This is a genomic window from Hafnia paralvei, assembly GCF_020150375.1.
GTDB lineage: Bacteria > Pseudomonadota > Gammaproteobacteria > Enterobacterales > Enterobacteriaceae > Hafnia > Hafnia paralvei.
On record NZ_CP083737.1, the window covers coordinates 2,988,140 to 3,045,810 of the forward strand.

Below are 57,671 nucleotides of genomic sequence, written 5' to 3' on the forward strand. Positions count from 1 at the left end.
GAAGGTATCTGGCAAATCTGGTTACAACAGCGCGCTGTTGATAACGGTGGTGAATTTAAGCCATTAATCAACGTGCAGCTACGCTATTGGTTTAACCCTGCCGCGATCAGCCAACATTTTATTATTCCCGGCGCCATTACCATTATCATGACGGTAATCGGTGCGATTCTAACCTCGCTGGTCATTGCCCGAGAATGGGAGCGCGGCACCATGGAAGCCCTGCTGTCTACGCAGGTAACGCGTACCGAACTGCTGCTTTCTAAGCTATTGCCCTATTACATATTGGGTCTGCTCGCTATGACGCTGTGTATGCTGGTGGCGGTATTCGTGATGGGCGTACCCTATCGAGGCTCGCTGGCGATATTGTTTGTGATGACCAGTCTGTTTCTGGCAAGCACACTGGGAATGGGGCTGTTAATTTCAACTATTACTCGTAACCAGTTCAATGCCGCAATGGTTGCGCTGAATGCGGGTTTCTTACCCGCGGTGATGCTTTCTGGCTTTATCTTTGAAATCGACAGCATGCCCGCTATTGTTCAGGCGGTGACTTATGTCATCCCCGCACGCTACTTTGTCAGTACCTTACAAACGCTATTTTTAGCTGGGAATATCGGCAGCGTTCTGCTCGTTAACCTGTTGTTTTTGATTATTTCCGCCGTGGTATTTATCGGGCTTACCGCCTGGAAAACCAAGCGTCGTCTGGATTAAGGATGTGTTATGTTTTATAGACTGTGGACTCTGATCGTTAAAGAACTTCAATCGCTACTGCGCGATCCACAGACTCGCGCCATCTTAATCATGCCAGTAATTTTACAGGTAGTGCTGTTTCCTTTTGCCGCGACGCTGGAGGTGACTAACGCCAGCATCGCAATTTACAGTGAAGACAGCGGTCAATCTTCTGTTGAGCTCACACAGCGTTTTGCCAAGGCAAAGGCATTTTCAAACGTTTTATTGCTACACAGTCCGCAGGAAATTGCACCTACGATTGATAACCGTCAAGCGCTGCTGCTGATCCGTTTTCCAGCCAATTTCTCTCGCGATATTCTGTCTGGTCATCAGGCGCCATTGCAGTTAATACTGGATGGACGTAGCTCGAACAGCGCCCAAATTGCCGCAAACTACGTGCAACAAATCGTGCGTGATTATCAGCAAGAATTGGTCAGCGGTCAGCCAGCGCAATCACAAGATTTGGCCCAGAAAAACTCAGCGTTGGTGGTACGCAACTGGTACAACCCGAATCTAGATTACAAATGGTTTGTGGTGCCATCTTTGATTGCCATGATTACCACTATCGGCGTGCTGATCGTCACTTCCCTTTCGGTTGCGCGCGAGCGTGAACAAGGGACGCTGGAACAGTTGCTGGTTTCGCCGCTTAATACTTGGCAGATCTTTGTCGGCAAGGCGATTCCCGCACTGATAGTCGCCACTTTCCAAGCCACTATCGTGTTATTGATTGGGATCTTTGCTTATCAGATCCCATTTGCCGGATCGCTGCTGCTGTTTTACTTTACGATGCTGATCTATGGGCTTTCATTAGTGGGTTTTGGTCTCCTGATTTCATCGCTCTGTTCAACCCAACAGCAGGCGTTTATCGGCGTATTTGTCTTTATGATGCCCGCGATTTTACTGTCAGGATATGTATCACCGGTGGAAAATATGCCCGTGTGGCTGCAAAACCTGACGTGGGTGAACCCCATCCGCCACTTCACCGATATCACCAAAGAACTCTATTTAAAGGATGTTAGCTTCGATATTATCTGGCACAGTTTATGGCCGCTGTTGGTGATAACGCTCACCACGGGCAGCGCTGCTTATGCCATGTTTAGACGCAAGATTGCGTGAAAACAGGTATATATCCGAAACCATAAGCAACTCATGTCAGTTCGCAACACTATTGCTATACTGCGACACAGAATTTGTCTAGGTAGGGTCATATCAACACTATGTTAAGTCCGAAGGAACCGTCTAAAAGCAACGATGCTTCACTTTCAGGGATTACCCGCAGCTATGCGTTGTTTATTTGTCTACTGGTTCTAGCAAACTTGTTGTATGGCTATAACTATGTCAATGCATATATCAACAGCAAACAAACCATGCTGTCATCGGTGGCCGACCAGCTACAAAAGCGCATCGAAACCTATCGCTTTGTGACCTACCAAATCTATGACAATCTTTCTGCCAGCAATTCGGTGCAGCTACCCTCTCCTGTCAATGAAATCCGTTTACGCCCCGATATCTATCTGCTGGAGAAGAGCCGTCATAAGACTGACGCTTTAATTTTCGGCCTACACGACGTAACGACCAGCGATCTCGCGATGCGGATGTCGAACTATCTCGACATCCTGTGGGGCGCAGAGACAGAAACTTATTCGATGTATTATCTGAATGGGCAAGATAATAGCCTGATTCTGATCTCGACCATGCCGATGAAAGATCTCTCCGCGCGCTATAAAGAGGGATATCTCGGCAACGTGGTCGAGTCGCGAAAAGCCGAAATGCTACAACAATCTAACTCATTGGATGAACGCGAAGGGTTCTCAGGGCTGCGCAAATTTCGCTTCCTAAACTCTTACTATTTTACCTTACGTACCACGTTCAATAATCCGGGACATTTGGCCACCGTTGTCGCTTTTGACCTGCCCGTCGGCGATATTCTGCCTCGCGATTTGCCGGTACAACGCTTCCAAATTACAGAAAATCCTGACTCGCTATCGGAAATGATGTCTCGTGAGGAAATTCCTGCGGCTTATACCACGCTAAGGTGGCCATGGCTGACAATTAGCGCTCCGTTGTATAACACGCCGCTGAAGGTGGATTTCAATGTTCCGGCGACGACCCTGATTGTAGATATGCTAAGAAATAATTTCTGGCTGCTCTTAATCAATCTGCTGGTGTTAGCGCTGTCATTTACGGGCTTTTATTTTGTGCGTCATCAATATATCCGCCCAGGTAAACGCATGGCGGCGCAGCTGAGCGCCCAGCAAGAGATGAATCAGGAGATCATTACTCACCTACCGATCGGCCTGCTGATTTATCGCTTTGACACTGATACCGTAGTTGCCAGCAATAAGATTGCCGATCACCTGCTACCGCACCTCAGCCTGAGTAAAATTGCCAGCATGGCGCAGGAGCATCAGGGGCGGATTCAGGCTACGGTCAATAATGAAATGTATGAAATTCAAATGGTGCGTAGCCAGCAGAATATTAAATCTGCCCTTTTCCTAATGCGCGATTTGGATAAAGAGATGATGGTCAGCAAAAAGCTGAAACAGGCGCAGAGTGAATATGAGAAAAATCTTACCGCACGAAAAATAATGACCAGCAATCTTAGCCGTGAGCTTAACGATCCCCTGAGCAATATTCAGAAGCTGGTCACGGATATCCAAAATAATAAAGATGACCCGCGCGTACTGGATTTGCTGTGGGCTGAAGCTCGACACGCACAGGTTTTAATTAATGAAATCACGCTACTGACTGAAATAGAAAACCGCGATTGGCGCCCGGTCACTGAAACGTTCAACCTCAACAAGCGTATTGATGAACTACTCAAACGCAGCCTGCCGGAAATTCGCCGCAAGGGGTTAACATTGATCAATCACACCGATATCGAGCCAGAAAGAGAATTCATCGGTGATATACGATCATTGGAACAAGTACTTTCCATGCTGTTGCACTATTCAATTATTACCACGGTGTATGGAAAGATCACGCTAAAAGTCACGCAGAAACCTGAGTCACCAGACCATCTTTATTTTGAACTCAGTGATACGGGAACCGGCGTGTCGAACAAGGAAATTTATGGTCTCCGCTACCCCAATTTAGGCGAGCCGCAGAGCGACCGTTTCGCTAAAGGCTCAGGCATGACCTATTATCTTTGTGGTCAGTTGTGCAAAAGAATGAGTGGCAGACTGGATATCCAAAGCAAAGATGATATTGGCACAAGGTACAACTTCAACTGCATTATGCATCCGGTCGAAAAGCAGGAAGAAGAGTCCGAAAAATTACTCGATGGAATTACGGCATACCTGCAAATTACGTCCGATGAAATCCGCAGCCTGATTACACATAAACTCGCGGCGTTTGGAGCGGCATCGATTATTGCAGATGGCCGAGATGCCAATGAAGAATATGATATTACGCTCACGGATTCTCCCGACAATGCTGATGACTACACACTGCTTTTAGTGTCAGACATCGATGGCTTTGAAGAGTATGCGCCGCATCGCATTAAGGCAAATTTCAACCTGACAGAGCCGCTAATTGACGCCATTCTGCTACTTATTGAACAGCAAATAGCGGTCACAGAATCGCCAATCGATACGGATTATGCCGAAAATGAAGAGCCAGCATCTGATAGCACTCCTTTTAAATCAAAGGATTACTTTTCCCTGTTTGTTGAAACAGTACCGGAAGATGTACAGAAACTGTATACTGAGGCGGAACAGAGTGATTTATCCCCGCTTTCACTAACTGCACATCGCCTAAAAGGCGTTTTTGCCATGCTTAACATCCCTACCGGCAAAACGTTATGTGAACAGTTAGAGCACGCCATAAAAGAAAGCGACGTAACAAATATAAAGATTTTGATCAGTCAGATTGATACTTTTGTCAGCCGACTGCTTCTACTAGGTAGCCAACAACATGAATAACCTAAATGTAATTATTGCTGATGACCATCCAATTGTCCTATTCGGTATTCGGAAGTCACTTGAACAAATCGAATGGGTTAACGTTGTCGGGGAATTTGAAGACTCAACGGCACTCATCAATAGCTTATCTAAGCTGGATGCGAATGTACTGATCACCGATCTTTCCATGCCGGGTGACAAATACGGCGATGGCATTACCTTGATTAAATATATCAAGCGCCACTTCCCTCATTTGTCGATTATTGTTCTGACGATGAATAATAACCCTGCTATTTTGAGCGCCGTTCTCGAATTAGACATTGAAGGTATCGTTCTTAAACAGGGAGCACCGGCTGATTTGCCGAAAGCCTTAGCCGCGCTGCAAAAGGGTAAGAAATTCACGCCAGAAAGCGTGTCTAAACTGCTCGAGAAGATCAGCGCGAGTGGCTATGGTGATAAACGTTTGTCACCAAAAGAAAGCGAAGTATTGCGTCTGTTTGCCGAAGGTTTCTTGGTAACGGAAATCGCTAAAAAGCTAAACCGCAGTATCAAAACGATCAGTAGCCAAAAGAAATCTGCAATGCTGAAATTAGGCGTTGATAACGATATCGCACTGCTGAACTATCTTTCTTCCGTGAATATTATGTCGGTGGATAAAGAGTAAGGGTGCATACACCGGTGCCATTTTTGCACGGCTTTGTTTTATGTTATGGCTGTGTAAGGTTCCGCCCGCCAGTCAGTATCGAGCGTCACTGAGACACCAATGAAGGCGTACGGGCAGAGACCACCAGCGCGTGGTCTCTGCACTCGCGCGCTTTTATCCGAGATGCCATCTCCGCTCCGGTTTGGTATCGCCCATCTCGGGCGCCCCAAACTCCGTCACGACATCCCTGTCGTGCCGGCTCTCCCTACGAATGCTTAAACTAAAAACCGTCCACGCTTTTTGTTTTGATTTTGACCTTTCCGGCACGTTGTTCTTCAGCCGAAGGGAGGAATGTAGGCTAGGATTCGCCGACAGGGACGTCGGCGAAAGAACGGAGGAGCCAGGATGGCGATTGCCGTTCGTTCCGTTAAGGCCGGAATGACGACATTCGGGCACCTGCGAAGCAGGCTGAAGAACGGTGCCAAGCCTGGATGCAAGGCGGCGGCGATTGAGCCGCCTTGCTCGGACGCCTGCACAGAGTGCAGGCAGGTTTCGGTGTATTAGGCGTACGAAAAATTACACCGTCATAACATAAATAAAACCATACAAAAAACTACACCATCACAGAAACACTAACTCCGTCGCCCTTTCCTTACGACTTCCGCAAAATGTGCCAGCGATGCCTGCAGTTCTTCTAACGTCACCGGCTTAGATAGACAACTATCCATCCCAACTTGAATACAACGCTCGCGTTCTTCGGCTAAAGCATTCGCGGTCACACCGATAATCGGCGCTGTGCGGCCCTGCTGACGCAGGCGAGCGGTTAGCTGGTAACCGTCCATATTGGGCATATTCACGTCGGTCAGCACAATATCAGCATGAAGTTTGGCTAATGCGCCCAGCGCATCGAGGCCATCGCTGGCGGTTGAAACGGAGTGATATCCCAACGAGATAAGCTGATCGGCGAGCAATCGGCGGTTAATGGGATGATCGTCCACAATAAGAATATGCACGTCGCTGTAATCATGAACTTCAACGTTGGAGCTTTCTTCAGAGAGCCCCGGCAGTAGTGCCATATCTTCTGGAGCGAAGATCCGGCGCAGAATACTCAGCAACTCTAGCGGAGCCGCTGTACTCAATACCCATGAGCCATCGTCTTTACATTTAGCATGGCCGATATATTCCGCTGACAAACGGATATGAGCCTTCACCGGCTGATATAAAGTCACGTCATGATCGGAAATCAGGACGCCATGCTCATCGCCCTGCTCGTTGGCGCAGCATAGATGTACATCGGCTCCAGCTAACGTTAGCAGCTTGAGTAAATAACTTTCTAGGCGCGCGTTATGTATTTCTAGCCAGATAGGCTTTTGCATCAGCGCTTCAACCTGAGGATTGGAAGCCACAGCCTGATACATCGGGATACGTACGGTGAATATACTTCCCATCCCCGGTTCAGATTCAACGGCAATATCACCATCCATCAAGCTCACCAGTTTTTCACAAATGGCGAGCCCTAAACCTGTACCTTGGAAATGACGCTGCACGCCTGTCCCCACTTGGAAGAAGGGATCAAACAGCTTCATCACATCACGGAATGGAATACCCAACCCAGTGTCACGAATACGGAATTCAAGATAGAAATCCTGCACCCGCACCTGAAGAATAATGCAGCCAGTGTCAGTAAACTTAATCGCATTACTCAACAAATTAGATAACACCTGCTGGATACGCATGATGTCACCCGCCACAGAATCGGGGACTTCGGGTTCAATAAAGCAATACATGACCAAGCGTTTACGCACGACCAGCGGTAAATAGTTGCCGATAATATGCGGTATAACTTTGCGTGGCTCGAACGTTCCCGGCTCAATTTTTAACTGCTCAGATTCAATTTTGGAGAAATCGAGAATATCGCTGATGATTTTTAACAGCAGACCAGAAGAATTGCTCATTGCCGCCAGCAGACGCTGTGTTTCTTCTGGTAACGACTTAGTTTGCAGCAAATCTAAATTACCAATGATCCCATACAGCGGTGTTCTTAATTCATGGCTAACCGTTGCCAAAAACATCGATTTCGACTGGCTTGCCTGTTCTGCCGCATTAGCTAATTCTTGTAACGACTCTTCAATTTTTACGCGTGCACTCACATCAACCATAACGCAAATCGCCACGTCTTCATTGCGATAACGCGAATGTACAAAACTAATTTGCAAATTCTGGTTCTGGCTCGTAATCACATCCACAACGCTGCTCGGCTGCTCACAGATAATCCGCGTGATTCGATGCCGATCTTCAGACGTAAACATGCTGATATAGTTATGTGCCAGTTCATTACTAAGAATATTGCTGCCATCTTTTATGCGTAGGATACAAATTCCAACGGGAGCAGAAGCCACAATTTTGCGGTTAAATTGTTCATGTTCCTCTAAGCGGAACGCGTTATTCTCTGCCGGAGAAAACATTTTGCGCTCAAATACCAACGTTAAAACAAAGAGAATCAACGCACTGATCAGGTTCATGATAACCGCATTAATCAGCAATAGATTAAAACGTTCAAGCAATACGCTGGTTGGCAATGAATAGATGATGCTCAGCCCTGACGGATTCAATTTCTTTTTCAGCAACAGCGTATCGTATCCGCTGTTATAGCCAAAATAGTTATCATCGTTGGGAATACCGGAAATAGAAGGCAACTCGCCGCCATTTTCAGTGTAAGTCATTAAAACTTCATTGTTATCATTTAATAACGTCACACCCACGGGTAGCGTGGATGGATTGGTAAAATCTTCTAGGCGGATATTTTGCTCAGTACCTAGCAAAGCCTCTAACTTGTTAGCAATATAGACAGGCGTAATAACATAAAGCGCTCCCGCATCATTTTGCGCACTCGGGATTACCCAAAATAGCGTGTTTTCTTTTTCTTTATTATTACTATTTTGGAACGTCAAAATACGCTGATGTAGATTGCGGAAAACATGACTTTGATCCAACGGCGTATTGCGGATACCAAAATCCGCCAAACATAAGCTCTCACCGCCAATAAAGAAAATGCGATTGAGGTCATATGCCGCAACAAAATTCTCTTTCCAGTAGTTAATGAAATTACTCAATGACTCTAACGAGTTGCGATAGTTATCACTCAGTAATTGGCAATCTGACTCTGGAAAAATCGGCGTTAGCGGGGGCAGCGTATTCTTTCCACTGAAGACACCATTGATCATATCAAGCCCAGTAACGGACCAACTCAAGCGATTTTCCGCAATATAGCGAATATCGCGCATGATGCTGGCGGAGTGCTTAATCACGCTCTGTGCCTGATCAAAACTCAGGTTGAAATCTTGTCGGATATCGGACTCTTTCTCATGAAATTCATTGAGAATATAAAACGTTGTCAGCAAAGCACCCAGTATCCACAGCACCAGCGCTAAAGAGCGGAATAGATAACGTGAGATGCGTAACGTTGTTCGGAAAGAAGCAAGATATTTCAAAGAATTACCATAACAGAAATAGATCAGTTAAACGGGAAAACCAAACTCATGTATCACACTAATCATTGAAGACAAAAAAAGCCAGTGCAAAACATCTGCACTGGCTTTTTTATCAGGTGAGCAAAACGCTAGAAATTACGCGTTTTCATCACCCTCTTCATCTTGCTCTGGCGCATCGTTAGCATCTTCGGCTACGTCAGCGACGTCACCTTCAACCGCTGCACCTTCTTCACCGTCGAGAACTTCATCGTCCTCTTCCGGTTCAGCAACGCGCTGCAGACCCACAACATGCTCGTCTTCTGCGGTGCGGATCAGCGTAACACCTTGGGTATTACGGCCCACTACGCTCACTTCGGAAACACGTGTACGCACCAGCGTACCGGCATCGGTGATCATCATGATCTGGTCACAGGCATCAACCTGAACCGCACCGACCACGTTACCATTACGTTCACTCACCTTGATGGAGATAACGCCCTGAGTCGCACGCGACTTGGTTGGGTACTCTGCCACGCCGGTACGTTTACCGTAGCCGTTTTCAGTCACGGTTAGAATGTCGCCTTCGCCACGAGGAATGATCAGCGATACCACACGGTCTTCACCGTTGAGGTTAATCCCACGAACACCCGTTGCGGTACGGCCCATTGAACGTACTTGGCTTTCTGGGAAGCGAACCACTTTACCTGCCGCAGAGAACAACATGACTTCGTTGCTACCGTCGGTCAGATCCACACCAATCAGCTCATCACCTTCGTTCAGGTTCACAGCGATAATACCGGCGCTACGTGGACGGCTGAAATCAGTCAGCGCAGTTTTCTTCACGGTACCGCTCGCGGTCGCCATAAAGACGTGGCGGCCCTCTTCGTATTCACGAACCGGCAAGATTGCGGTAATACGTTCGTTAGCTTCCAGCGGCAGCAGGTTGATGATCGGACGACCACGCGCACCACGACTCGCTTCAGGTAACTGATAAACCTTCATCCAATACAGACGACCACGGCTTGAGAAGCACAGAATGGTGTCATGCGTATTCGCCACTAGCAGGCGGTCAATGAAGTCTTCTTCTTTAATTCGTGCTGCGGACTTGCCTTTACCACCGCGACGCTGCGCTTCATAGTCGGTCAGAGGCTGATATTTTACATAGCCCTGATGCGACAAGGTGACAACAACGTCTTCCTGCGAAATCAAATCTTCGATATTGATATCAGCAGTGTTTTCAGTAATTTCAGTACGACGCGCATCGCCAAACTGGTCACGAACCGCGATCAGTTCTTCACGGATAACTTCCATCAGGCGATCTGGGCTTTCCAGAATAAAGATCAGGGCAGCAATCTGCTCCAGCAGCTCTTTATATTCATCAAGCAGTTTTTCATGCTCAAGACCGGTCAGTTTCTGCAAACGCAGATCCAGAATGGCCTGAGCCTGCTGTTCGGTCAGATAGTAATGACCATCACGAATACCGAACTGTGGTTCCAGCCACTCAGGACGCGCCGCGTTATCACCGGCACGTTCCAGCATTGCGGCAACGGTGCCCAGCGCCCAGCCACGTGCAACCAGCAGCGCTTTCGCTTCTGCAGGGTTTGGCGCATGACGGATTAGCTCGATGATAGGATCGATATTCGACAGCGCAATCGCCAGACCTTCCAAGATGTGCGCACGATCGCGTGCCTTACGCAGTTCAAAGATGGTACGACGAGTCACCACTTCACGGCGGTGACGAACAAATGCCTGCAGGCAATCTTTCAGCGTCAGCAACTTAGGCTGCCCCTGATGCAACGCCACCATGTTGATACCAAACGTTACCTGCATTTGTGTCAGTGAATAAAGATGGTTAAGCACCACTTCACCGACAGCATCACGTTTGATTTCAATCACAATACGCATGCCGTCTTTATCGGACTCATCGCGCAGAGCGCTGATGCCTTCAAGGCGTTTTTCTTTAACCAGCTCAGCAATTTTCTCGATCAGGCGAGCTTTGTTCACCTGATAAGGAATTTCATGCACGATGATGGTTTCGCGGCCAGATTTTTCGTCTGCTTCCACTTCGGCTTTAGCACGGATATAAACCTTGCCGCGTCCGGTGCGGTACGCTTCTTCAATACCACGACGACCATTAATGATCGCGGCAGTTGGGAAGTCCGGCCCCGGAATATGCTGCATCAAACCTTCAACCGTAATGTTTTCGTCATCAATATAGGCCAGACAGCCATTGATCACTTCATTCAGGTTGTGCGGAGGAATATTGGTCGCCATACCTACGGCGATACCAGAAGAACCGTTCACCAACAGGTTTGGCACTTTGGTTGGCAACACCGCCGGAATTTGCTCGGTGCCGTCATAGTTAGGCACGAAGTCAACGGTCTCTTTTTCCAGATCCGCTAACAGTTCGTGAGCGATTTTGGACATACGGATTTCGGTATAACGCATTGCTGCGGCGGAGTCGCCATCAACAGAACCGAAGTTTCCCTGTCCATCCACCAACATGTAACGCAGTGAGAATGGCTGAGCCATACGAACGATAGTATCGTATACCGCGCTATCACCATGCGGGTGATATTTACCGATAACGTCACCGACGATACGGGCTGATTTTTTATAGGCTTTATTCCAGTCATTGCCCAGTACATTCATCGCAAATAAAACACGACGGTGAACTGGCTTCAGTCCATCACGAACATCCGGCAGCGCACGCCCGACGATAACGGACATGGCGTAATCCAGATACGAGTTTTTCAACTCTTCTTCGATGTTGACCGGCGTAATCTCTCTGGCAAGGTCGCTCATGGAGCTGCTATCCCTCTACTGACTTCTGATGATTCATCTGCTGCCGCTACCCTAACAGACACCCTTGGGTATATTCATCGAATAGATCAAAGCGCATACACGATGACAAAGACCGCGAATTATATCATAAAGCCGGATTTTGTGCGAAACCCTGTGCGCTTTTCAACGCACGGCGGAATTAACCGCAAACGGCAAACAATCTGTATAATCCACACCAAGCATTTTCTCAAAAATTACCTTCCGGTGAATGATTCACGCAGCCGGAAATATCTTAAAGGAGCGATCGGTGTCTGAACAAAACGTAGACCAGCAGGAAATTGCCAAGTTCGAAGCGGTGGCTTCGCGTTGGTGGGATTTAGAAGGCGAATTCAAGCCCCTGCACCGTATCAACCCTCTGCGCTTGAACTATATCCAGCAACGCGCCGACGGCGTATTTGGTAAGAAGATCCTCGATGTTGGCTGCGGTGGCGGTATTCTGGCCGAAAGCATGGCGCGTGAAGGCGCCGACGTAACCGGTCTGGATATGGGCGCTGAGCCATTGCAGGTTGCACGTTTGCATTCGCTAGAAACCGGCATCAAAGTGACCTACGTACAGGAAACCGTTGAACAGCATGCCAACGAACACGCAGGGCTGTACGATATCGTCACCTGCATGGAGATGCTGGAACACGTTCCCGACCCACGTTCCGTGGTGTTAGCCTGCGCAAAACTGGTTAAGCCCGGTGGACACGTATTTTTCTCCACCATTAACCGTAATAACAAAGCGTGGCTAATGGCGGTCATTGGTGCTGAATACGTACTGAAGATGGTGCCTAAAGGCACGCACGATGTGAAAAAATTCATCCGCCCTTCAGAGTTAATTGGCTGGATCGACGAAACGCCGCTGCGCGAACGCCACATGATTGGCCTGCACTACAACCCAGTGACCGACCATTTCAAGCTAGCACCGAATGTGGATGTGAATTACATGGTGCATACCGTTAGGGATTGATTTCCGATACAGTTTTATCCTATGGAATTGCGGTGACTATGGGATTGCAGTGAAATGTTTCGTTCGCCGGTCAGCAGATGCGTTTCCATGAACCTGCTGGCGTAGGCGACCGATGAGGGGCGCCAGCGCGCGCCCCTTCAAACCTCGCGCTTTTTATCCGAGACGCCATCTCCGCTCCGGTTTGGTATCGCCCATCCAGGGCGCCCCAAACTCCGTCACGACATCCCTGTCGTGCCGGCTCTCCCTGCCAAGACTTAAACTAAAAAACCAAAAATCGTTTTGATTTTGTCTTTTGGTTTTGACCTTTTCCGGCACGTTGTTCTTCAGCCGAAGTGAGGAATGTAGGCTAGGATTCGCCGACAGGGATGTCGGCGAAAGAACGGAGGAGCCAGGACAAATTTGCCTGGAGCAAATTTGAACAACGCTTGCGTTAGCCCCGTTGGGGTGAGGCGCATGGATGCGCCGAATACTCGCGATTGCCGTTCGTTCAGTAAAGGCCGAAATGACGAGTTTCGGGCACCTGCGAAGCAGGCTGAAGGACGGTACCTAGCTGGTGTGTCGGGGGGCAGCGCTTGGCCCCCCGACTCGGACGCCTGCACAAGGCTTATGTGATATTCGATGCATTAGGCGTACGAAAACTTACACCGTAACCTATTAAGCAACCAGCGCACGGAACCTTACATAGCCATAACATCAACAAAACTTACACAGTAGCCTAATAAGCAACCAGCGTACGAAACCTTGCACCCGTAGTACATAAGCGCAATATTTCCGTGATCAATATTTGACTTTTCGCCACCGAATAAGAAACCAGCAGTCGATCAATTTATTTTATTTTTAAGCGCAATCTTATCCCCCTAGCCTCTCCACCGCTGCCGCCAGTAATGACGGTACGTTAGCGCCTGACTTAACATTTCACCCCCAAGTTATCCACAATTATGGGCCGTTTTGTTCACTTGCAAAGTCACGCTAAGAACACTATCTTGTTATCACACCTTGATTAACACACCACATCTTGTGTTCACAGCATAAAATCGACACTACTCGTTAAGATACTGCAACAATGTTTTTGCACTAATTTAACGCGTGTGTTTTTCGCAAACTTGCCTTTAGCAAATAATGCGATGGCTCGAAGCATGAGATCGCACACGGACAGGTATAGCCCTATGAATCAAAGTCTGCTGGTCACCAAACGTGACGGAAGCAAAGAACGTATCAATCTTGATAAAATCCACCGCGTGCTTGATTGGGCAGCGGAAGGACTGAGCAATGTTTCGGTCTCTCAGGTGGAACTGCGTTCTCACATCCAGTTTTATGATGGGATCCGCACCGCGGACATTCACGAAACCATCATCAAGGCCGCTGCAGACCTGATATCCCGTGATGCTCCAGACTATCAATATCTGGCCGCGCGTCTGGCAATTTTCCATCTGCGTAAAAAAGCCTACGGTCAGTTTGAACCGCCTAAATTGTACGATCACGTCGTTAAATTGGTCGAAATGGGCAAATATGACAAACATCTGCTGGAAGATTACACCCCAGAAGAGTTTGCTCAGATGGATGAGTTTATCGATCACTGGCGTGACATGAATTTCTCTTATGCCGCAGTGAAGCAGTTAGAAGGTAAATATCTGGTTCAGAACCGTGTCTCTGGCGAAATCTATGAGAGCGCGCAGTTCTTATATATTTTGGTTGCAGCCTGTCTGTTCTCTAACTATCCACGTGACACTCGTCTGAGCTACGTAAAACGTTTCTATGACGCGGTATCGACGTTCAAGATTTCACTGCCTACGCCAATTATGTCTGGCGTGCGTACCCCTACCCGCCAATTCAGCTCTTGCGTGCTGATTGAGTGTGGCGACAGCTTAGACTCTATCAATGCAACCTCTAGCGCCATTGTGAAATACGTTTCTCAACGTGCTGGCATTGGTATCAATGCAGGTCGTATCCGTGCGTTGGGTAGCCCAATTCGCGGCGGTGAAGCATTCCACACCGGCTGTATTCCTTTCTACAAACATTTTCAGACTGCGGTGAAGTCTTGCTCTCAGGGCGGCGTACGCGGCGGTGCAGCAACGTTATTCTATCCTTTGTGGCATCTGGAAGTTGAAAGCCTGCTGGTGTTGAAAAACAACCGCGGGGTTGAAGGCAACCGCGTACGTCATATGGACTACGGCGTTCAGCTTAATCGCCTGATGTATCAGCGTCTGATCAAGGGCGGCGATATCACGCTGTTTAGCCCATCCGATGTTCCCGGCCTGTACGATGCTTTCTTCGCCGATCAGGACGAATTCGAGCGCTTATATATGCAATACGAGGCTGACGACAGCATTCGTAAGCAGAAAGTGAAAGCGGTCGAGCTGTTCTCTCTGATGATGCAGGAACGTGCTTCCACCGGCCGTATCTACATCCAGCATGTGGATCACTGCAATACCCATAGCCCGTTTGATCCGGCTATCGCACCGGTACGTCAGTCAAACCTGTGTTTGGAAATTGCGTTGCCAACCAAGCCGCTGAACGACGTTAACGATGAAAATGGCGAAATTGCGCTGTGTACGCTGTCTGCATTTAACCTCGGCGTGATCAACTCGCTGGACGATTTAGAAGAGCTCGCTGTTCTGGCTGTTCGTGCGCTTGACGCCCTGCTCGACTATCAGGACTACCCAATTCTGGCTGCTAAGCGCGGTGCGATGGGTCGTCGTACTCTGGGTATTGGTGTCATTAACTACGCTTACTATCTGGCGAAAAACGGCGTGCGCTACTCCGATGGCAGCGCAAATAACCTGACCCACAAAACATTTGAAGCTATTCAGTATTACCTGCTGAAAGCCTCTAATGAGCTGGCGAAAGAACAAGGTGCTTGCCCGTGGTTCAACGAAACCACCTATGCGCAAGGCATACTGCCAATCGACACCTACAAAAAAGATTTGGATACCATTTGCAACGAACCACTGCATTACGACTGGGAAGCGCTGCGTAACGATATCAAGCAGTACGGCCTGCGCAACTCAACGTTGTCAGCCCTAATGCCGTCTGAAACGTCGTCGCAGATTTCTAACGCGACTAACGGTATCGAACCACCGCGTGGTCACATCAGTATCAAAGCATCAAAAGACGGTATTTTACGTCAGGTTGTGCCTGAGTATGATCGCCTGAAAAACGCCTATGAACTGCTGTGGGAAATGCCAAACAATGATGGTTACTTGCAGTTGGTCGGCCTGATGCAGAAGTTTATCGATCAGTCGATTTCCGCCAATACCAACTACGATCCGTCACGCTTCCCATCAGGGAAAGTGCCAATGAAGCAGCTGTTAAAAGACTTGCTGACGGCGTACAAATTTGGGGCTAAAACCCTGTATTATCAAAACACCCGCGATGGAGCAGAGGACGTGCAAGACGACTTGCAGGCAACGCCTGAAGACGACGGCTGCGAAAGCGGTGCTTGCAAAATTTAATCAAGATCAATACGACTCACTCTGCGACAGCAGACATCAATTGACCCGATAAATTTCGAGTTACAGGTCGACGGCAAACTCGCCTGTAACTTGAAAGATAAAGGGAAAACGGGATTAGCGTTTTATGGCTTACACCACATTCTCACAAAACCAAAACGATCAGTTGCTCGAACCTATGTTCTTTGGCCAGTCAGTTAACGTTGCACGTTACGACCAGCAAAAGCATGAAATCTTCGAAAAACTGATTGAAAAGCAGCTTTCTTTCTTCTGGCGCCCTGAAGAAGTTGACGTGTCTCGCGACCGTATTGACTATCAGGCTCTGCCAGAGCATGAAAAGCACATTTTTATCAGTAACCTAAAATATCAGACCTTGCTGGATTCAATTCAGGGGCGCAGTCCAAACGTGGCGTTACTGCCGCTGATATCCATCCCTGAACTGGAAACTTGGGTTGAAACTTGGTCATTCTCCGAAACCATTCACTCACGTTCCTACACGCATATTATTCGTAATATCGTGAACGATCCGGCGACGGTGTTTGACGATATCGTGACCAATGAAGAGATCCTTAAGCGCGCGAAAGATATCTCTGGCTACTACGATGACCTGATTGAGATGAGCAGTTATTGGCATCTATTAGGCGAAGGTACTCACAACGTTAATGGTAAGACTGTGACCGTTAACCTGCGTGCCTTGAAGAAACAGCTGTATCTGTGCCTGATGAGCGTCAACGCACTGGAAGCCATTCGCTTTTACGTTAGCTTTGCCTGTTCCTTTGCGTTTGCTGAACGTGAACTTATGGAAGGCAACGCCAAAATCATCAGACTCATTGCACGTGACGAAGCTCTACACCTGACGGGTACACAGCATATTCTGAATCTGATGCGCTCAGGACAAGACGATCCTGAAATGGCTGAAGTTGCAGTTGAATGCGAGCAGCAGTGCTATGACCTGTTTGTATTGGCAGCAGAGCAGGAGAAAGAATGGGCTGATTATCTATTCCGCGACGGCTCCATGATTGGTTTGAATAAAGATATCCTGTGCCAATATGTTGAATATATCACCAACATCCGTATGCAAGCGGTTGGTTTAAAACTGCCTTTCCAGACACGCTCCAACCCGATCCCCTGGATCAACGCATGGCTGGTGTCTGATAATGTTCAGGTGGCACCACAGGAAGTTGAGGTCAGCTCTTATCTGGTCGGCCAGATTGACTCTGAAGTCAACGCTGATGACCTGAGCGACTTCGAGCTGTAAATCCCGCGATGACTTTTACATCTCAGGATCACATGCTGGCGGTGGACGATGCCGCCAGCATCCAGCCAGAAAGCAGCGCGATACTCCCCGCGACACCCACGATTACCCTCACGCTTTCCGGCGCGCGTCTAGATTATATTCATACCAAAGGCTCGCTGCTTGAGACGCTTGAGCACCATAAAGTTCAGGTTGAGTACCAGTGCCGTTCAGGCTATTGCGGCTCCTGCCGCTGTAAGCTCACCAAAGGTCAGGTGGTTTATCGCCAAAAGCCGTTGGCATTTATCAACGAAGGTGAGATTTTGCCCTGTTGCTGCCATCCCATCGATGATATCGAGGTGGAGCTTTAATCGCCTCCACCGCTTTTCAAGATCCCTACGCATCGCCCCTACCACAGCATCGAATCTCCCGCTCACTGGCTGAGCCGCTGCAGACCCACCAAGAGCCTGATGTGAAGTTGCGGGTAGCGCAAAAAAAAGCCCCCAAACTTATGAAAGCTCGGGGGCTAGAGTTTTATCTATCTCTAACAGTTCAACAATCTAAACGTTAAAAACCGCTATCAGCGACGATTACCGAAGATACGCAGCAACATCAGGAACAGGTTGATGAAGTCCAGATACAGGGTCAACGCACCTAAAATAGAATATTTACGGAAATTATCTTTATCATCTGGAGATAGCTGCTCTCCCATCGCCTTCAGCTTCTGAGTGTCATAGGCAGTTAGGCCAACGAAGATAATCACGCCTGCGTAGGTAATAACCCACGTCAATGCAGGGCTTTTCAGCCAGATATTCACCAGAGACGCCAGAATAATACCGATCAACCCCATAAACATCATGGAGCCAATACCGCTAAGGTCGCGTTTGGTGGTGTAACCGTAAAGACTCATCGCACCGAACATACCAGCCGTCACCACGAAGGTGCTCGCGATAGACGAATATGTATACACGATAAAAATACTCGCCAGCGTTAATCCCGTTAGCGCAGAGTACAGCATAAACAATGATGTCGCGGCGGCGGCGCTCAGCTTATGCACCATACCAGACAGCACAAACACAAGCCCCAACTGGACGATGACCAAACCGAAAAAGGTAATTTTGCTGGAAAAAATGAAATTCAGCACGGCTGGGGTGTGTGCGGCATACCATGCCACGATAGACGTTAACAATAAACCGCAGGTCATCCAGCCATATACTTGCGCCATATATGTCTGAAGGCCGGTATTTGCGCGCTCAACAATCGAGCCATTACCACGAGGATATCGATCCATGAAGATCACCTTTATCTAGGAATAACAATATTGTCTGGATTGATAAAGCAACCAGACCGTTCTCCTAATAAGCCTACCACAGAACCGGTTTTTTGCTGCCTATGTAGTGTGCGGATATATTTCAAGTTTAGGTAATATTGACTTGCCAGAACCTAGCCTCCGCCGTACACAATGCGTACGGCGGAGAGTTAACCGTTCAATTTGAGTGCTTAGGCCATAGCCCAGCGCTTAGCAACGCTCGCAACTCGCTCACCAAATTTGCGTGCCGTTTCCAAATCCCCCGGTAGCGGAGCTTCATCTGGAGAAGCGTCAGAAGGCGAAACGGTCATCAACCCTGAGAAACCAGCAATGTAGTTCACATCGTTGCGGTTAGCGGTTTTGGTATTGGCAGGCAGCATACCCATCCCCACCCACACACCACCATGCTGCTGGGAAAGATGAAACATGTAGTCCAACGTTCCTAGCTTATCGCCGTTCATACTGGCTGAGTTGGTGAAACCCGCAAAAACTTTGTCCTTCCACTCCTGACTAAACCAAGGTTTCGAAGAAGCATCGGCAAATTTCTTAAACTGCCAAGATGGTCCGCCCATATAGGTTGGGCTACCAAAAATTATTCCGTCCGCTTTCGCCAACAAATGCCAGCCACCTTCAGGTAGATTACCTTCACTATCAATCGGTAACACGTCGACGGTAACACCTTCAACATTCTTTACTCCCGCCGCTACGGCCTCGGCAGCTTTGGCGGTATGACCATATCCACTATGAAAAACCACGGCTAATGCTGTCATTCGAAATAACTCCTCACACGTTGGTTAATTAGTTATATGCCTGAAGTAGTTATACGTTCAGAAAAACGCTGCGTCTAGCACAATGGTGGTTTGTCGAATCTAGCGCAAACGTGTCCTTGAGATATCGAGTTACAGGCTGAGGGGACGCCGAAAATCCGTAGAATCAGGCAATAACGCAACCGTTCGTAGATGTCTATTGCAGATAAACCATATTTCATCTCGGTCGTTGGACAAAATATAATAGGCATCTGATGATTCCGAGGGATTAAATACGCCTAATGCACGGTAGGATACCCCTTCACTGAAGCCGCTACAGAGCGGTAAAGGCCGTGGCCCGTTATCAAGCTCTTCCACCCGTAGATAAAGTCCTTGCTCAAACCAAATCAAAGTCACTCCTTATCTCTGAGAGAATTAATGAATGTTTGCGAAAAAAATATCGCACTGGATTCAGTATAGTGAAAACTGGCTCGGTAGGATTTTTAAGATGTCAGATGCAACGGTGAAAGACTGGCGGGGAGTAGAAAGTGATTATTGATGAATGCATTACGAAGAATTAACCCTTTTCTCTGCCAGCTCACGGGTAAATTTAACCATCAACACCAGAGCTTAAAAGCCGAAAAAAGGGTTTCGCAGATTTACCAGCGTTTTGCCGCCTGATGGTCGCTGTCGCGAGCATCAACCCAACGATCGCCCTGCTCGGTGGCTTCGCGTTTCCAGAATGGCGCGCGAGTTTTGAGGTAGTCCATAATAAACTCAGCGGCTTCAAACGCCATACTACGGTGTGCGCTGGTCACGCCAACAAATACGATTTCATCTCCAGGATACATCGCGCCAACGCGGTGGATCAGCGAGATACGCTGTAGTGGCCAGCGTTCACGTGCTTCAGACACGATTTCGCTGAGGGCTTTTTCAGTCATCCCAGGATAATGCTCCAGCGTCAGCGCACTCACATTATCGCCCAGATTATGATTACGCACTTTGCCAGTGAAGGTGACCACCGCACCATCGTCTTCACACTGCGATAGCCATTGGTATTCGTCACCAACGCTGAAGTTTTCTTGGCCAACGCGGATACGGGTGTTTTCCACGATCAACCTCCGGTTACCGGTGGGAAAAAGGCAACCTCATCCCCAGAGGATAAAGGATGTGAAAATTCCACCAGCGTTTGATTTACCGCCGCCAGCAATTTGCCCGACTCCAGCGCCAGTGCCCATTTGTCACCGCGCTCTGCCAACGCCGTACGCAGCGCTTCTACGGTTGGATAAACTTCACAGCTCAACTCGTCACTTCCCGTGAGTTCGCGTACCTGAGCAAAAAACAGCACTTTAATCATGATGCGTCCGCCTTAAAATCACCTGATTTACCGCCGCTTTTTGCTAACAGGCGAACAGGGCCGATGACCATATCTTTTTGCACCGCTTTACACATGTCATAGATAGTGAGCGCCGCCACTGAAGCCGCGGTGAGAGCTTCCATCTCAACGCCGGTTTTACCGGTTAAGCGGCAGCAGGACTCGATACGCACACGATGGGTATCGACTTCCGCAAACAGTTGCACTTCAACTTTGGTCAGCAATAGCGGGTGACACAGCGGGATCAGCTCCCACGTGCGCTTTGCCGCTTGGATCCCTGCAATACGCGCGGTGGCGAAAACGTCGCCCTTATGGTGTTTACCTTCCACAATCATCGCCAGCGTTTCAGGCTTCATTTCTACATAAGCTTCTGCGCGTGCTTCACGCACCGTTTCTGCCTTAGCAGAAACATCGACCATGTGGGCTTCACCGGCCGCATTGATATGGGTAAGTTGGCTCATAGTTTTCTTGTAATTTATATTGTTAACGTGGTGTAAAGCGGAGTTAGCCGCCGATGAAAGAGAGATTTTGCGTATGCCCGATGTTGCCGTCATGCAAGAAGTGCGTTTGCTTTTTGTGTCGCAAACCACCTTGGATACGCAGCTTTAACGCATCCAGATGCTCATCGCCAGCCAGTAAATCACGCAGCGGGATACCCGATTCACCGAATAGGCACAGATGCAAATTGCCAATGGCAGAGACACGTAGACGATTGCAACTGGCGCAGAAGTCTTTTTCATAAGGCATGATAAGACCGACTTCGCCCAGATAGTCAGGGTGGCGAAAAACCTGAGCGGGCCCGTCACTGCGTGCGCGTTCTTGGCGTTGCCAGCCAAGCGCAAGTAGCTGATCGCGGATCACTTCACCTGAAACATGATGCTTACGGAATAAATCACCGCCATCACCGGTTTCCATTAGCTCAATGAAGCGCATTTGAATGGGGCGTGTTTTAATCCAGCTGAGAAAACCATTTAGGCTGCGATCGTTAACATCACGCATCAGCACCGTATTCACTTTCACTTTCTCAAAACCGGCGTCAAACGCGGCGTCAATTCCCTGCATCACCTGTTTCAGTTTATCTTCACCGGTGATCGCGTGAAATTGGCGAGCATCGAGACTATCCACGCTAACGTTAACCGCCGTTAGGCCAGCCTCTCGCCAGCTTGCAATATCCCGCGCCATACGGTAGCCGTTGGTGGTCACCGCCAATGTTCTGATGGACTGATTTTCACGTACCGCAGAAATGATATCGACAAAATCACGACGTAAAGAGGGTTCGCCACCGGTTAGGCGCACTTTCTCAGTGCCCAGCTCGGCGAACGCGCGGCTGACGCGGCGGATCTCATCAAGAGATAAGAAGCTTTTATTGGCATGACCATTCGGCTTGTAGCCGTCTGGCAGACAGTATGTACAACGAAAATTGCACACGTCTGTAATTGAAAGGCGCAAGTAATAAAACTTACGCTCAAATGCGTCAGTCAGTTGGAGCATTGTTAACACCTTTCCAATATCGGGAGGCACAGGCATTTCTACCTTGTACCCTGGTGGCTTATAGCCACGGCCCTGACGCCATATTTTTAAAAACATCCGGTTTTCGGAAAACTTAGGCAACAGGGCTAGGAGTTCAGATGCCATGAGAGCAGATCGTACTCACACCACATCTCTGAAATAGCTATGTAATCTTAGGCAATTCTAGCGTTAATCCTCACGCTTACCAAACACATCACGCTGTATAATTTTATATATAACGCTTTTATGTCAGTAACTTACGTGAAGAATACACTAGTTAACGCCCTACTATACTTGATATAAATCACGCAAATAAGTCAGGGTTTCGCCTTTTTAAGCGTGATCCGGTACTTTATCCCCAGTTTATTTTCATTTTGTAGGATTTTTATGCGAAACCGCGCTTTAGCCGATCTTGATAAGGTCGTCGCGTTAGGAGGCGGACACGGACTGGGCCGCGTGATGTCGGCTCTGTCTCCGCTGGGTTCACGTTTAACAGGGATAGTCACCACCACGGATAACGGCGGTTCAACGGGGCGCATTCGGCGCTCTGAAGGCGGCATCGCATGGGGAGACATGCGTAACTGTTTAAATCAGCTGATTACCGAGCCTAGCGTGGCTTCGGCCATGTTTGAATATCGTTTTAACGGCAACGGTGAATTAGCTGGGCATAACCTCGGAAATTTGATGTTGAAGGCGTTAGACCATCTGAGCGTGCGTCCGCTGGAGGCGATAAACCTGATCCGCAGCTTACTGAAAGTCGATGCCTCGCTCATTCCCATGTCTGAACAACCGGTCGATCTCAACGCTATCGACAACGACGGTCATATTATTTATGGCGAAGTGAATATCGATCAGCTCAAAGAGATGCCCGCGCAGTTGATGCTCGAACCCCAAGTGCAAGCAACGCGAGAGGCCGTTGAAGCGATAGAAAAAGCCGATCTCATCCTCATTGGCCCCGGCAGTTTCTTAACGAGCCTGATGCCATTACTGTTACTGGACGATTTAACTCAAGCCCTACGCCGTACCCGAGCACATATGATTTATATCGGCAATCTGGGCAAAGAGCTCAGCGTCGCGGCGGCAGCGTTAACCCTGCCAGATAAGTTAAAAATTATGGAAGATGCCATTGGCGGGCACGCCATCGATGCCGTCGTCGTCGGCCCGAAGGTCAACGTCAGCGGAATAGAAAATCGCATCGTCGTACAGGAAACGCTGGAAGCTAGCGATATCCCCTATCGCCACGATCGCGATCTCTTGCGCATGGCGATTGAGAAAGCCTTACAGCAGTTAGGCTAAAACACCGATAAAGCCCTAAGCTAAAAAGCTATCAGGGCTTTATCGCCGACGCCATCTAGCGGCGACTCACAGCAACGCTTCAGGCTTTAACCACTCGTAGTTGCCATAAGGTGACTCATCATTCAGCCAACGGCGCAGCATGTCCAACGCCAACATGGCGGTCATTTCTTGACGGATCTTCTGGCTGTGGCGTTGTGAACTGTAGGCCATCGTTTGTCCGAAAGTTTCCTGCTGTGAATGCAGAACCACGCTGATGCGGTCGTCTTGTAACTCACCGATGGCAATCGTCAAGTCAGCTCCGCTATGCGTGGCTAAAATACGGGCGCGAGCAGCCACCTCTTTCAAAGTGCTATTGCCCATATGTTCTGGCAGTTCGCTGTTTGCGAGTGGAGCATCAACGGAACGCAACTGCCAGCTTAATAAACCCGCGGTAAACTGCTCGCTCAGCGCCAAACGTAGGCCCTTTTCCCGCAGACCTAAGGCGACATCATGGGGTAGCCCTGCGGTGCCTTCAAATATGCAGTTCTCCCCTGCCACGGCGCGAACGTGTTGCCAGACGTTCAGCATCTCTTCGCGCTGGGAAGATGGCCCAGTGAGTTTCAGCTCAATAATTGGCATAGAGGAACGATAACCCAACGTGGTATCAGGCGGCAGAGGCAAGGAGTCCAATTGCTGCGCCAAACCACTTTCTGAACGACCAAACGTGGTGAGGCGTAAACACAACGGTGATTCCGTCTGCGGGAAACGCTGGCGTAAGCGTGGCACGATTTGCTGTTCAACCATGACCTTAAATTCAGACGGAACGCCCGGCGTAAAGAAAATCCAGCAATCATTGAGTTGAATACTGAAACCACAGGCGGTACCCACTGGGTTATCAATCATCTCGGCGCTGGCGGGGATCATTGCCTGTTTCCGATTACTCTCCGACATAGGCCGACCGCGTGAAGCGAAATACGCCTCCATGCGCGCAATCCATTCTGGATGCACCACCAACGACTCACCAAGTGCCTCAGCCGCGGCCTGAGCGCTGAGATCGTCGCTGGTTGGCCCCAGCCCGCCGTTAACGATCAAAACATCCGCATACTGGCTTCGTAGCTGTAGTGTGGACACTAAATCTTCCAGTGAATCACCCACGGTGCTACGTGAACGCATCGGGATGCCTTGCTGAAAAAGATAATCTGCCAACCATGCGGAATTGGTATCCACGATCTGACCATGCAGAACTTCGTCACCCGTACAGAGCATTTCTAGACGTAACATCCGCCTCTCCTAAATAATTTCGTCAATAAGACACAACACCACTTTAGAAACAGCGTTCTAACAACACAATGCTTAATGACGATAATTTAATATCTCGTTGAATGTAATTTATTGTTTACACTCAATGTAACGCCAGTTTGACGAGAATAAACTTTTCACTTAACCTGCAGGGCATAAATAGTATTGGATCGTTTTAATGCAGAGGAAAGCGTGAAGAATCGCACTCTTGGCAGTATTTTCATCGTCGCAGGCACCACGATTGGAGCGGGAATGCTGGCGATGCCGCTCGCCGCCGCTGGCGTAGGCTTTGGTACCACTTTTATCATGTTAGTGACCCTATGGGCGCTGATGTGCTACACGGCGCTGCTTTTGGTTGAAGTTTATCAACACCAGTCTGCAGATACCGGGCTGGGCACTTTAGCTAAGCATTATCTTGGGCGATCTGGGCAATGGCTGACCGGCGCTAGCATGCTATTTTTGATGTATGCACTCACCGCCGCCTATATTAGCGGCGCCGGTGAACTGCTCGCCTCCAGCCTGAGCCAATGGCTATCATTCGAAATTAAGCCAAGCGCTGGGGTACTCCTATTTACTCTGATTGCGGGCGGCATTGTGTGCATCGGCACCCACTCAGTAGATATGTTTAACCGTGTGTTGTTTAGCGCCAAAATCATCTTGCTGATCATCATGCTTACTCTGATGATGCCGCATGTTCATCAAGCCAACCTGCTGACGATGCCACTGGAAAAAGGACTAGCGCTGTCAGCTATTCCTGTGATTTTCACCTCTTTTGGTTTCCACGGCAGCGTGCCGAGCATTGTTAGCTACATGAATGGCAATCTGCGTAAACTGCGCTGGGTATTTATCATCGGCAGCGCCATCCCGCTAATTGCCTATATTTTCTGGCAATTAGCCACGCTGGGGTCTATTAGCTCATCCAGCTTTGTTGGTATCCTTGCCGCTCAATCAGGTCTAAATGGCCTGCTACAGGCTGTGCGCGAAGTTGTCGCTACGCCACACGTGGAACTCGCCGTTCATCTGTTTGCCGATTTAGCGTTAGCCACCTCTTTCCTTGGCGTCGCACTGGGGTTATTTGACTATTTAGCAGACCTGTTCCAACGCAGTAATAAGGCGTCTGGACGTGCACAGACGGGCTTAATGACCTTCCTCCCACCGCTGGCTTTTGCGCTATTTTATCCGCAGGGCTTTGTCATGGCACTCGGCTATGCGGCCGTTGCATTGGCCGTTCTGGCGCTGTTAATCCCATCAATGCTAGTGTGGCAAACACGTAAACATCATCCACAAGCAGGATATCGAGTGGTGGGTGGCAAGCCATTGCTGGTACTGGTATTTGCTTGTGGCGTCGCGGTGATTGCAGTCCAACTGTCAATTGCCTCAGGGCTCTTGCCAGCTGTAGGTTAAATTTGATAGGTTACAAACATGAATAGCACAATCCGAACGTCTCACGTTGCCCGTTGGTGGCGCTGCATCTAGCGGCGGCACAGGATTTTGTTGGTTCAAACATATCTTATACAAGCCGCCGGAGGGCGGCTTGTTTGCATTTGAAGGCGTGCTCCGGCAAATTTTTTAGGAGCATTGCATGATCAATTCCACCGATTCACACACTATCCTCACAGGCGATCGTCCTACAGGCCCATTGCACCTCGGCCATTATGTCGGCTCCCTACGCCAGCGAGTTACGCTGCAAGATCGTTACCCGCAGTATGTGCTCATTGCCGACCTGCAAGGTCTTACCGATAACGGCAGTAACCCACAGAAAATTTCCCAAAATATTTTCGAAGTCATGGCTGATTATCTGGCGGTGGGGATCGACCCTGCAAAAACCACGATTTGTTTGCAGTCTGCCCTTCCCGCATTGGCCGAACTCGCTATGCTGTATATGAATATCGTCACCGTAGCTCGCGTAGAGCGCAACCCTACGGTGAAAGCCGAAATCGCACAGAAAGGCTTCTCCCGTAGCCTTCCAACCGGTTTTCTGGTCTACCCTATCAGTCAGGCCGCTGATATCACCGCGTTTAAAGCCGACAGAGTACCAGTGGGTGACGACCAATTACCCATGCTTGAGCAAACCAATGAAATTGTACATAAAATGAATAGCCTGTTGCCTAATCCCGTGTTGGTTCCTTGCCAAGCCATGCTCAGCAGCGTCAGTCGTCTGCCGGGAATTGATGGTAACGCCAAAATGTCTAAATCCTTAGGTAACACACTGACGCTTTCCGCCAGTGAAGACGACATCAGCAAAGCCGTTCATGCCATGTATACCGACCCTAATCATCTGCGCGTTAGCGATCCTGGTCAGGTTGAAGGGAATGTCGTATTTACCTATCTAGACGCATTCCACCCAGATCAAGCACAGGTAGCTGCATTGAAAGAGCATTACCAACGCGGCGGTTTGGGCGATCGCCAGTGCAAACAGGAACTGGAAGCGTGTTTGCAAGCATTACTCTCCCCTATCCGTGAACGGCGTCAGCAGTTCAGCGCGGATAAAGCGGCACTCATGGACATCTTGCAGGCAGGAACGGAAAAAGCACATGAAGTGACCCAGCAAACGCTGAGCGAAGTAAAACGTGGTTTGGGATTGCCCGTCATGTTTTGAGATAAAATAAAAGCGCCGAAAATACGCGGCGCTTTTAAAGATTCTCGTTTCGTCTGGTTTAGAAACCGATACCGGCGCCCACATACGCACCGTCGGCCACGACGTTATCGCGGTTACCGTCTTTACCACTGATTTCAATATAGCGATAACCGACATCAATGGTTACTGGACGAATGACGTTCCAACGCATGCCGGCGCTCGCCTCTTTGTAGTTGTTAATGCCACTAGACAGCGATTCCGGAGAATAATACCCTTCGCCATACAGCGTGAAATGACGCGTGATTGGCCACTGAATTCCACCACCCGCCGCAACAGCATAATCATCACCACCATCTTTTTGTGGGTTTAAATACAGCGCTTTTCCGCCGGCAGAAGCTAAGAATGGGCCTAAAGGAAGATTAATACCTAAACCTAACCCCGCCACGTCGCCATCACTGTCGTTATGCGCCCAATCCAATGTGGAATATAAACCTGCAGAGTCAGTCCCAAAACCCGCTTCAACGTTGGTGTAGTGTTCGCCTACTTGCCCATGCACAGTAATAGCATTTGCTGCTGAAGCAGAAAACAGAGCGGCACACGCGCAGCCCAAAACGATCTTTTTCATTATATGATTTTCCTTAAAAATAGTAGGCCGGATAGCCAGTTCCGGTGAGCGAGAGTTTAAACGAAACATCAACAAGAACCAGCTAAAAAACCACTATTATTTGTAAAAAAATTAACCAATTATGTGTCTGATAACTTTTAGCGATATGGTTAATAAGCCCTAACTATTTGCGTGAGATCAGTAAGAGGTCTACAAATATTCATTAGATTGGTTTGTGGAACAATTATGGAAAGCCGGTATCCACATAGCGATCTTTTATGTCAGCTACATATTTTGGATTTAGCTGAAGAGCAGTACCTCAAGTGATTGGCGTTACGCATTGATGCGGTAACCCGAAAAAACGACAGGTATCACCCGGTTGAAGCAATTCACTGACTCTTGATTAAGGAGAGACGTAATGAGCAAAAAAGGACTGACCACCGCCGCAGGCGCACCCGTTGTAGATAATAACAACGTCATTACAGCAGGCCCACGTGGCCCTATGCTGTTACAAGACGTCTGGTTCCTTGAAAAACTTGCCCACTTTGACCGTGAAGTGATCCCAGAACGCCGCATGCACGCGAAAGGCTCTGGCGCACACGGTACGTTCACCGTTACTCACGACATCACCAAATACACCCGCGCTAAAATTTTCTCCGAGATCGGTAAGCAAACCCCCATGATGGTTCGCTTCTCAACCGTCGCCGGTGAGCGAGGTGCAGCCGATGCAGAGCGTGATATTCGTGGTTTTGCCATGAAGTTTTACACTGAAGAAGGCAATTGGGATCTGGTGGGTAACGATACTCCGGTTTTCTATCTGCGCGATCCGCTGAAGTTCCCTGATTTGAACCATGTTGTAAAACGCGACCCACGTACTAACTTGCGTAACCCTGTATACAAATGGGACTTCTTCTCTCAACTGCCAGAAGCCTTCCACCAGTTGACCATTGATTTCAGCGACCGCGGTCTGCCTAAGTCATACCGTCATATGCATGGTTTTGGTAGCCACACCTTCAGTTTTATCAATGCCGATAACGAGCGCTTCTGGGTGAAATTCCACTTCCGTTGCCAGCAAGGCATTGAAAACCTGATGGACGATGAAGCCGAAGCGCTAGTTGGTAAAGATCGTGAAAGCTCGCAGCGCGATCTCTACGATGCCATCGAACGTAAGGATTTCCCTCGCTGGAATCTGCAGGTGCAGATTATGCCAGAGAAAGAAGCGGCTCAAACGCCATACAATCCATTCGACCTGACTAAAGTTTGGCCACACAAAGATTACCCGCTAATCGATGTCGGCTTCTTTGAGCTAAACCGTAACCCAGACAACTACTTTGCTGAAGTTGAGCAAGTGGCAATGAACCCAGCCAACGTCGTACCTGGCATCGGTTTCTCTCCAGACAAAATGCTGCAAGGCCGTCTGTTCTCCTACGGTGACGCACATCGCTACCGTCTGGGTGTGAACCACCACCAGATCCCTGTCAACGCTCCGCAGTGTCCGTTCCATAACTATCATCGCGATGGCGCTATGCGCGTCGATGGTAACAGCGGTAACGGTGCAACCTACGAGCCAAACAGCTTTGGCATATTCCAAGAGCAGCCTGATTTCAGTGAACCGCCATTAACTCTTGAAGGTGCTGCCGATCACTGGAATCATCGCGAAGACACCGACTACTACTCTCAGCCGCGAGCGTTATTTAATCTGCTGAGTGAAGAAGAACATCAGCGCATGTACACCCGCATCGCCGGTGAACTTTCTCAGGTCCCTGAAGCCATTCAGAAACGCGCTCTGTGCCACTTTGCGCAGATCCACCCTGATTATGCCGCCGGAATCATGAAAGCATTAGGTCAATAATCATTCCTAAATAGAGAATGTAAAACAGGAGCCCAAAGGCTCCTGTTTTTTGTGATATCTCAAGCAGACACTTTAATAGTAAGTGATCGTCACGTTAGCTTTTGCTGTAATATCGCCTGTAAAATTGTTGTTGTTTGAATCTGTTATTTCCGGCGCAGTTTGGATAATGGCAGCTTGAAAATGCGTCGTGTTTTTTCCTTTTAGAGCAGCGCCAATATTCTGTTTTGTCCCCGTTCTCACCGCTTTTCCTGCGCTGTCGAACAGTCCAACAGCAATGCCATCTAAGGTTTTCCCATCAGCTTCACTTTTTACGGTCAGCGTGTCTCGTCCTTGCAAAATCGCATGTGCATCTTCGAAAGTGAACTCCACGTTATTGGTATAAGAGCTGCAGGTGAAGTCCATGCCGAAACTGGTCAATGGCCCTTGCTGCGGATAAGTACCGCCGCTCGTTTTATTGATATTGCCTAAAGATACGGTTTGATGCTTAGAATCTAAACTGCACGATGGTGACGCCATAAATACCCCTGAACCCAAGGGAACATCGACCGTATTCACACCGGACAAACCATCTATCGTAAAGGTTAAATGAGCCCCTGGGGGGATAACTGCCTGTGACTGATATTGTATCCAACCAAATTTAATTAGTTCAGCCCGCATCGATTCGATAGCAAAATTATAATTACCATCATATTTATACTGCGTTTTGTCCGCATTATATTGCGCACCAAATTGAAATAGCGTGGTGTCTTCTTTGCCGTTAATCACTGGATATTCCACTCCCAAGCGCTTTCCTGGTGACATCGACGCCGGTGAATAGCTATTTGCCAGTGAGTCTGTGTTGTAAGACACCGCCTTAATATACATTTTTAACTTGATGCCATTATTGGTCGTCTGAGCTTCTCCCGTCCAATCAAGTGCCTTATCGTTTATAGCACTGAGGCTGAGAGTAATGTTGCCATCAAAGTTGGCTGGCGCCGTAAACTCTTGACCATCTGAGGAACAGCTCAAACGCATATTTGGCAAAAACTGAGCATAGTCCAACGAAAGAACCACGGTGTAATCGGGCGTGTTTTCGTCTACCGCAATGGGGTTTTCTCGGGTGAATGGAGAAAATGGTGCCGCTCCCCCTGAATTAATATCACAATGTAAGCCAGCCCAACTGTTGCCAGAAGAGAGGCAAAAAAGTAATAACGTTGCCATCACGGCTGTAACTCGAGAAGCGGTCAACCATCTACTCATGAAGTAATGTCCGTTAGATGACGCGTTAAAATGATAAAGATTGATGCAATACCGGAGTCTCACCGCCAAAATCGTTAATGGTAGAATAGTTCAGCACACCCGATTTACCGGAAACGCCGGCGGGTGCGGCGTAACGCATCTCACCTTTCGCGGGAACCATGGCATTTTTATCTACGACAGGAATAGATTTGCCACCGGTGGTAACTGAAAGCTCTGACAAACTGGCGTAATATTCAGTTGGATTATTCGCCACTATCCACTCTTTCCCCCCTTCACGACGTACTTGCCATTGCAGTTTACTCGCAGTATCCGCTGATTTTTCTGTTAGCGTCGTTGGGCGGATAAACACCTTCAGCCGAGTACGCACGGCAACCTGTAACTGGCTGCCCTGCACTTTACTCACAGGAGGTACTTCTTGGATCCATAGCCAATAAACCGACTCACGATCCTGAGGAATTCTTCCCGGTACGACAACCATACGCAGCTTACCTTCACGTCCCGCGCCAATTTTAAATAGCGGCGGTGTCAAAATAAGCGGCAGACCTTTATCATTACCCTTTTGATCTTCGAGCCAAGACTGAACGAGATAATCTTGGGTCTTATCATCATTCAAAATTTTGATAGACGTTTCTTTGTCACTTTCTAAAGCAACAACACGTGTAAGCGCTGGACGAACAGCCGCAAAGGCAACATTCGACAAGAGCAACATGCTCATCAGAGCGGGTACTCCAATTTGGGTCAATTTCTTCATAGCAATCTCAATTAGTGACAAACCGCATTAATTTGTTGATACCAAGGAGCAGATGCATCTTTGGCGACAGGTAAAACAAACTGACACTGACCATCATTTGGCAGAGTCACATGCAGAGTGGTATCCCCATCGGCCAATATGCCATTGAGATACAGCAGTCCATTATCAGCAACCATGCCGACCTGCTCCTTACCTTGCCACGCAGTTGCTCCGAAAGGAGCCAGTTTGCCATCGGATAAAGACAACATAACTATAGCGCGGCGTCCTATTTTTGTTTGGAAACGGCGTACGACAATCGCTCCATGAGTAGGGATTACGTTCCCCCCACCGTCAATCAACTCAACGTTATCCTCAGTGTGGCGCGTATCCAGCGACAAATTGTTATCGCGATAAGGCGAAATCGACGGCACAACGGCATGTCCCCAACGATCGGTAGACACCCCTGGCTGCCCTTCAACGCTGATATTTTTTGCGCCAGGTGTTTCAATAATGGCAATGGTGTCACCCAGTTGCTGCGAAAGCACCACACCATGACGATAAGCTACAACGCCACCAGAAATACCGGCTGAGTACTGCCGACTATCTTGACTTGCGCTCGCACTGGCATTCATATTTGCCATGCTGTTGCGATAAGAAACCGATGCCGACGGCGAATAACCATCGCTGCTACGCTGAGCGGATAGCGAATAATTCAGAGCACTATCAAGCTCAGAACCAGAGACCGTAGCCATCTGTGAGTTGCCCGAATGATTACTGTTATTGGTACTAAAGGAGATATCACGACTTCGTTTCTCTCCCATATCCAGAGGTACGGAGAAATTAAGCGACAGTTGACGGTCAGGGCTTTCAGCGCCATTGCCCGAATTAGCCTGATAGGTGTAATCCACATTCACGCTAACTGAATGAATGTTGAAGCTATACCCCATTGTTATGGAGGTGTCCTTTGCACTCGAGTCGTAATAACTATCACGCTGCAACGTCAAATATCCGCTGCCAAAATCGCCTAAGCCTTGATTAATCGTTGCTTGTATTTCATTTTTGCGATGGTATTGCGAATCATCATCTCCCCATCGCCAGTCGGCATACTCAGGAAAATCAACAAAGTCTGGCGTCTGATAGCGATACGCCATCAGTTGCAATGAGGTATCAGTGTCATCAAAACGACGGGCATACAACACTCGTAGAGCACGACCACTATCGTTTACGTCTTTTTGTGCATTATCGTCGTTAACATTATTTTCAGTTCTCGATTGATGCTTCTCAAATGCCCAATCCAGAGAGACGCTACCCAAAGCGCCAAGATTAAAGGCACCGCCCAGCGCCATCGATTGATATCCTTCGCCAATCACGACAAGATCGCTCAGGGTTAATCTATCCCAGCCATATTGCAGACTTCCCTGCGTCACTAAAGGATCGTATGAGAGCCCGTTGTCACGATAGCGCCCAGCACTCAGGCTATAGCGCCAAGAACCTGGGCGCAGCATATTCGGCAACGACGTGTAGGGCACGGTAAACGCCTGTTTACTACCGTCGCTCTCTTCAACCGTAACATTTAAATCAGCACCGATTTGACCATTGGTTAAATCAGTGATGGCAAAACTGCCCGGAGAGACTGTTTTGCTATAGATGATATTTCCACGCTGGCGGATAACCACGCGCGCGTTGGAATGCGCCACGCCACGAATAATAGGAGCGTAGCTGAACGTACCTGATGGCAACATCTGGTCGTTGGTTTCTAATGTCATTCCGCGAACAGGCAAGATACCTAATACATCGCTGGAAGTGTTGGCATATACATCCCCCACGGTAAAGCGGGATACTAGCGGCGCAATATCTCGCTCCGCATAAGCACGGTCGTGATTCTGCTCCCACCCCATTTGAGATTTGTTGAACGTGTCAAAACTATAAAAACGCCAACTGCCCAGATTCAATCCAGAATTCAGACTCAAATAGGCCGTATTGTCGCTACCTGAATCCGCGTCTGAGCCATGGTTTTCCGTATGATAAACATAGCCTGAATAGCTCATGCGTAGCGCATTTACACCGCTGTCCCACAAAGAAGGGTCAATCATTTCGCTTTGGCTACTCACGTTCATCGCGGCTTGTGGCGCAATAATAATTAACTGCTGCATTGCTTCGTCATACTTTATTTTAGCGTCTGGCCATTTGACCAAAAAATCGTAGCAAACTTCATTGCCACTTTTAGCCAGCTCATTTAAATGATGATCGAGACCTATCTGGTGTAATAATCCTTGAGTCAAGCATGGCGTAGCATTATCGCTACCCTTCAGCAAAATAAATTCAATATTCGTTTTAAATAATGTGCGATCGTTTAAAACAACATCAACTGATTTTGTACCGGCATCAACGTGGTCTGGATTATAAAATTGTTGAGGTATTTCTTGAGAGCTTTGGCGTAAAAAATCAGCATCAAATGCAGCGCTCTCATTATTTCCCGCATGCAATGTAAAAGGAAAAAAAGCAGACACAAGGATGAGAGTTCTCATTAATAATGATAAATGATATCTAATCAAAGGAAGCCTGCTTGTTAAAAAACAATATTCGACTATTAAGCTAATACATCCAAAAATCAGTTATACGCAATATCAATAAAGGTTTTGGCTTTTACATCACCCGAAGAGACAGCTGGGGTCGAAGTATTCGCTTTATATGCGACTTTAAATTTAAGCTCAGTATTCCCCTGAGTTAATGCCTGTGATTTTGACGGTACACCACCATTGATATCAATCACCGTTGAGCCATCATTTTCTAAAATAGCAATACCCACACCTTGTGCAGCATTGTTCTCTTGAATGTTTTTCAAAATTGAATTATCCACAAGATCGGGAGTACCACTAAATGAAACTCTAGCATTCTTCATCGTAGTGGTATCACACTCTTTTAGGTCAATCGTAAAGTCTTTCATACCAGCATAACCACCGGCCGAAGAAAATGATGATGGAGTGACACTCGACAATTGCATCAAAGCACTTTTGCCTTCACCACCATTAAAACCTTGTAGTGAACAAGCTGAAGCTTTAACTGTTCCCGTAAACGTAATATCCCCGTCAGCAGCAAAAGAAGACAAAGGGATAACGCTTAAAGCAACGAGCGTTAGTAAATTAATTTTCATAAAATATCCTTTCAAGTATTAAACTTAGCCAAGAAATAAAATAGAGGTTTCTTAATTGATAACCTCTTGATGATTACTTTAATGCATTAAATACAAGAAGTGAATGCGAGGTATTTTATTTCATGTTTAAGTATCTCTAACAAATAGGAAGTGGATAAGAAAAATCCTATGAAAATCAGTGTTGTGAAAAACGCCCATACAAAGTTAAAAATAAAGAGGCTGATACTACTTATAAAACATATAAGTAAAAATTTAAAAATAAACCACCCAAATATTTTTCGAAAAAAATATCCCTTTTTTACGCTCACCCGCCTTACTTAAAAAAAACGGCTGAAATGCCTAATGTTGATCGTTTAAGAGATCGAGATACACGGGGCGAGTACACCGCGGGGTGGTTATGGAACACATCCATGTGTTCCACGCGATGGGGTCCTAAAATTATGCTTAAGTGGCCAGCATTAGCCGAGTAAAACATTAGTTTTGAGAAACAACCCAATTGAGGACAGCTTGACGTGAAATTTTTATCCCACCGTTTTTTAGGCTTTCAGGCAAACGTAAGTAACGTACAGGCTGCTGAAAGCGAGCTAGTTTTCCCTGAACCCATGTGCTCAACACAGCGAAATCTAACTCCGCGAGTGGCTCAATGACGGCCACCGGACGCTGCCCAAATTCTCGATCATCAACTGGCACCACAAAAACTTGCTGAATTTGTGGATGAGCTAGCAATACTCGCTCAACGTCCTCAGGCTGAATACCTTCCCCACCGCTGAAAAACAGATTATCTAATCGGCCAATGATCCTGAGCTCATCGTTTTGCATCTCCCCTCTGTCGCGGGTATGAAACCAACCGTCGGGATCAGCCAGCGGAAACAGTTGCCCATCACGCCAATAGCCTGAGGCCATATTGTCACCACGCAGCAGGATCTCCTCGTCTTGCAATTTCATCTCACGCCCTGGCAACGGCAACCCTACGCCGGGCAACGCATCTGCACGTTTGGCACACACTGTCGATGCCATTTCGGTCAGACCATAGCCGCACCAACAACGAATACCACGTTGTTCTGCCTGTTCGGTTAAATCAACGGGGATCATTGCGCCACCTAAAAGCACCTCTTTGAGCGTTAAGGGGGTTTCTGGCTGATTGAGCAAGCGCCAAAGCTGCGTGGGTACCAACGAGGCATGTGTGCAGCCGCGCAGAGCATCGTCCAGCACACGCATGTTGCGCACCACTAAGCAGGCACCCGCCAACAGCCAACGCCAAACAATGCCCTGCCCTGAGACATGAAACAGCGGCAGGGAGAGCAGCCAGCTATCTTGCGGCCCCAGCGGCATCAGTGATAACACGCCCTTTGCGCTAGAGAGATGTGCGTTGAAGCTATGCGCAGCCGCTTTAGGCATTCCTGTTGAACCGGAAGTTAGCGTCAGCGTCGCCAAGCGCTGCGAATGCCATTGCGGCACAGTACGTGTTGGCGACACGACATCACTCGGCGCCGTCGCTAGCGTTTTGATCGGTGAAGGCCAACAAAAATCAGCCTCAGAGCTATAACCGTAACCCACATTGAGGCTCGGTAATAATTCGGCGAGCAGCGTATCAGGCAACTGCGGATTGAGTGGTAAGACACGCGCGCCGCATTGCAAAACGGCTAAATAGGCTAATAGCAGTTCAGCGCTATTTTTTCCCCGTACCGCCACTATCGCATCAGGTATAACGCCTTGCTGGATAAACGAAGCCGCCAACTGGCTGATTTTTTCATTCAATGCCAGCCAACTCATCGGCGTTTCATTTAATAATAAGGCGGTGCTATCAGGAAGCTGACTGGCCCAATGCTGCCAAGGCCAGTCGCTAAACACAGGATAAATCGGTGCAGTCATACTAGGAACGCCATACCACATCTAACGAAGCTACGTCCTGTAATGGCAGGTTATTTTCTGGCCATGGACGGATGAGCTGCGCCTGCATCAAATCGAGCGTATCTAAGCCCGGAACGGTATCCGGAGTCAGCCACGCGGCGACTCGTGCGAGCTGAGTCAAACCTAGGCTAGATTCAATACTGGAGCTAATCACCGCCTCTAATCCAATCTGATGCGCTTCAGTAATCAGCTGCTGACAACGCTGCAAGCTGCCGGTTAACGTCGGCTTGATAACAATGGCTGCAACGCCCTCTTCCGCTTCAACACGGAAATCCGGCTCACGTACACTCTCATCCCACGCGATAGCAATACCCGTTGTACGCGCAAAATCTCGTGACTCATCGCGGGTTTTACACGGTTCTTCGAGAAACGCGATACGATTACGCCACTCAGGATTGACGTATTTAGCAAAGCCATCCGCCTTGGCGCGCGTCCAACTGCGGTTAGCATCTAAACGCAGCTTGAGATCGGGCAAAGCCTCAAGCAGCACGTTAACCACCATGCCATCCCGTACCGCCTCGTATAACCCAACTTTCACCTTAGCGACTTTTTCGCCGGGTATCGCCTGCAATACGGCAAACAACTCATCAGGATCACCGGAGCACAACGGTGCCTTGCGATAATCCGCCTGTATCGGCAGTTCGCCCGAGAGCTCGGCCAGCGCGCAGCTCAGGCCGAAAGCCACCGAAGGTAGCGCATTTTCACTGAGCGATTGGCCTGCTAGCCATTGTTGCAAATCCGTCAAAGCAGCTTCCTGAGCCTGCTCTAAGGTTTCGTGACTAAATTCAGGCAAAGGGGCAATCTCCCCCCAGCCTTCATGTTCACCCTCGCGCAGGCACACTATCAACCCGTCACGAGTTTTTAGCCGCTGGTTGCGCAGAATGACGCCTGCATCCATGGGCAGGCTGTAACGGTAAAGTGTGACCTGTCGCATTATGGGTTACGCTTAAATTTAGAGAAATCAGGTTCACGTTTTTCGTTAAACGCGTTGCGTCCTTCCTGACCTTCATCAGTCATATAGAACAGCATGGTGGCGTTACCGGCGAGCTCTTGCAGACCTGCTTGACCATCGCAGTCGGCATTCAATGCCGCTTTCAGACAACGCAGCGCCATTGGGCTGTTGCGCAGCATTTCACGGCACCAGCGCACGGTTTCTTTTTCTAAATCGGCCAATGGCACCACGGTGTTAACTAAACCCATATCCAGTGCTTCCTGCGCATTGTACTGGCGGCACAAGAACCAGATTTCACGCGCTTTCTTCTGACCGACGATGCGCGCCATATAAGATGCGCCCCAGCCGCCATCGAAAGAACCGACTTTTGGCCCGGTTTGACCGAAGATCGCGTTATCTGCTGCGATAGTCAGGTCACACATCATATGCAACACATGGCCACCACCGATGGAATAACCAGCCACTGCCGCAACAACGGGCTTCGGACAGGTACGGATTTGGCGCTGAAAATCCAGCACGTTCAGGTGATGAGTACCGCTTGCATCTTTATAGCCACCGTAGTCCCCACGAACCTTCTGATCGCCGCCGGAGCAGAAAGCTTTCTCGCCCGCACCGGTCAGAATGATAGTACCGATGTGATCGTCATAGCGCGCGTCAGACATTGCCTGAATCATCTCTTTAACCGTCTGAGGGCGGAAAGCGTTGCGCACCTGCGGACGGTTGATGGTGATTTTAGCGATACCGTCTGCCGATTTATGGTAGAGAATATCTTCAAAATCAGCAGAGCAGTCCTGCCACTCAATCGGTGCATACAGCTCTTGTTCGCTTGGATACAGCATAGTCAGATTCCTGTTAAAGATGTTTGGTAAGAAAATCAAGCACCTGCGTCACAAATTCATTCGGATTGGCGCGATGTGCATTGTGGCCAGCGTCAGCAATAATACGCGCCGGCAAATCAGACTCCACGGCAAGCTGTTGAAACTTCGCATCTCGCTCGCCGCACAAATAAACAAAGGGGATAGCCAGCGTTTTCAGCGATGGCGTGAGCAAAGGTTGTTTGCCGAGAGAGGTCGCCTCCAGCATCGCGGCCAGTGGCTCGCCCATCTGAGCAGAGCGTAGCTCAACAAGGCATTCGCGTTCTGCCTCATTCAGTTCGGCAAAAACCGGCTGGCGATACCAGTCAGATAAAACCTCGCGCAAGGGCTGTGACCGAAAACGTTCTGCCCAGCGTGTATCATGTTCAATTCTAGCCGTGCGCTCATCCTGCGTTTTTAACCCTGGATTTCCGCCTTCAACCAGCAACGCCCTCAGCCCTGCGGGGTCCTGTACAGCATGATACATCGCTACACGTCCGCCCAATGAGTAACCGATGAGCGCGTAGGAGGAGATAGCGTAGTGTTTCAAGGTGTCTCGTAGCGAGGCATCCACGACGGCGAAATCCGCAACCGACAGCTCCGCCGAACCACCGTGCCCAGGTAAATCAACCAGCAAGTGAGCAAAATTGGGCAACTGCACGGCAAGTTCCAACCACTCTTCGGCGCTGCCCAAAAAACCATGCAGCCAAACTACTGTCGGATGTTCGGCCGTTTCTATTTTTACAGGCAGGTAGTGGGCGGCCAGAATCACAGCGCGGCAACCTGAGCCAGCAGATCGCGGAGCGTTTCTGCGCCTTCGCTTGGTGATACCTGCAATTCAATCAGGGTCGTCCCAGCGCGGCACCACCCCTGCTGTACCGCGTCGGTCAATGCATCCCAGCTTTGCGGCTGAGCATATGCTAGCTTGAACATCGCCGCCGCATGCTGAAAATCAACATCCTGTGGCATCAGGTAAAAACGTTCGCGTTCGGCCTCCGGCGTGGGCAGCATCGAGAAAATTTGCCCGCCGTTATTATTCACCACGATCAACACCGTTGGCGCTGAGCTATGGCGCAATAAGGCCAACGCATTGAGATCGTAAAGTGCAGAAAGATCGCCAACAATAGCCAGCGTCGGCTTAGCCGTTGCGCGTTGCACACCGGCGGTGGTAGAAATCAAACCATCGATGCCGCTCGCGCCGCGATTACTATAAACCGGATACCCTACGGGAAGCTGAGCAAAAGCGTCGATCAGACGAACAATCAGGCTATTGCCTACAAACAGCTGGCCATTTTCAGGCAATAACTCAGGAATACGCTGAGCAACCTGCGCCTCGCCAAAATGTTCATCCAGATATTCAGTGACGCACTGCTGCGCCATATCCGCTAAGATTTCCAGCTCAGGTGCCCACGGTGTACGTGGCTGAGCGGGGTGCAGAACCAACCAATCAGAAATCGAGGAGATAACACGGCGCCCGAAGTGATGAGCCGGATCTAAACGTCCTTCCAAGGGATCGATCAGCCAATATTCTTGCGGCTCACAGCTTGCCTGCCACTGTAACAGGCGTTTTCCGGTCAGGCTGCTACCAAACTGCACCACGACTTGGGCCTGATCCAACAACGCCTGCGCTTTGGGGTTCGCCAGCCACAGATCGGCACAGGGCAACGGCTGACCACTTTGCGAAAGCACATCGCCAATCAGCGGCCAGCCTAATAAATCGGCCCACTCGGCAACGCGCTCCCCCTCTTCTGCGCTCATTCGTCCAGCCAGAATCACGCCGCGTTTTTGTCGCCAATAGAACCAGTCTAACTGCTTAACCGTCGTCCGCGCATGCACGTTCGTTTCACGCAGCCACGGACGAGAATCCTGCCACCATTCTCCTAAGCCGTTAGACCACGCATCGGCGGAGCCATCATCGTCGCCGTACAAGGGTTCAGCAAACGGGCAGTTCACATGCAGCGCGCCGTGGCTGAGCTGTGCCATCGCACTATCGACGGCAGAAGCGAGCCAACGCGCAGGAATATCCGGCGTGGGGCGTGGTAAATTCAGCGTTTGGTGGGGATGAGAAGCAAAGATGCCGTTTTGACGGATTGCTTGATTAGCACCACAGTCGATGAGTTCCGGTGGGCGATCGGCGGTTAACATCACCAACCGCTCTCCCGTTAGACCCGCTTCAATGAGTGCAGGATAGAGATTCGCCACTGCAGTACCAGACGTCACGATAACAGCCACTGGCTCACCTGACGCTTTCGCGAGCCCGAGCGCCAAATGACCCAGGCCACGCTCGTCAAAATGGGTATGGCAGATGAGCTGCGCATTCGCCGCTGCTGCTAGCGTGAGCGGCGTAGAGCGGGAGCCCGGAGCAATACAGATATGGCGAACACCGTGGCGGGTTAACGCCTCTAGTAACAACGCGGCCCAGTGGCGGTTAAATACACTTGTCGACATGGCAGCTCAGCAGTCTGGTTGATTAAGGATTGTCTCAGCTTAGCCCACTCATAGGAACTCATCTGAGCCAGGGAAGGGAAAACTGATGATTTATTCGCTGCCCGACGGTCTTGCAAAATCATAACGTAAAGTAACCTTATGTTTTTGAAAGAAAATCGAACAGGATAATTGGTGCAATATGTTACACCAGCATTCCAAAGACCACAATCAGCTAAGGGGAGTATGTCTGTCCAGCATGGCCGAGCAGCGATAATTCAGCCTATGAAAACTCTGTTTCCAACAACGTTCTCAACCCTGCCGCCTTATTCTCAATCTCCAGCCATTCTTGTTCAGGATCGGAACCTGCAACGATACCGGCTCCGGCGTACAGATGGATATGATCGCCTTGGATTAACGCCGAGCGCAGCGCAACGGCAAACTCTGCCTGTTCCAGTGCCAGATAGCCCGCAGAACCTGCATACCATCCGCGATCGAAAGGTTCATCGCGCATTATGAATTGGCGCGCTGGCTCACGAGGCAATCCCGCCACTGCGGCGGTTGGCTGTAAACGACGCAGGCAGTCCGCATCGTTGTCATGAATCAGCGTGGCATGGATCGGGCGACGTAGATGCTGCACTTTTCGCAGTCGGATCACCTCTGCTGGCATAACGTCTAGCGCCTGAGCTCCGCCCTGCAAACGCTGGCAAATATCATCTACTACCAGTAAATTTTCATGCTGATTCTTACGATCGGACATCAGCCATTGCGCATTTTCCTGCGCCTGTGCATCGCTGCTTCCGCTCGCGACGGTGCCAGCCAGAGCCTCAGTTTCTAACGACAGTTGCTGGCGGCGATAGAGCCGTTCTGGTGATGAACCTAAAAACGCACGTTCCGGTGCAAGAGCCAGCATAAAGTGATAGCAGCGATGGTTCACTGCGCGACTGGCAGATAAAAACTGGGCAGCCCGCAGCGGTTGAGACAGTTTCAGCGTGGTGCGGCGAGCCAGCACGACTTTTTCAAATGCCTTATGCTCTATTTCGACCAGCGCATGATTAAGCAGGTTGCACCAAGCATCGTGCTCAGGTTGATGATGAGCCGCAAGCACGACAGTCTGCAACGGAGGCAGAGGCTGGATCTGACATAGGTCTGCTAAATCATGCAGCGCAATATCCAGATCCTGCTGTAGTGACGTTTCCCCATAGAGATACACCACCAGTTCAGCCTTACCCGCATGGCGCATTAGCGCAATGCGCGGTAAAAACAGCAGGCTGTTGATTGTGCCATAGCCATCCAGTTCAACCTGACCAAACGCGTTCAGGCCCCAAATGCGTAATTCTGGGCAATCATTTTTCCGAATAAATTCTTGCGCCTGCTCAGCATCCGTAAAGGTACATACGGCACCGCATACGGCCGCCTCTTCAGCGCCATCTCGGTGGCGCCAATAGAATTGTGGAAATAGCGGCTGAGAGGCCAGCCACTCGAGCATCTGAGTGCCATCTTTCAAACTACAAGGCAACGCAACGCGGACCAACCCCGATTGCTCGGCAGCGGCTTGGCGTAACAAAGGAATAATGCGTTCTACCAGAGCGGAAAGATGAACCACGACAACCTCGGGCGGCTAAAAGAAGAAGTGTGGAATTATACGGTGGATTAATAAGAAGGAAAGCAACCAGAAGAGTTATCAGCACAGCCAGCGAGTAATCGGTGAAAAACCCACCACCTGTTAACATTTTACGTCTTATCAGCTGACCAATTTCGTCTCTGTATCAACGTTTGGCCGGCGGGAGTCACCACGTATCACGCTGTAATTAAAGTCTGCGCTTGCTACGTTCAGATCACGCTAGTAATAGCAGAGCCTAGCATGGTTAATGCTGATCGTTTAAGAGATCGAGATACACGGGGTTAGCACACCGCGGGGCGCTCCGGCAGCTAAAGCTGCTACGACCCCATCGGTGTACTTCCCCTAAAATCACGCTTAAGTGACCAGCATTACCCTAGCATGGTGATAAAAATGATGTGGCATACGATCCACAGGTGAAAAGGATGGCCCAGCCAGCGACTCACCAAGAGTGCAACGATGAGTGAAAAAAGCATAGCCGCGGCTGAAAACACAATGACACTCACCACACCATCGTATAAATATCCCCAATGCATCACGGCAGAGAATGAAACCACAGACGCGATTTGCGGAGCTTCAATCCACAGCAAAATATGGCGACATTTCAGGCTACCACCGAGAGCGCCTAGACATACCGTTGATAGAATGATCAGATAAATGACAGACAGATAAAACGACCATATAAAAAGAGCAACTCCCAATCCATCCATGCTAATTGCCCCGGAAGTTTTTCCATTACCGTTAAATAGCCTCAAAGCCCCTCAAGAAGCAAATTAAATCACCTGAAAGGAGTTGTGAATTCACACGGTAATGGCGTCGTTATCTGCAACAGATTGGAGCGAAAAGTGATTATGAGCTAACCGACTTGTTATCTGTTTCAACGGTTGGCTGTGTTACGCGATTTTGCTTACGAGCAGCCAGCCACAAACCACTATTTTTCATGGCGTAACCAAACACCAGACCGACTATCAGTGAAGGAACAACCATCTTCCAATCACCATTACCCGCAAAGGTGGCGCAGGCGCCGATAAAAGTACCGGGTACAAAAGCCAGCCAACGCTGCTGCGCCTGAATGCACATAAGGAAAGCGACAATGCCCGTTAAGATATAACCGATGATCGTCCACTCTGGGCGTAGCGCTCCACCATAAATAATGACTTCAGCCCAGAACACACCGCTCAGCAGTGTACAAAAGCTGATGCCAAACCCCTTCAGCCCGCCCTGTGGACAAGCAAAATAGGCTGTACAACCGAGAAAACCCGCCCAGCTTAGTAGACCGAGGCTAACCGCTACCCAGCCCCAAATGCCAGAAAGGATGCCGGTGGTAATGGCGATAGCAACCAAAACATTCATGATGGAAATCTCACGTATTCAAAAAAAGTAGTTTAACGATGGGAACAGATTATTCGTTGACTGGGTTCACAAATTATAAGTGAAGTGTTTGCATGATTACATTTTATTGTGATTTTTATCACAAATAAAGCTGGTTTTTTAAGCACTCATTTTTGCTAACAAAATTTAGAATCCCCCCTTTTTGACGAATATGGCTACAAATGCGGACACTTCAACAAGAAATAATCACTCAGGGTTCGTTGTCTTCTCAAAAACACAGGTCTAGGTTACGGCTATGACAAAATTTTTAATCGTAACCTCAAGGCTATTTTAATGAAAAAACACATCATTGCAGCCCTGCTGCCTGCGCTCATTATCCCTTCAGCAATGGCATGCACCACTATTTTGGTCGGTGATAAAGCATCGACTGACGGCTCATTTTTAGTCGCTCGTAATGAAGATTATTCCGCCAATAATCCTAAGCATTTTCTAGTCCATCCGCGCGTTGAACACCAGAAAGGCGAATTTAAGTCACACGCTAACGATTTTACCTACCCACTACCGGAAACCTCTCTGCGGTACAGCGCCATTTCTGATTTTGACACCAACGACCTGTCAATGGGTGAAGTGGGGTTTAACGAGGCTGGCGTGGGGATGACGGCAACAGAAACGATTTACAATGGCCAGCAGGTCCTAAAATTCGATCCCTACGTCGAGAAAACTGGCATTACCGAAGACGCGATTGAAAACGTGATCCTGCCAAGGATCCACAGCGCTCGCGAAGGGGTGGAGCTGCTAGGCAAAATTATCGAAGAAAAAGGCGCAGGTGAAGGCTTTGGCGTTGCCTTTGTCGATCAGCATGAGATCTGGTATTTGGAAACGGGTAGCGGTCATCAGTGGATGGCAACAAAAGTACCGAGCGATAAATATTTCGTCTCGGCCAATCAAGGGCGTTTAAGAACCTATGTTCCTGATGATACCGCGAATTATCTGGGCTCAAAAACCCTGATTAGCTTTGCCGAGAAACACGGTCTATATAATCCTAAAGACGGTGCCTTTGATTTCCATAAAGCCTATTCACAGGATGTCGAAAATGATGTCACTTACAACTATCCACGCGTATGGACAGTGCAACATCTGTTCAATCCTAGCCTGAAAACGGAGATCAAAGACGGTACCGCGTTCCCCGTATTCTTACAGCCAGAGCATAAAATATCGGTTGCTGACGTGCAGGCCGCACTGCGCAACCACTATCAGGGCACCTCGCACGATCCGTATGCTAACGCCAATCCAAAGGAACCCTACCGCCCAATTTCAGTATTCCGCACACAGGAATCTCACGTCCTTCAGGTACGTCCTAACCTGCCAAAAGCCATTGGTGAAGTCGAGTATGTCGCTATCGGTATGCCATCACTCAGCGTATATATTCCCTATTATCAAGGACTCGAACATTACCTACCGGGCTACGACAAGGGTACCGATAACGCTAGCCAAGACTCGGTCAGTTGGAAATATCGCACGCTGCAAACGCTGGTGATGCAAAACTACAACGCCTATGCGCCAGAGGTAGAAAAAGCCTACGCCGAATTTGAGAAGAATACTGCCACTCAGCAGGCATCCATGGAAAAAGAGTATTTGAAACTTTATCAAGCCCATCCGCAGCAGGCTCAAAAAGTGTTGCAGAACTTTGAAGATAAAGTCATGGCCGATGCCTTAGCGTTAACCAATAAATTAACACAGCAGGTTATTACCCAGATGACGCACGATACCGATATGAAATATCACTTCGAAGGGGCTTAATTGCCACTGAGAAACCTCAATACGTTTGGCTGGGGGAAATCTCGCTCCCAGCTAAACGCTCGCCGTCCGCATTATCACATCATGGAATTATCACTTAATCTCTTTAGATAACTTAAAGGGAAAGCCTTCTTTAATAATGTCCATGACTTCTTGGGTATAAGGCGCCATCGACGTTTTCACCAACGCAGGAAAAAATACCATCGGCGATGGAAAAACGTCGACCACATGGCAATGGGAAAGCTTTCTGGCATCGACTTCTGAAGCAGGCAACAAAGTGGCAGCCTCTAGACCCGACTCCAACCAGTCAAGGATCACTCCCGGTTGGGTGACCTGCATAATCACGCGTTGCTCCTTCCCTCCCTTGCGGAAGTGATCCAGCAGAATTTCATAAGTTCCAGCATCACGAGCTCGGTGCAGTAAAACGAGCGGAAATTGACTCAGTTCCAAATAGGGAAAAGGGCTTTGTGGAACTTCAGGCAGCAGCTTTTTAGCAATGACCGCCACGATTGGCACAGGTGAAAAAACGAGACAATCATAGCCCTCGGTTTTTCGTGGTTTCTGGATAAGAGCAATATCGATCAGGCTATCATTTAAATGGGATTCCAGATGGCTCGAGTCAAGAACAGATATATTTAATTCCACCTCTGGGTAGCGGCGATGTAATTCCAACAGCAGTGGCTTAAAGTAGTTTTGAAATAAATGCGTTAGCCCAATGCGTAATATTTGTGTTTCGCGATTCGATATTTTTGTTGTTTCACGCGCGGTATCTTCCACCTGGCGTAATATTTCACAGACTTTGCGATAAAGATAATAACCCGCATCAGTCGTCTCAAGCCGGTTTCCATTGCGGACAAACAGCGGTGCATTAAGCTCTTCTTCAAGCTCCTGTATCCGTTTACTCAAAGGAGGTTGAGCCATATTCAGCACACGTGCAGCTTGACTTATCGAGCCTTGCTCTACGACTTTACAAAAGTACTTTAGCCTTTTGAGATCCATACTGTCCTTCCCGATGCTTATACCATCCAAGACTAGAAGATTCTGATACTTTGACCTCGCATAGACTAAAATTCAACACAAAACATTAATGCAACACTTTTAACGTATTTATGACTAATACCCTTCTGATCTAGTGTCTATCACCTAAACGGTATTTGTCACACGATGATACGGGGAATATATCTATAGGGGACGTATATTCCAGTTTAAGGTGAAAATATTATGGCTAATAATGCGGATAATAAAATTAAAAATCCAATTCATGATTTACGCTCAGCGCTTGAGTTTTTAAAAAATCAGCCGGGTGAGCTTGTCTCTACGAATGTGGAAGTGGATCCGTGCGCGGAGCTCTCTGGCGTTTACCGCTATGTTGGCGCAGGTGGTACTTGCCAACGACCAACACGAAAGAATGGCCCAGCCATGGTGTTTAACAAAATTAAAGGCTTTGATGACATCAGTGTTGTAATTGGTCTGAACGGCTCCCGTAAACGCGTCGGTCACTTTTTGAATTGTGCCCCAGAAAAGCTGGGACACTTGCTGAAAGACTCAGTCAAAAATGCGATTCAACCGGTACTGGTCAGCGCTGATAAAGCCGTATGTCAGCAAGTCACTCACTTTGCTGAAGATGCCGATTTCGACCTACGCAAACTTCTTCCAGCGCCAACCAATACCGAAGAAGATGCGGGGCCTTATATCACCATGGGCCTTTGCTACGCCTCCGATCCCGATACTCATGAATCCGACATCACTATTCACCGCCTGTGCGTACAGAGCCGCGACGAGCTTTCTATGTGGCTAACGCCGGGTCGCCATATCGATGCGTTCCGTATGAAAGCTGAGGCTCAAGGTAAAGCATTGCCCATCTCTATCAGTATCGGCGTAGACCCCGCTATCGAAATTGCAGCTTGTTTTGAGCCGCCTACAACGCCGCTCGGTTTTGATGAATTAAGCATTGCAGGGGCACTGCGCGGTCATGCTGTTGAAATGGTGCAATGTAAAACCATTAATGAAAAAGCGATTGCTCACGCCGAGATCGTGATTGAAGGCGAACTCTTGCCAAACCTACGCGTTCGCGAAGATCAAAATACCAATACCGGTAAAGCCATGCCCGAATTTCCGGGGTATACCGGCGCGGCCAAAGATGCGCTGCCCGTGATTAAAGTCAAGGCCGTGACACATCGATACCATCCCATCTGGCGTACGACTATCGGACCGGGTGAAGAACATGTCAATATGGCCGGCATCCCAACCGAAGCCAGTATTCTGGATATGGTTGAACGAGCGATGCCAGGAAAGCTTCTCAACGTCTTTGCTCACTCAGCCGGTGGTGGGAAATTATTAGCGGTAATGCAGTTTAAAAAATCAGCGCCGGTCGACGAAGGACGTCAACGCCAAGCCGCGTTGCTGGCTTTCTCAGCCTTCTCTGAGCTGAAACACGTGATTCTGGTCGATGAAGATGTTGATATTTTCGACAGCGACGACGTGATGTGGGCCATGCAAACCCGCTATCAGGGCGACGTCGATACGGTCTTTATCCCTGGAGTGCGTTGCCATCCTTTAGATCCTTCCCAAATGCCAGACTATAGCCCTTCAATTTTGCAGGAAGGTATGTCCTGTAAAACTATTTTCGACTGTACGGTACCTTTCCATCTGAAAGCGCACTTTGAACGTTCTCGTTTCAAAGAGCTGGATGTGAAACGTTTTCTACCCGATTTCGAATAAGGAGCCGTGATGGCGACCCAACGTATTATCATCGGCATAAGTGGAGCCTCCGGTTTTCAATATGGCGTTAAAGCCCTAGAGCTACTGAAAGATCGAGAAGATTTGGAGGTACATCTGGTGATATCCAAAGGCGCAGAGAAAACCTGTGAGCTAGAAACCGATTACGTTTTGGATGAAGTGATGGCATTGGCTGATGTTGTGCACCCAGTCACGCATCTGGGCGCGTCGATTTCCAGCGGTTCCTTTCGCACACTCGGTATGTTGGTCGCTCCCTGCTCCATGCGTAGCCTCGCGTCGATCGCTCACTGTATGACGGATAATCTGCTGACCCGCGCCGCCGACGTTGTGCTTAAAGAACGGCGTCGGTTGGTATTATTGGCGAGAGAAACACCGCTCAATCTTGGCCACTTACGTAATATGCAGCTAGTGACTGAAATGGGAGGAATCATCTTCCCGCCAGTACCCGCGTTGTATCAGCGGCCTCACGGCGTGGATGAAATTATCAGCCACAGCGTTGCACGGGCGCTCGACCTATTTGGCATTGAACTGAATAAAATCCCGCGCTGGGGCGAAGGCAAACTCCAACATTTAGCATGATTGGGTTAAGGAATTGATTTAAGAAAGGAAAACTCGATGTTGATTGGACCTTATGTAAACGGAGCTGCGGTGATCGTAGGCGGACTCATTGGCGCTTTGGCAGGTCATAAAATTCCACTACGGGTTAAAACCGCGCTTCCCCTCACCTTTGGACTTTGTTCTGTAGGTTTGGGGATTAATTTAGTTATTAAGGTGAAGTACATGCCAGCCGTTGTTTTGGCAATGGTGTTGGGCGCCGTAATCGGCGAGCTCATTTTTCTCGAAAAAGGGATTGGTAAAGCGGCAGGATCTACCCGAGGGGTCGTCAATAAATATCTCCCTCGCGTTCATGGCTTATCGCATGAAGAGTTCACCGAGAAGTTTGTTGCCATCTTGGTGCTTTTTTGTGCCAGCGGAACCGGTATCTTCGGCGCAATGCATGAGGGAATGACCGGCGATCCTTCGATTCTGTATATCAAAACCGTATTGGATCTGTTTACCGCCGGTATTTTTGCCACCATGTTGGGCTATGCCGTGATGACCATCGGGATTCCGCTCATCATCATTCAAGTGGCACTTGCTATGTTAGCGGTGTTTATCCTGCCCATGGTGACACCAGAAATGATGGCTGATTTCTCCTGCGCTGGCGGACTTATCATGATTGCAACAGGGCTACGCATCTGCAATATAAAACCGTTCCCTGTCGCCAATATGCTGCCGGGCTTGATCTTAGTGATGCCTTTTTCTTGGCTTTGGATGACGTTAGTGGTTTAAATTAAAAAAAGGCCGGTAAATACCGGCCTTCGTTATTACGATGCATAGCGGCTTTAACGACTACCTTTTACGCATGAACAGTTCTCGGCGAGATACGCTGACAGGCGTTGCCTGATCCTGCACCGGCAACGATAGCAGCATCTTCAGCGTATCACTGGCTAATGCTTCGCCTTCTGCGGCACTGATATGTGACTCTATCGGCGACATCAAGGAACAGGAGAGTAATTGTCCAGTTTGTGGCAGTTCTCCCACCATAAACGTCATATCACCACGCGGTAGTGAAAGCGCGATACGCTCGCCTAATGCACGCCGTGGCCAAACCTGATCGGGTCCAGGTAAAATCACCACGCTAAGCATCCACGGCGTTAATACCGTTCCCAGCCACTGGCCTTCATACTCTTGCATCTCTACCTTAATCGGCATTTCAGCGCGATAAAACGGTAGATTCGCCATCTCTTGCTGTGCTATGTGCTGATACTGTTCAATCAGCAGTTTTGTGGGATTGTGTTCAAATCCCCAAAACTCATCTGCACCAATCGCATCAGTCATAGGATTAGCAGTCATGCGACACTCCTCTGTGCTCTAACGTGCAGCCATCTTCGCGCAGGATCTGAATAATACGATCCATCGCAATCGGCACCGCGGCGTCAATCGTCGGAGTCATGCCGATGTACGGCTCAAGCGACTGTGGTACGACACCCACCAGTGTGAGACGCTTTGGAAACTCATCGGTCAGATGCAGTGCCGAAAGCACATCGCATAATCCCAACTGATGCGGCGAAATTTTCCGGCTGAAAAAAGCGGGAACTTCATCGTCATGTAGCGTAATCACGCTGCCGGGGGCGGCATCGCTCAGCACCGCATCGGCCACGATCAAATGATCGCGGCTCGCCATGTACTCCATCAGCTCCATGCCAGCCGTGCCGCCATCCATCAACTCAACGCCTTCTGGAAAACGGTAATCCTGCTCTAAACGTTCAACGATGCGTACACCCACCGCTTCGTCGCTGAGCAACAGGTTACCGATGCCTAAGACCAGCGTATTCATTACAACACCTTAACCTTGGTGACTTCGCCACCGCGCGTATCAACCACATGAACCGCACAGGACATACAAGGGTCAAAGGAGTGAACGGTACGCACAACTTCCAGCGGTTTTTCAATATCCGCAATAGGAGTGCCGATCAAGGCCTGTTCATAAGGTCCCGGTTCATCGTTGGTATTACGCGGGCCGGAGTTCCATGTTGACGGTACCACCGCCTGATAGTTCTCGATTTTGCCGCCTTTGATAACGATCCAATGCGAAAGCATACCGCGTGGAGCCTCTTCAAAGCCTACGCCGCGATACTCTTTATCGGCCAAAATTTCTGGTTTGATAAAGGCCACGTGATCGCCTTTACCAATGTTATCGATCAGCGCCTGCCACTGTTGTAACAGAGTATCTTTCAGCACACAGCAGCGTACCGCACGGCCAATAATGCGTCCCATGGTGGAATGTAGTTGTTCAGTTTGCAGGGCTTTACCGTTCAGCGTTGTGTAAAGTCCGTTAACCTCATTGAAGTGTTTAACGGTATCTGGGTGCTTCGCCGCCAGTTTAACCAGCAGATCGGCCAACGGTCCAACCTCAACTACTTTACCGTAGAAGGTGGGGGATTTAACCCACGAGTACTTACCTTCATCCTGCCAGCCAGTGTAGTTCGGTTCAGTTTTGCCTTCCCACGGTTTTAAGATGGCATCATCTTTGTACCATGAATGTTTGCAGCTTTCGGCAATTCCGTCGATCAGCCATTCATCTTTGTGGCTCGTGATCGGACGGTAGTTGCCCATATCACCATTTTCGATATAGCCCCCCGGAAGCAGGAAGCTACCCCCTTTGGCATCGGTGGGCAGTTCAGGCACGCTTAGATAATGCTTTGCTCCCTCGCCCAACGAGAGCCACTCAGGATAGTTAGCTGCGATGATGGCCGCATCAACTTTGTAAACCTGCTCGATGAACTCACCCAAACGCTCAATGAACATTTTCACGTACATCAAGCGCTCAAGGTTCAGCACGCTCGGCGCATCCAAATTGATTGGGTTAGCGACGCCGCCCACAGCCAGATTCTGAATGTGCGGAGATTTACCGCCTAAAATCGCGACCACACGGTTAGCATCACGCTGACACTCTAGCGCTTGCAGATAGTGGGCAACCGCAATCAGGTTCACCTCTGGCGATAGCTTCATCGCTTTGTGACCCCAATAGCCGTTCGCAAAAATCCCTAACTGGCCGCTAGCAACCAGATCGCGAATTTTCTGCTGCACCTTGGCAAACTCTTCCGAGCTGTTAAGCGACCAGCTAGAAACGCCTTTCAGCATCGCTTCGCATTTTTTCGGATCGGCATTTAGCGCGGCGGTGATATCTACCCAATCCAGCGCAGAAAGTTGATAGAAATGCACGATGTGGTCGTGGATGCTATGTGCCGCCACGATCAGGTTACGAATATATTGTGCGTTGACCGGTACCTCGGCACCAATCGCATTTTCTACCGCACGTACCGATGCAATGGCATGAATCGTGGTACATACGCCGCAAATGCGCTGGACAATCATCCACGCATCGCGCGGATCGTTACCTTTTACAATCTCTTCCATCCCGCGCCACATGGTGCCAGACGACCAAGCCTTGGTTACCTTGCCGTTTTCAATTTCGCAGTCAATGCGCAGATGGCCCTCGATACGGGTGATCGGGTCGATAGTGATACGTTGGCTCATACTTTAGCTTTCCCTCGGGCCTGATAATCTTTATGTACACGTTCAAGCGATGGCAATACCGGTAAAACCCGGATTAGCAACAAATAGGCACAGACTTCAATCGCCACAAAGCCGACCGAAATCAGAATTTCTTCTGACGTTGGGAAATAGTGATAACCATTACCCGGATTGAATGCCAGTAACGAATAGTTCATGCGCCACAGCGCAGCTCCCAGCAGCATGCTTAATGCGCCAAGGAATAACATACGCGAATCACGACGGAATCTATCCCAATGGAACACCAGCAGTGGGAACAACATCAGACCAATTTCACACCAGAAAGAAATAGAGTAACGATTCCACTGTGAGAGGTATTCTGATTTGTCACGCAGCACGATTTCAGCAAAGCGTAGCGCTACAAACAGGATCAGGAAGATATCGATAACCTGTGTTAAGCGATAAAACAGAGGTTTTTCGTTAGGCCCTTTTCCCGCCAGCCCCGCCTGTACCAGTGAGCCTTCAAACACCACAATCGAAAAGCCCATAATAAAGGCCGTTAGCAGTGAGAAGACCGGCAGCAGCTCATAGCTTTGCCACAGCGGGTGGATTTTATTCCCCGCCGCAATCATCAGCGATCCCATCGAGGATTGGTGCATGGTTGGCAACAGTGCGCCTAAAGCCAGAATGAAGAACATGATTTTATTCAGCCACTTCATTGGCACTTTCCAGCCAAATTTCTCCAACACAACGGGGGCAAATTCCAGCGCCATTACACCGATATACACCGTCATACATACCGCGGTTTCAAACAGCACTGAGGACGTATTGAAATGACCCGGCAAATAAAAATATGGCAGGTTCCAATAACGTCCGACGTCGATGGTGATGGATAAGCCACCCAGCGAATAACCGAACAAACTCGCCAACAATGCAGGACGTACTAGCGGGTGATATTCACCACGGTTAAAGACATATACCGCCCACGCCAGTGCCCAACCACCACAGGCAAAACCGGTACCGATTAACAGGTCAAACGAGATCCACAAGCCCCATGGATAGCCTCCGTTCAGATCGGCAACGGAGCCGATCCCGAAGATCAATCGTTTAAGGATGAAAATACCGCACAGCACCACGAAGGGTGCCATCACCATTACCGGCCAACTCACTAAACGGCCGCCTAACGGACTGGCCTTATGTTCACTCATTGTCATCATCTCCGTCATGGTGATTTTTGGTGTTACGACGAATCAATACTGACAGACCCGTCAGAACCACCAGCGGCAAGATCATGCCTTTGTATACGGTATGCTGAATGTGCTCGGAGCGCGCACCGGTAGAGAGTTCAGCCAGTTTTGGCATGCCCAGATTTTCGTATGGCACACCGGCCAACACTAATACCTGCGTCCCACCGCCCTCTTTTTCGCCATAAACATAAGGCTGATAGTTGGCAAGCGGGTGCAAATAGTTATCACCACCGGTCAATGTCTGACGCGGATAGGCATATTCCATACCGGGTTTTGCCGCTAAACGTTTTTTAGCTTCGGCTAATAAATCCTCACGGGTACCGAAAATCACTGCTCCGGTTGGACAGACTTCAACACAGCCCGGCAGTTGGCCTTTGGTAATGCGTTCTAGCCCTTTTTGATCGCACAGCTGACACTTATGAATCTCACCAAACGAGTTGTGATAATCATATTTTGGTACGTCAAATGGACAGCCAACCATGCAGTAACGGCAGCCCGTACAGACATCAGGGTCGTAGTGCACAATGCCCGTTTTGGGATCTTTTCTTAACGCCTGCACCGGACACACCGACACGCAGTTAGCATCAACGCAATGCATGCACTGTTTTTTAATGTAGGCATAGCCGTTTTCGACCTGGTCTTTATTCACGCCAGAACCATCACTCCATACCTGAATAATGTTATTGGTATAGGGTGTTAGTTTGTCGTTGTCAGACCACGTTTGTGGGCCGTTTGGGTTGATCTGGTTTTTATTCAAGCGCTGACATTCCGCCACGCAGGCCTGACAGCCTACGCATAGCGTTGAGTCATACAGCATGCCAACTGCACCTGGGATGGGCGGTTTGTTCTCCACCGCATGCGCAGTACCTGATGTCACCGTACCTGCAGCCAGCGCTCCGGCAGAGGCAAACTTAATAAAATTTCTTCTGTTCACGGTTATTCCCCCCGTGAATCATGGTGCTCAGAGTGACTTTTCTCTGCGTTTTTGCGCTCGGACTCGTGGCGCTTTTGCTGGCGGCCAAGCTCACGCACCGTCATCAAGCTAACCCCAATCAATATCCCTAAGGCACCGCCGATGAGGCCAGTAGCCGTTGGAGAAATATGCCCACCCTCACGGTTATCTACAGCAGGTTTATCCACGCGCGGCGTCGGATTCTCTACATTCGCTAGCTGGAAAATGCCTTTGGTAAAACCCACACCCTGCTCATTACAGCCGTAACAAGGATGACCGATACCCACTGGCCAAATCCCGCCGCCAATATCGCAGAACTCCAACGTTGAGCAGTTACCGTAAGTTTCTGGCCCTTTACAGCCAAGGTGATACAAACACCAGCCTTGACGGTGGCCGTAATCGCCAAACTCTTTGGCAAAACGACCCGCGTCAAAGTGCGGACGACGTTCGCAGTTCTCGTGAATCAAACGTTCATAGGCAAACAGGGGACGATGTTTGCTATCCAGAGCGGGCAGTTTGCCGTAGGTGATGTAATACACCACGGTAGTTAGGAAGTTATGTGGGTTAGGAGGACAACCTGGGATATTGATCACCGGTTTGCCGATAGCCTCTTCAAGACTCACCGCACCGGTTGGGTTACCGCCAGTGGCAGGAACACCGCCCCATGCAGCGCAAGATCCAATAGCAATGACTGCCGCCGCATCAGCCGCCGCTCGGCGAATATGATCGACAATAGGTTCGCCCGCGACCATGCAATACACGCCGCCGTCTTTTAATGGGATAGACCCATCGACGACCAGCACATATTTGCCTTTGTAACGCTTCATCGCGTTATGCTTATTTTCTTCGGCTTGATGACCAAACGCTGCGGATAATACCTCGTGATATTCGAGCGAAATGGTATTTAGGATCAGATTTTCAATCGTTGGATGCGTTGCCCGCAACAACGATTCGGTACAGCCAGTGCATTCTTGAGCACCTATCCAGATGACAGGTGGTCTCTGTGGGTCGGTAATTGCCGCAGCCATTTCAGCCGCCGCATTGGAACTTAGCCCTAGTGTGGCGGCCATACCCGCGCACAACTTCATGAAGTCACGACGGTTCACACCGTGTGCGGATAGAAAGTTATCCTCAGCCATTCGTAGTATTCCTTAGATGCGCATTCGTCTGGCGGAATGCTTAGGTGGGCAAATGCTAAGGATTAACCCTACTAGTTGTGGTTGATCTTTATCAAGTTGAGAAGGATTAGCTTAACGTCAACACGAATTATGTGAATAAAACCGATTCAGCGGAAATTAAATAGCATAAATATTCCGCAATTTTTATTATCCCGAGTGTTGAAATAATTATATTGATTACTGTTATATGATTTTTCTTATTGGATAGATGCGTTCTAAATGAGAGTGGTTTTTATTAAAAATAAAAAATAGAATTAAATAAATTAAATTCATTTAAATTTTTAGTTAAATATTAAAGGTTATTGGAGATATAGAGAGGTTATCAATATTAGGGGTGGGTTGTGGGATTTAGTGTGAGGTTCAGCCTGTCTATCGTTGATGGAACTGTTGTGTAATATTTCGTTCGCCTATCATCTATGTCACCGTTGTTTAAGGTTCCGCCCGCCTGTTCATATCGAGCTTCATTGATACCCTAGTGAAGGCGTACGGGCAGAGACCACTAGCGCGTGGTCTCTGCACTCGCGCGCTTTTATCCGAGACGCCATCTCCGCTACGGTTTGGTATCGCCCATCCAGGGCGCCCCAAACTCCGTCACGACATCCCTGTCGTGCCGGCTCTCCCTACGAATGCTTAAACTAAAAACCGTCCACGCTTTTTGTTTTGATTTTGACCTTTCCGGCACGTTGTTCTTCAGCCGAAGGGAGGAATGAAGGCTAGGATTCGCCGACAGGGATGTCGGCGAAAGAACGGAGGAGCCAGGATGGCGATTGCCGTTCGTTCCGTTAAAGCCGGAATGACGAGATTCGGGTACCTGCGAAGCAGGCTGAAGGACGGTGCCAAGCTGGGGTGTTGGGGGGCAGCGATTGGCCCCCCAACTCGGACGCCTGCACGGAGTGCATGTATATTTCGGTGTATTAGGCGTACGAAACCTAACGCCAAACAACATCAACAACAGGCATACGAACTCTCCCCCCTATATTAGCGAGCATGCTCTCATACCCCCACCTGATAACGATCCCCCTCCACCCCATCTACATACAACTGACGTGTTTCCCCTGCCGGCAGACGAAGGGTGATTTCCTTCCACGCAGGTCGGAAATCTCCTTTACGCGTGAAGTTAACGTCAATTCGCTGATTATCCGCCGTGATTTCCCAATTTAGCCACAGTGCATGACCTTCTCGCCAAGCATGGGTTTCACCGTCATCTTCAAACAGTAGTCCTTTGTCTTTGCCTTTGCCCATCGGTGGAAACAGCAACAGTTCGCGTGAATCATCAGCGGAAGAGTCAACAAATGCGGTGCGTCCTGATATTGGTAACATTGCCCCCGCACGAACCATCAGCGGAAGACGTTCTAACGGAGCGTCGACGGTAATCGTCTGCCCGCCGCTGAACCACTGGCCAGTGTAGAAATCATACCAACCGCTTTCATTGGCTGGTAGGTAAACATCACGCAGACGCTGCCCCTGCTCTACTACGCTGGCGACCAATAGGTCTTTACCCAGCATAAAATCATCGGTTTCTGCAAAGGTTGCGGCATCATTTTCATGGTCGAGGAACGTTGGACGCAGCATTGGCTCATCGTTCTCACAGGCCTGCCACAGCAGATTGTAGAAATAAGGTAATAGACGATAGCGCAATACAATGGCATCACGGATCGCAGGGGTTACCGCTGGGTACATCCAAGGTTCGTTGACGGTGTGATCATCATTCCACG

General features: G+C 49.0%; 46 protein-coding genes, 1 pseudogene and 1 riboswitch (2 of these 48 running past the window's edge). Of the genes and pseudogenes, 16 read left to right on the top strand and 31 right to left on the bottom strand.

Annotated elements, in window-relative coordinates:
* The 4 genes from K9N75_RS14090 to rcsB form a co-directional block, all read left to right on the top strand.
* Nucleotides 1–708, top strand: partial view of an ABC transporter permease gene (locus K9N75_RS14090; RefSeq protein WP_004089570.1) — the 3' portion only. The gene continues 438 nt to the left of window position 1, outside the view; the window shows 708 of its 1,146 coding nt (coding positions 439–1,146); the start codon falls outside the window, past its left edge; the stop codon is at nucleotides 706–708.
* A 9-nt stretch (nucleotides 709–717) separates the two neighbouring features.
* Nucleotides 718–1,842, top strand: coding sequence for an ABC transporter permease (locus tag K9N75_RS14095; protein ID WP_008813950.1), 1,125 nt, complete (start codon nucleotides 718–720; stop codon nucleotides 1,840–1,842).
* A gap of 101 nt (nucleotides 1,843–1,943) precedes the next feature.
* Nucleotides 1,944–4,649 (top strand): phosphotransferase RcsD, encoded by a 2,706-nt coding sequence (gene rcsD, locus K9N75_RS14100; protein ID WP_224451760.1) that lies wholly within the window; start codon nucleotides 1,944–1,946, stop codon nucleotides 4,647–4,649.
* Nucleotides 4,642–5,292, top strand: coding sequence for a response regulator transcription factor RcsB (gene rcsB / locus K9N75_RS14105; protein WP_004089576.1), 651 nt, complete (start codon nucleotides 4,642–4,644; stop codon nucleotides 5,290–5,292). Before rcsD ends, rcsB begins: the two co-directional genes overlap by 8 nt.
* A gap of 611 nt (nucleotides 5,293–5,903) precedes the next feature.
* Here the strand turns inward: rcsB and rcsC are convergent.
* Nucleotides 5,904–8,762 carry a two-component system sensor histidine kinase RcsC gene (gene rcsC / locus K9N75_RS14110; RefSeq protein WP_008813953.1) on the bottom strand — a complete coding sequence of 953 codons (2,859 nt, stop codon included), beginning with the start codon at nucleotides 8,760–8,762 and terminating at the stop codon, nucleotides 5,904–5,906.
* A 135-nt stretch (nucleotides 8,763–8,897) separates the two neighbouring features.
* Nucleotides 8,898–11,546 (bottom strand): DNA topoisomerase (ATP-hydrolyzing) subunit A, encoded by a 2,649-nt coding sequence (gene gyrA / locus K9N75_RS14115; protein WP_008813954.1) that lies wholly within the window; start codon nucleotides 11,544–11,546, stop codon nucleotides 8,898–8,900.
* 247 nt (nucleotides 11,547–11,793) lie between these two features.
* Between gyrA and ubiG the strand changes: the two genes are divergently transcribed.
* The 4 genes from ubiG to yfaE all read left to right on the top strand — a co-directional run bounded on the left by ubiG (nucleotide 11,794) and on the right by yfaE (nucleotide 17,591).
* Nucleotides 11,794–12,537, top strand: coding sequence for a bifunctional 2-polyprenyl-6-hydroxyphenol methylase/3-demethylubiquinol 3-O-methyltransferase UbiG (gene ubiG / locus K9N75_RS14120; protein WP_048797678.1), 744 nt, complete (start codon nucleotides 11,794–11,796; stop codon nucleotides 12,535–12,537).
* Nucleotides 12,538–13,703: 1,166 nt separating this feature from the next.
* Nucleotides 13,704–15,989: a class 1a ribonucleoside-diphosphate reductase subunit alpha gene (gene nrdA, locus K9N75_RS14125; protein ID WP_008813956.1), complete on the top strand. Its 2,286-nt coding sequence runs from the start codon at nucleotides 13,704–13,706 to the stop codon at nucleotides 15,987–15,989.
* A gap of 124 nt (nucleotides 15,990–16,113) precedes the next feature.
* Entirely contained in the window at nucleotides 16,114–17,244 is a 1,131-nt protein-coding gene (gene nrdB, locus K9N75_RS14130) for a class Ia ribonucleoside-diphosphate reductase subunit beta (RefSeq protein WP_008813957.1), read from the top strand.
* Nucleotides 17,245–17,276: 32 nt separating this feature from the next.
* The gene (gene yfaE, locus K9N75_RS14135) at nucleotides 17,277–17,591 is read left to right on the top strand and encodes a class I ribonucleotide reductase maintenance protein YfaE (protein ID WP_008813958.1); all 315 of its coding nucleotides are present in this window, start codon (nucleotides 17,277–17,279) and stop codon (nucleotides 17,589–17,591) included.
* Between the two features lie 209 nt (nucleotides 17,592–17,800).
* Here yfaE and K9N75_RS14140 read toward each other — a convergent pair whose 3' ends face one another.
* From K9N75_RS14140 to moaA, 7 genes are all read right to left on the bottom strand, one after another.
* Nucleotides 17,801–18,511 (bottom strand): Bax inhibitor-1/YccA family protein, encoded by a 711-nt coding sequence (locus K9N75_RS14140; RefSeq protein ID WP_008813959.1) that lies wholly within the window; start codon nucleotides 18,509–18,511, stop codon nucleotides 17,801–17,803.
* Nucleotides 18,512–18,720: 209 nt separating this feature from the next.
* Nucleotides 18,721–19,299, bottom strand: coding sequence for a flavodoxin family protein (locus K9N75_RS14145; RefSeq protein ID WP_061059816.1), 579 nt, complete (start codon nucleotides 19,297–19,299; stop codon nucleotides 18,721–18,723).
* A 129-nt stretch (nucleotides 19,300–19,428) separates the two neighbouring features.
* Entirely contained in the window at nucleotides 19,429–19,686 is a 258-nt protein-coding gene (locus tag K9N75_RS14150) for a hypothetical protein (RefSeq protein ID WP_071603095.1), read from the bottom strand.
* 248 nt (nucleotides 19,687–19,934) lie between these two features.
* A complete protein-coding gene (moaE, locus tag K9N75_RS14155) occupies nucleotides 19,935–20,387 on the bottom strand; it encodes a molybdopterin synthase catalytic subunit MoaE (RefSeq protein WP_061059815.1) in 453 nt (150 codons plus the stop codon).
* 2 nt (nucleotides 20,388–20,389) lie between these two features.
* Nucleotides 20,390–20,632, bottom strand: coding sequence for a molybdopterin synthase sulfur carrier subunit (moaD, locus tag K9N75_RS14160; protein ID WP_008813962.1), 243 nt, complete (start codon nucleotides 20,630–20,632; stop codon nucleotides 20,390–20,392).
* Entirely contained in the window at nucleotides 20,629–21,111 is a 483-nt protein-coding gene (gene moaC / locus K9N75_RS14165) for a cyclic pyranopterin monophosphate synthase MoaC (protein WP_004092279.1), read from the bottom strand. Before moaC ends, moaD begins: the two co-directional genes overlap by 4 nt.
* Nucleotides 21,112–21,154: 43 nt before the next feature.
* Nucleotides 21,155–22,141, bottom strand: a complete 987-nt coding sequence (moaA, locus tag K9N75_RS14170) for a GTP 3',8-cyclase MoaA (protein WP_008813964.1) — start codon at nucleotides 22,139–22,141, stop codon at nucleotides 21,155–21,157.
* Nucleotides 22,132–22,285: riboswitch (molybdenum cofactor riboswitch) on the bottom strand. Its footprint overlaps the gene before it by 10 nt.
* Before the next feature lie 261 nt (nucleotides 22,286–22,546).
* Here moaA and yvcK point away from each other — a divergent pair.
* Nucleotides 22,547–23,455: a uridine diphosphate-N-acetylglucosamine-binding protein YvcK gene (yvcK, locus tag K9N75_RS14175; protein WP_064573423.1), complete on the top strand. Its 909-nt coding sequence runs from the start codon at nucleotides 22,547–22,549 to the stop codon at nucleotides 23,453–23,455.
* 66 nt (nucleotides 23,456–23,521) lie between these two features.
* On the opposite strand, the gene K9N75_RS14180 is transcribed toward yvcK, so the two are convergent.
* Nucleotides 23,522–24,715 (bottom strand): nicotinamide mononucleotide deamidase-related protein YfaY, encoded by a 1,194-nt coding sequence (locus tag K9N75_RS14180; protein WP_039187534.1) that lies wholly within the window; start codon nucleotides 24,713–24,715, stop codon nucleotides 23,522–23,524.
* 210 nt (nucleotides 24,716–24,925) lie between these two features.
* Here K9N75_RS14180 and tyrP point away from each other — a divergent pair, with 210 nt between their 5' ends.
* Both tyrP and trpS read left to right on the top strand, forming a co-directional pair.
* A complete protein-coding gene (gene tyrP, locus K9N75_RS14185; protein ID WP_114445046.1) occupies nucleotides 24,926–26,137 on the top strand; it encodes a tyrosine transporter TyrP in 1,212 nt (403 codons plus the stop codon).
* A 178-nt stretch (nucleotides 26,138–26,315) separates the two neighbouring features.
* Complete coding sequence (gene trpS, locus K9N75_RS14190) at nucleotides 26,316–27,332, top strand: tryptophan--tRNA ligase (RefSeq protein WP_224451761.1); 1,017 nt, start codon at nucleotides 26,316–26,318, stop codon at nucleotides 27,330–27,332.
* Nucleotides 27,333–27,390: 58 nt separating this feature from the next.
* Here trpS and K9N75_RS14195 read toward each other — a convergent pair whose 3' ends face one another.
* A complete protein-coding gene (locus tag K9N75_RS14195; protein WP_008813970.1) occupies nucleotides 27,391–27,936 on the bottom strand; it encodes a YfaZ family outer membrane protein in 546 nt (181 codons plus the stop codon).
* A 397-nt stretch (nucleotides 27,937–28,333) separates the two neighbouring features.
* On the opposite strand from K9N75_RS14195, the gene K9N75_RS14200 reads away from it, so the two are divergent.
* Nucleotides 28,334–29,767 carry a catalase gene (locus K9N75_RS14200; RefSeq protein ID WP_224451762.1) on the top strand — a complete coding sequence of 478 codons (1,434 nt, stop codon included), beginning with the start codon at nucleotides 28,334–28,336 and terminating at the stop codon, nucleotides 29,765–29,767.
* Nucleotides 29,768–29,839: 72 nt separating this feature from the next.
* Here K9N75_RS14200 and K9N75_RS14205 read toward each other — a convergent pair whose 3' ends face one another.
* The 12 genes from K9N75_RS14205 to K9N75_RS14260 form a co-directional block, all read right to left on the bottom strand.
* The gene (locus tag K9N75_RS14205; RefSeq protein ID WP_064573421.1) at nucleotides 29,840–31,006 is read right to left on the bottom strand and encodes a fimbrial protein; all 1,167 of its coding nucleotides are present in this window, start codon (nucleotides 31,004–31,006) and stop codon (nucleotides 29,840–29,842) included.
* Nucleotides 31,007–31,031: 25 nt separating this feature from the next.
* Nucleotides 31,032–31,757 (bottom strand): fimbrial biogenesis chaperone, encoded by a 726-nt coding sequence (locus K9N75_RS14210; protein WP_224451763.1) that lies wholly within the window; start codon nucleotides 31,755–31,757, stop codon nucleotides 31,032–31,034.
* Between the two features lie 11 nt (nucleotides 31,758–31,768).
* Nucleotides 31,769–34,246 (bottom strand): fimbria/pilus outer membrane usher protein, encoded by a 2,478-nt coding sequence (locus K9N75_RS14215; RefSeq protein ID WP_224451764.1) that lies wholly within the window; start codon nucleotides 34,244–34,246, stop codon nucleotides 31,769–31,771.
* Between the two features lie 101 nt (nucleotides 34,247–34,347).
* Entirely contained in the window at nucleotides 34,348–34,890 is a 543-nt protein-coding gene (locus K9N75_RS14220; protein WP_008813974.1) for a fimbrial protein, read from the bottom strand.
* A 474-nt stretch (nucleotides 34,891–35,364) separates the two neighbouring features.
* Nucleotides 35,365–36,783 (bottom strand): o-succinylbenzoate--CoA ligase, encoded by a 1,419-nt coding sequence (gene menE / locus K9N75_RS14225; protein WP_064573417.1) that lies wholly within the window; start codon nucleotides 36,781–36,783, stop codon nucleotides 35,365–35,367.
* Complete coding sequence (gene menC / locus K9N75_RS14230) at nucleotides 36,764–37,735, bottom strand: o-succinylbenzoate synthase (protein WP_008813976.1); 972 nt, start codon at nucleotides 37,733–37,735, stop codon at nucleotides 36,764–36,766. Before menC ends, menE begins: the two co-directional genes overlap by 20 nt.
* Nucleotides 37,735–38,592, bottom strand: coding sequence for a 1,4-dihydroxy-2-naphthoyl-CoA synthase (gene menB / locus K9N75_RS14235; protein WP_008813977.1), 858 nt, complete (start codon nucleotides 38,590–38,592; stop codon nucleotides 37,735–37,737). Before menB ends, menC begins: the two co-directional genes overlap by 1 nt.
* A gap of 13 nt (nucleotides 38,593–38,605) precedes the next feature.
* Nucleotides 38,606–39,379 carry a 2-succinyl-6-hydroxy-2,4-cyclohexadiene-1-carboxylate synthase gene (menH, locus tag K9N75_RS14240; protein WP_224451765.1) on the bottom strand — a complete coding sequence of 258 codons (774 nt, stop codon included), beginning with the start codon at nucleotides 39,377–39,379 and terminating at the stop codon, nucleotides 38,606–38,608.
* Nucleotides 39,376–41,055, bottom strand: a complete 1,680-nt coding sequence (gene menD, locus K9N75_RS14245) for a 2-succinyl-5-enolpyruvyl-6-hydroxy-3-cyclohexene-1-carboxylic-acid synthase (RefSeq protein ID WP_039187531.1) — start codon at nucleotides 41,053–41,055, stop codon at nucleotides 39,376–39,378. Before menD ends, menH begins: the two co-directional genes overlap by 4 nt.
* Nucleotides 41,056–41,314: 259 nt before the next feature.
* On the bottom strand, nucleotides 41,315–42,637 hold the full coding sequence (menF, locus tag K9N75_RS14250; protein WP_008813980.1) for an isochorismate synthase MenF: 1,323 nt from the start codon (nucleotides 42,635–42,637) through the stop codon (nucleotides 41,315–41,317).
* 386 nt (nucleotides 42,638–43,023) lie between these two features.
* Entirely contained in the window at nucleotides 43,024–43,362 is a 339-nt protein-coding gene (locus tag K9N75_RS14255; RefSeq protein WP_039187529.1) for a hypothetical protein, read from the bottom strand.
* A 139-nt stretch (nucleotides 43,363–43,501) separates the two neighbouring features.
* Nucleotides 43,502–44,005, bottom strand: a complete 504-nt coding sequence (locus K9N75_RS14260) for a DUF1097 domain-containing protein (RefSeq protein ID WP_008813982.1) — start codon at nucleotides 44,003–44,005, stop codon at nucleotides 43,502–43,504.
* 312 nt (nucleotides 44,006–44,317) lie between these two features.
* Between K9N75_RS14260 and K9N75_RS14265 the strand changes: the two genes are divergently transcribed.
* Nucleotides 44,318–45,784 (top strand): C69 family dipeptidase, encoded by a 1,467-nt coding sequence (locus tag K9N75_RS14265; protein WP_215758063.1) that lies wholly within the window; start codon nucleotides 44,318–44,320, stop codon nucleotides 45,782–45,784.
* Nucleotides 45,785–45,874: 90 nt separating this feature from the next.
* Here K9N75_RS14265 and K9N75_RS14270 read toward each other — a convergent pair whose 3' ends face one another.
* Entirely contained in the window at nucleotides 45,875–46,780 is a 906-nt protein-coding gene (locus K9N75_RS14270) for a LysR family transcriptional regulator (RefSeq protein ID WP_008813984.1), read from the bottom strand.
* Between the two features lie 222 nt (nucleotides 46,781–47,002).
* On the opposite strand from K9N75_RS14270, the gene K9N75_RS14275 reads away from it, so the two are divergent.
* From K9N75_RS14275 to K9N75_RS14285, 3 genes are read left to right on the top strand one after another with little or no spacing between them, the layout of a single operon-like run.
* Entirely contained in the window at nucleotides 47,003–48,502 is a 1,500-nt protein-coding gene (locus K9N75_RS14275) for a UbiD family decarboxylase (protein WP_008813985.1), read from the top strand.
* Nucleotides 48,503–48,511: 9 nt separating this feature from the next.
* Complete coding sequence (locus K9N75_RS14280; RefSeq protein ID WP_008813986.1) at nucleotides 48,512–49,099, top strand: UbiX family flavin prenyltransferase; 588 nt, start codon at nucleotides 48,512–48,514, stop codon at nucleotides 49,097–49,099.
* 36 nt (nucleotides 49,100–49,135) lie between these two features.
* On the top strand, nucleotides 49,136–49,852 hold the full coding sequence (locus K9N75_RS14285) for a DUF554 domain-containing protein (protein WP_130974456.1): 717 nt from the start codon (nucleotides 49,136–49,138) through the stop codon (nucleotides 49,850–49,852).
* 60 nt (nucleotides 49,853–49,912) lie between these two features.
* Here the strand turns inward: K9N75_RS14285 and hybE are convergent, their stop codons facing one another.
* The 7 genes and pseudogenes from hybE to K9N75_RS14320 all read right to left on the bottom strand — a co-directional run.
* Nucleotides 49,913–50,416, bottom strand: coding sequence for a hydrogenase-2 assembly chaperone (hybE, locus tag K9N75_RS14290; RefSeq protein ID WP_008813996.1), 504 nt, complete (start codon nucleotides 50,414–50,416; stop codon nucleotides 49,913–49,915).
* Entirely contained in the window at nucleotides 50,406–50,900 is a 495-nt protein-coding gene (locus K9N75_RS14295; protein WP_064573395.1) for a HyaD/HybD family hydrogenase maturation endopeptidase, read from the bottom strand. The genes hybE and K9N75_RS14295 overlap by 11 nt, the downstream gene beginning before the upstream one ends.
* Entirely contained in the window at nucleotides 50,900–52,603 is a 1,704-nt protein-coding gene (gene hybC, locus K9N75_RS14300) for a hydrogenase 2 large subunit (RefSeq protein WP_008813998.1), read from the bottom strand. The genes K9N75_RS14295 and hybC overlap by 1 nt, the downstream gene beginning before the upstream one ends.
* Nucleotides 52,545–53,787, bottom strand: a pseudogene (gene hybB, locus K9N75_RS14305) (Ni/Fe-hydrogenase cytochrome b subunit). The gene hybC and the pseudogene hybB overlap by 59 nt, the downstream one beginning before the upstream one ends.
* The gene (hybA, locus tag K9N75_RS14310) at nucleotides 53,780–54,760 is read right to left on the bottom strand and encodes a hydrogenase 2 operon protein HybA (RefSeq protein WP_224451766.1); all 981 of its coding nucleotides are present in this window, start codon (nucleotides 54,758–54,760) and stop codon (nucleotides 53,780–53,782) included. Before hybA ends, hybB begins: the two are co-directional and overlap by 8 nt.
* A 2-nt stretch (nucleotides 54,761–54,762) precedes the next feature.
* Entirely contained in the window at nucleotides 54,763–55,917 is a 1,155-nt protein-coding gene (gene hybO, locus K9N75_RS14315; protein ID WP_008814001.1) for a hydrogenase 2 small subunit, read from the bottom strand.
* A 1,032-nt stretch (nucleotides 55,918–56,949) separates the two neighbouring features.
* Nucleotides 56,950–57,671, bottom strand: partial view of a glycoside hydrolase family 31 protein gene (locus tag K9N75_RS14320; protein WP_224451767.1) — the 3' end only. Its footprint extends 1,648 nt past the window's final position; 722 of the gene's 2,370 nt are visible here — the last part of the coding sequence; its start codon lies beyond the right edge, outside the window; it ends in the stop codon at nucleotides 56,950–56,952.

Bases quoted from the DNA above. Each gene is read 5' to 3' on its own strand.
- hybC (WP_008813998.1), bottom strand. From the start codon at position 52,603: ATGAGCCAACGTATCACTATCGACCCGATCACCCGTATCGAGGGCCAT.
- hybE (WP_008813996.1), bottom strand. From the start codon at position 50,416: ATGACTGCTAATCCTATGACTGATGCGATTGGTGCAGATGAGTTTTGG.
- K9N75_RS14095 (WP_008813950.1), top strand. From the start codon at position 718: ATGTTTTATAGACTGTGGACTCTGATCGTTAAAGAACTTCAATCGCTA.
- hybO (WP_008814001.1), bottom strand. From the start codon at position 55,917: ATGGCTGAGGATAACTTTCTATCCGCACACGGTGTGAACCGTCGTGAC.
- K9N75_RS14220 (WP_008813974.1), bottom strand. From the start codon at position 34,890: ATGAAAATTAATTTACTAACGCTCGTTGCTTTAAGCGTTATCCCTTTG.
- nrdA (WP_008813956.1), top strand. From the start codon at position 13,704: ATGAATCAAAGTCTGCTGGTCACCAAACGTGACGGAAGCAAAGAACGT.
- menE (WP_064573417.1), bottom strand. From the start codon at position 36,783: ATGTGGTATGGCGTTCCTAGTATGACTGCACCGATTTATCCTGTGTTT.
- K9N75_RS14295 (WP_064573395.1), bottom strand. From the start codon at position 50,900: ATGAATACGCTGGTCTTAGGCATCGGTAACCTGTTGCTCAGCGACGAA.
- menC (WP_008813976.1), bottom strand. From the start codon at position 37,735: ATGCGACAGGTCACACTTTACCGTTACAGCCTGCCCATGGATGCAGGC.
- K9N75_RS14285 (WP_130974456.1), top strand. From the start codon at position 49,136: ATGTTGATTGGACCTTATGTAAACGGAGCTGCGGTGATCGTAGGCGGA.
- K9N75_RS14195 (WP_008813970.1), bottom strand. From the start codon at position 27,936: ATGAAAAAGATCGTTTTGGGCTGCGCGTGTGCCGCTCTGTTTTCTGCT.
- K9N75_RS14145 (WP_061059816.1), bottom strand. From the start codon at position 19,299: ATGACAGCATTAGCCGTGGTTTTTCATAGTGGATATGGTCATACCGCC.
- K9N75_RS14255 (WP_039187529.1), bottom strand. From the start codon at position 43,362: ATGGATGGATTGGGAGTTGCTCTTTTTATATGGTCGTTTTATCTGTCT.
- moaC (WP_004092279.1), bottom strand. From the start codon at position 21,111: ATGAGCCAACTTACCCATATCAATGCGGCCGGTGAAGCCCACATGGTC.
- moaD (WP_008813962.1), bottom strand. From the start codon at position 20,632: ATGATTAAAGTGCTGTTTTTTGCTCAGGTACGCGAACTCACGGGAAGT.
- menD (WP_039187531.1), bottom strand. From the start codon at position 41,055: ATGTCGACAAGTGTATTTAACCGCCACTGGGCCGCGTTGTTACTAGAG.
- K9N75_RS14205 (WP_064573421.1), bottom strand. From the start codon at position 31,006: ATGAGTAGATGGTTGACCGCTTCTCGAGTTACAGCCGTGATGGCAACG.
- rcsB (WP_004089576.1), top strand. From the start codon at position 4,642: ATGAATAACCTAAATGTAATTATTGCTGATGACCATCCAATTGTCCTA.
- K9N75_RS14140 (WP_008813959.1), bottom strand. From the start codon at position 18,511: ATGGATCGATATCCTCGTGGTAATGGCTCGATTGTTGAGCGCGCAAAT.
- ubiG (WP_048797678.1), top strand. From the start codon at position 11,794: ATGATTCACGCAGCCGGAAATATCTTAAAGGAGCGATCGGTGTCTGAA.
- trpS (WP_224451761.1), top strand. From the start codon at position 26,316: ATGATCAATTCCACCGATTCACACACTATCCTCACAGGCGATCGTCCT.
- K9N75_RS14265 (WP_215758063.1), top strand. From the start codon at position 44,318: ATGAAAAAACACATCATTGCAGCCCTGCTGCCTGCGCTCATTATCCCT.
- K9N75_RS14280 (WP_008813986.1), top strand. From the start codon at position 48,512: ATGGCGACCCAACGTATTATCATCGGCATAAGTGGAGCCTCCGGTTTT.
- menB (WP_008813977.1), bottom strand. From the start codon at position 38,592: ATGCTGTATCCAAGCGAACAAGAGCTGTATGCACCGATTGAGTGGCAG.
- K9N75_RS14260 (WP_008813982.1), bottom strand. From the start codon at position 44,005: ATGAATGTTTTGGTTGCTATCGCCATTACCACCGGCATCCTTTCTGGC.
- K9N75_RS14270 (WP_008813984.1), bottom strand. From the start codon at position 46,780: ATGGATCTCAAAAGGCTAAAGTACTTTTGTAAAGTCGTAGAGCAAGGC.
- K9N75_RS14180 (WP_039187534.1), bottom strand. From the start codon at position 24,715: ATGTTACGTCTAGAAATGCTCTGTACGGGTGACGAAGTTCTGCATGGT.
- K9N75_RS14210 (WP_224451763.1), bottom strand. From the start codon at position 31,757: ATGAAGAAATTGACCCAAATTGGAGTACCCGCTCTGATGAGCATGTTG.
- yvcK (WP_064573423.1), top strand. From the start codon at position 22,547: ATGCGAAACCGCGCTTTAGCCGATCTTGATAAGGTCGTCGCGTTAGGA.
- gyrA (WP_008813954.1), bottom strand. From the start codon at position 11,546: ATGAGCGACCTTGCCAGAGAGATTACGCCGGTCAACATCGAAGAAGAG.
- moaA (WP_008813964.1), bottom strand. From the start codon at position 22,141: ATGCTCCAACTGACTGACGCATTTGAGCGTAAGTTTTATTACTTGCGC.
- nrdB (WP_008813957.1), top strand. From the start codon at position 16,114: ATGGCTTACACCACATTCTCACAAAACCAAAACGATCAGTTGCTCGAA.
- yfaE (WP_008813958.1), top strand. From the start codon at position 17,277: ATGCTGGCGGTGGACGATGCCGCCAGCATCCAGCCAGAAAGCAGCGCG.
- K9N75_RS14200 (WP_224451762.1), top strand. From the start codon at position 28,334: ATGAGCAAAAAAGGACTGACCACCGCCGCAGGCGCACCCGTTGTAGAT.
- rcsD (WP_224451760.1), top strand. From the start codon at position 1,944: ATGTTAAGTCCGAAGGAACCGTCTAAAAGCAACGATGCTTCACTTTCA.
- K9N75_RS14275 (WP_008813985.1), top strand. From the start codon at position 47,003: ATGGCTAATAATGCGGATAATAAAATTAAAAATCCAATTCATGATTTA.